At 55.5% G+C, this 57,671-nt stretch carries 52 protein-coding genes (1 of these 52 running past the window's edge); 31 read left to right on the top strand and 21 right to left on the bottom strand.

What is annotated here, in order from left to right:
- The 4 genes in view from hemY to hemC are tightly spaced (at most 21 nt apart) and all read right to left on the bottom strand, a layout consistent with a single transcriptional unit that may run on beyond the window.
- A protein-coding gene (gene hemY / locus WFN75_RS21430) for a protoheme IX biogenesis protein HemY (protein WP_040078095.1) crosses the window boundary here: on the bottom strand, nucleotides 1–1,172 show its 5' portion. 28 nt of this gene lie to the left of the window's left edge; the window shows 1,172 of its 1,200 coding nt (coding positions 1–1,172); it begins with the start codon at nucleotides 1,170–1,172; its stop codon lies beyond the left edge, outside the window.
- A 2-nt stretch (nucleotides 1,173–1,174) separates the two neighbouring features.
- On the bottom strand, nucleotides 1,175–2,362 hold the full coding sequence (gene hemX / locus WFN75_RS21425; RefSeq protein ID WP_336996784.1) for a uroporphyrinogen-III C-methyltransferase: 1,188 nt from the start codon (nucleotides 2,360–2,362) through the stop codon (nucleotides 1,175–1,177).
- Between the two features lie 21 nt (nucleotides 2,363–2,383).
- On the bottom strand, nucleotides 2,384–3,124 hold the full coding sequence (gene hemD / locus WFN75_RS21420; RefSeq protein WP_046886529.1) for a uroporphyrinogen-III synthase: 741 nt from the start codon (nucleotides 3,122–3,124) through the stop codon (nucleotides 2,384–2,386).
- The gene (gene hemC, locus WFN75_RS21415; protein ID WP_040078100.1) at nucleotides 3,121–4,062 is read right to left on the bottom strand and encodes a hydroxymethylbilane synthase; all 942 of its coding nucleotides are present in this window, start codon (nucleotides 4,060–4,062) and stop codon (nucleotides 3,121–3,123) included. The genes hemD and hemC overlap by 4 nt, the downstream gene beginning before the upstream one ends.
- 343 nt (nucleotides 4,063–4,405) lie before the next feature.
- Here hemC and cyaA point away from each other — a divergent pair, with 343 nt between their 5' ends.
- A complete protein-coding gene (gene cyaA, locus WFN75_RS21410) occupies nucleotides 4,406–6,949 on the top strand; it encodes a class I adenylate cyclase (RefSeq protein WP_040078101.1) in 2,544 nt (847 codons plus the stop codon).
- Between the two features lie 39 nt (nucleotides 6,950–6,988).
- Here the strand turns inward: cyaA and cyaY are convergent, their stop codons facing one another.
- Nucleotides 6,989–7,309 carry an iron donor protein CyaY gene (gene cyaY / locus WFN75_RS21405; RefSeq protein ID WP_336996783.1) on the bottom strand — a complete coding sequence of 107 codons (321 nt, stop codon included), beginning with the start codon at nucleotides 7,307–7,309 and terminating at the stop codon, nucleotides 6,989–6,991.
- Between the two features lie 139 nt (nucleotides 7,310–7,448).
- Between cyaY and lptM the strand changes: the two genes are divergently transcribed.
- From lptM to corA, 8 genes are all read left to right on the top strand, one after another.
- Nucleotides 7,449–7,652 carry an LPS translocon maturation chaperone LptM gene (lptM, locus tag WFN75_RS21400; protein ID WP_040078103.1) on the top strand — a complete coding sequence of 68 codons (204 nt, stop codon included), beginning with the start codon at nucleotides 7,449–7,451 and terminating at the stop codon, nucleotides 7,650–7,652.
- Nucleotides 7,653–7,686: 34 nt separating this feature from the next.
- Complete coding sequence (gene dapF / locus WFN75_RS21395; RefSeq protein WP_040078104.1) at nucleotides 7,687–8,511, top strand: diaminopimelate epimerase; 825 nt, start codon at nucleotides 7,687–7,689, stop codon at nucleotides 8,509–8,511.
- Nucleotides 8,508–9,215, top strand: coding sequence for a DUF484 domain-containing protein (locus tag WFN75_RS21390; protein WP_040078105.1), 708 nt, complete (start codon nucleotides 8,508–8,510; stop codon nucleotides 9,213–9,215). The genes dapF and WFN75_RS21390 overlap by 4 nt, the downstream gene beginning before the upstream one ends.
- On the top strand, nucleotides 9,212–10,114 hold the full coding sequence (gene xerC, locus WFN75_RS21385; RefSeq protein WP_207292601.1) for a tyrosine recombinase XerC: 903 nt from the start codon (nucleotides 9,212–9,214) through the stop codon (nucleotides 10,112–10,114). The genes WFN75_RS21390 and xerC overlap by 4 nt, the downstream gene beginning before the upstream one ends.
- On the top strand, nucleotides 10,114–10,830 hold the full coding sequence (yigB, locus tag WFN75_RS21380) for a 5-amino-6-(5-phospho-D-ribitylamino)uracil phosphatase YigB (protein ID WP_040078108.1): 717 nt from the start codon (nucleotides 10,114–10,116) through the stop codon (nucleotides 10,828–10,830). The genes xerC and yigB overlap by 1 nt, the downstream gene beginning before the upstream one ends.
- A 76-nt stretch (nucleotides 10,831–10,906) precedes the next feature.
- Nucleotides 10,907–13,069, top strand: a complete 2,163-nt coding sequence (uvrD, locus tag WFN75_RS21375) for a DNA helicase II (protein ID WP_336996782.1) — start codon at nucleotides 10,907–10,909, stop codon at nucleotides 13,067–13,069.
- A gap of 149 nt (nucleotides 13,070–13,218) precedes the next feature.
- Entirely contained in the window at nucleotides 13,219–13,275 is a 57-nt protein-coding gene (gene ysgD / locus WFN75_RS21370) for a YsgD/CorL family protein (protein WP_212743980.1), read from the top strand.
- A gap of 150 nt (nucleotides 13,276–13,425) precedes the next feature.
- Nucleotides 13,426–14,376, top strand: coding sequence for a magnesium/cobalt transporter CorA (gene corA / locus WFN75_RS21365; RefSeq protein ID WP_040078111.1), 951 nt, complete (start codon nucleotides 13,426–13,428; stop codon nucleotides 14,374–14,376).
- Nucleotides 14,377–14,411: 35 nt separating this feature from the next.
- Here the strand turns inward: corA and rarD are convergent, their stop codons facing one another.
- Both rarD and yigI read right to left on the bottom strand, forming a co-directional pair.
- The gene (rarD, locus tag WFN75_RS21360; protein ID WP_046886532.1) at nucleotides 14,412–15,308 is read right to left on the bottom strand and encodes an EamA family transporter RarD; all 897 of its coding nucleotides are present in this window, start codon (nucleotides 15,306–15,308) and stop codon (nucleotides 14,412–14,414) included.
- 51 nt (nucleotides 15,309–15,359) lie between these two features.
- Nucleotides 15,360–15,827 (bottom strand): acyl-CoA thioesterase YigI, encoded by a 468-nt coding sequence (gene yigI, locus WFN75_RS21355; RefSeq protein WP_040078113.1) that lies wholly within the window; start codon nucleotides 15,825–15,827, stop codon nucleotides 15,360–15,362.
- Between the two features lie 159 nt (nucleotides 15,828–15,986).
- Here yigI and pldA point away from each other — a divergent pair, with 159 nt between their 5' ends.
- The 3 genes from pldA (at nucleotide 15,987) to rhtC (ending at nucleotide 19,457) form a co-directional block, all read left to right on the top strand.
- The gene (gene pldA, locus WFN75_RS21350; RefSeq protein WP_207292599.1) at nucleotides 15,987–16,856 is read left to right on the top strand and encodes a phospholipase A; all 870 of its coding nucleotides are present in this window, start codon (nucleotides 15,987–15,989) and stop codon (nucleotides 16,854–16,856) included.
- A gap of 89 nt (nucleotides 16,857–16,945) precedes the next feature.
- Nucleotides 16,946–18,775 carry an ATP-dependent DNA helicase RecQ gene (gene recQ / locus WFN75_RS21345; RefSeq protein WP_040078116.1) on the top strand — a complete coding sequence of 610 codons (1,830 nt, stop codon included), beginning with the start codon at nucleotides 16,946–16,948 and terminating at the stop codon, nucleotides 18,773–18,775.
- 61 nt (nucleotides 18,776–18,836) lie between these two features.
- On the top strand, nucleotides 18,837–19,457 hold the full coding sequence (gene rhtC, locus WFN75_RS21340; RefSeq protein ID WP_040078118.1) for a threonine export protein RhtC: 621 nt from the start codon (nucleotides 18,837–18,839) through the stop codon (nucleotides 19,455–19,457).
- Nucleotides 19,458–19,498: 41 nt separating this feature from the next.
- Here the strand turns inward: rhtC and WFN75_RS21335 are convergent, their stop codons facing one another.
- The 5 genes from WFN75_RS21335 to rhtB all read right to left on the bottom strand — a co-directional run bounded on the left by WFN75_RS21335 (nucleotide 19,499) and on the right by rhtB (nucleotide 27,398).
- Entirely contained in the window at nucleotides 19,499–20,395 is an 897-nt protein-coding gene (locus WFN75_RS21335; RefSeq protein WP_336996781.1) for a hypothetical protein, read from the bottom strand.
- Nucleotides 20,396–20,399: 4 nt separating this feature from the next.
- Complete coding sequence (locus WFN75_RS21330; protein ID WP_336996780.1) at nucleotides 20,400–21,206, bottom strand: OmpA family protein; 807 nt, start codon at nucleotides 21,204–21,206, stop codon at nucleotides 20,400–20,402.
- Between the two features lie 53 nt (nucleotides 21,207–21,259).
- Nucleotides 21,260–25,435, bottom strand: coding sequence for a YadA-like family protein (locus tag WFN75_RS21325; protein ID WP_336996779.1), 4,176 nt, complete (start codon nucleotides 25,433–25,435; stop codon nucleotides 21,260–21,262).
- 395 nt (nucleotides 25,436–25,830) lie between these two features.
- Nucleotides 25,831–26,286: a winged helix-turn-helix domain-containing protein gene (locus WFN75_RS21320; protein ID WP_052953295.1), complete on the bottom strand. Its 456-nt coding sequence runs from the start codon at nucleotides 26,284–26,286 to the stop codon at nucleotides 25,831–25,833.
- Between the two features lie 491 nt (nucleotides 26,287–26,777).
- On the bottom strand, nucleotides 26,778–27,398 hold the full coding sequence (gene rhtB, locus WFN75_RS21315; protein ID WP_336996778.1) for a homoserine/homoserine lactone efflux protein: 621 nt from the start codon (nucleotides 27,396–27,398) through the stop codon (nucleotides 26,778–26,780).
- A 109-nt stretch (nucleotides 27,399–27,507) separates the two neighbouring features.
- Between rhtB and pldB the strand changes: the two genes are divergently transcribed.
- From pldB to WFN75_RS21300, 3 genes are all read left to right on the top strand, one after another.
- Nucleotides 27,508–28,500 (top strand): lysophospholipase L2, encoded by a 993-nt coding sequence (gene pldB / locus WFN75_RS21310; protein WP_046886537.1) that lies wholly within the window; start codon nucleotides 27,508–27,510, stop codon nucleotides 28,498–28,500.
- A gap of 25 nt (nucleotides 28,501–28,525) precedes the next feature.
- Nucleotides 28,526–29,326 carry a sugar/pyridoxal phosphate phosphatase YigL gene (gene yigL, locus WFN75_RS21305; protein ID WP_046886538.1) on the top strand — a complete coding sequence of 267 codons (801 nt, stop codon included), beginning with the start codon at nucleotides 28,526–28,528 and terminating at the stop codon, nucleotides 29,324–29,326.
- Nucleotides 29,327–29,408: 82 nt separating this feature from the next.
- Nucleotides 29,409–30,308, top strand: coding sequence for a carboxylate/amino acid/amine transporter (locus WFN75_RS21300; RefSeq protein WP_046886539.1), 900 nt, complete (start codon nucleotides 29,409–29,411; stop codon nucleotides 30,306–30,308).
- On the opposite strand, the gene metR is transcribed toward WFN75_RS21300, so the two are convergent.
- On the bottom strand, nucleotides 30,196–31,149 hold the full coding sequence (gene metR / locus WFN75_RS21295) for an HTH-type transcriptional regulator MetR (protein WP_040078127.1): 954 nt from the start codon (nucleotides 31,147–31,149) through the stop codon (nucleotides 30,196–30,198). The genes WFN75_RS21300 and metR overlap by 113 nt on opposite strands.
- A gap of 115 nt (nucleotides 31,150–31,264) precedes the next feature.
- On the opposite strand from metR, the gene metE reads away from it, so the two are divergent.
- A complete protein-coding gene (gene metE, locus WFN75_RS21290; RefSeq protein WP_336996777.1) occupies nucleotides 31,265–33,526 on the top strand; it encodes a 5-methyltetrahydropteroyltriglutamate--homocysteine S-methyltransferase in 2,262 nt (753 codons plus the stop codon).
- Between the two features lie 17 nt (nucleotides 33,527–33,543).
- Here the strand turns inward: metE and WFN75_RS21285 are convergent, their stop codons facing one another.
- The 4 genes from WFN75_RS21285 to WFN75_RS21270 form a co-directional block, all read right to left on the bottom strand.
- Nucleotides 33,544–34,380, bottom strand: coding sequence for a PRD domain-containing protein (locus WFN75_RS21285; RefSeq protein WP_286933646.1), 837 nt, complete (start codon nucleotides 34,378–34,380; stop codon nucleotides 33,544–33,546).
- 24 nt (nucleotides 34,381–34,404) lie between these two features.
- The gene (locus WFN75_RS21280; RefSeq protein WP_336996776.1) at nucleotides 34,405–35,868 is read right to left on the bottom strand and encodes a glycoside hydrolase family 1 protein; all 1,464 of its coding nucleotides are present in this window, start codon (nucleotides 35,866–35,868) and stop codon (nucleotides 34,405–34,407) included.
- The gene (locus tag WFN75_RS21275) at nucleotides 35,868–37,682 is read right to left on the bottom strand and encodes a beta-glucoside-specific PTS transporter subunit IIABC (RefSeq protein WP_336996775.1); all 1,815 of its coding nucleotides are present in this window, start codon (nucleotides 37,680–37,682) and stop codon (nucleotides 35,868–35,870) included. Before WFN75_RS21275 ends, WFN75_RS21280 begins: the two co-directional genes overlap by 1 nt.
- A gap of 178 nt (nucleotides 37,683–37,860) precedes the next feature.
- On the bottom strand, nucleotides 37,861–38,667 hold the full coding sequence (locus WFN75_RS21270; protein WP_336996774.1) for a dienelactone hydrolase family protein: 807 nt from the start codon (nucleotides 38,665–38,667) through the stop codon (nucleotides 37,861–37,863).
- Nucleotides 38,668–38,916: 249 nt separating this feature from the next.
- Here WFN75_RS21270 and udp point away from each other — a divergent pair, with 249 nt between their 5' ends.
- From udp to tatD, 9 genes are all read left to right on the top strand, one after another.
- Nucleotides 38,917–39,678: a uridine phosphorylase gene (gene udp, locus WFN75_RS21265; protein ID WP_040078135.1), complete on the top strand. Its 762-nt coding sequence runs from the start codon at nucleotides 38,917–38,919 to the stop codon at nucleotides 39,676–39,678.
- Between the two features lie 138 nt (nucleotides 39,679–39,816).
- Entirely contained in the window at nucleotides 39,817–41,274 is a 1,458-nt protein-coding gene (gene rmuC, locus WFN75_RS21260; RefSeq protein WP_336996773.1) for a DNA recombination protein RmuC, read from the top strand.
- A gap of 66 nt (nucleotides 41,275–41,340) precedes the next feature.
- Entirely contained in the window at nucleotides 41,341–42,096 is a 756-nt protein-coding gene (gene ubiE / locus WFN75_RS21255; RefSeq protein WP_032615102.1) for a bifunctional demethylmenaquinone methyltransferase/2-methoxy-6-polyprenyl-1,4-benzoquinol methylase UbiE, read from the top strand.
- A 13-nt stretch (nucleotides 42,097–42,109) separates the two neighbouring features.
- Entirely contained in the window at nucleotides 42,110–42,715 is a 606-nt protein-coding gene (ubiJ, locus tag WFN75_RS21250; RefSeq protein WP_046886545.1) for a ubiquinone biosynthesis protein UbiJ, read from the top strand.
- Nucleotides 42,712–44,352, top strand: coding sequence for a ubiquinone biosynthesis regulatory protein kinase UbiB (ubiB, locus tag WFN75_RS21245; protein WP_207292589.1), 1,641 nt, complete (start codon nucleotides 42,712–42,714; stop codon nucleotides 44,350–44,352). Before ubiJ ends, ubiB begins: the two co-directional genes overlap by 4 nt.
- Before the next feature lie 65 nt (nucleotides 44,353–44,417).
- Nucleotides 44,418–44,672 carry a Sec-independent protein translocase subunit TatA gene (gene tatA / locus WFN75_RS21240; RefSeq protein ID WP_046886547.1) on the top strand — a complete coding sequence of 85 codons (255 nt, stop codon included), beginning with the start codon at nucleotides 44,418–44,420 and terminating at the stop codon, nucleotides 44,670–44,672.
- 3 nt (nucleotides 44,673–44,675) lie between these two features.
- Nucleotides 44,676–45,206 carry a Sec-independent protein translocase protein TatB gene (tatB, locus tag WFN75_RS21235; RefSeq protein WP_046886548.1) on the top strand — a complete coding sequence of 177 codons (531 nt, stop codon included), beginning with the start codon at nucleotides 44,676–44,678 and terminating at the stop codon, nucleotides 45,204–45,206.
- Nucleotides 45,207–45,208: 2 nt separating this feature from the next.
- Entirely contained in the window at nucleotides 45,209–45,976 is a 768-nt protein-coding gene (tatC, locus tag WFN75_RS21230) for a Sec-independent protein translocase subunit TatC (RefSeq protein WP_046886549.1), read from the top strand.
- Nucleotides 45,977–46,017: 41 nt separating this feature from the next.
- Nucleotides 46,018–46,800, top strand: a complete 783-nt coding sequence (gene tatD, locus WFN75_RS21225) for a 3'-5' ssDNA/RNA exonuclease TatD (protein ID WP_336996772.1) — start codon at nucleotides 46,018–46,020, stop codon at nucleotides 46,798–46,800.
- On the opposite strand, the gene rfaH is transcribed toward tatD, so the two are convergent.
- Nucleotides 46,797–47,285 (bottom strand): transcription/translation regulatory transformer protein RfaH, encoded by a 489-nt coding sequence (gene rfaH / locus WFN75_RS21220; RefSeq protein WP_040078144.1) that lies wholly within the window; start codon nucleotides 47,283–47,285, stop codon nucleotides 46,797–46,799. The two genes, tatD and rfaH, sit on opposite strands and share 4 nt — an antisense overlap.
- 173 nt (nucleotides 47,286–47,458) lie before the next feature.
- Between rfaH and ubiD the strand changes: the two genes are divergently transcribed.
- Nucleotides 47,459–48,961 carry a 4-hydroxy-3-polyprenylbenzoate decarboxylase gene (gene ubiD / locus WFN75_RS21215; protein ID WP_154298922.1) on the top strand — a complete coding sequence of 501 codons (1,503 nt, stop codon included), beginning with the start codon at nucleotides 47,459–47,461 and terminating at the stop codon, nucleotides 48,959–48,961.
- Nucleotides 48,962–48,991: 30 nt separating this feature from the next.
- Nucleotides 48,992–49,693 (top strand): NAD(P)H-flavin reductase, encoded by a 702-nt coding sequence (gene fre, locus WFN75_RS21210; protein WP_046886552.1) that lies wholly within the window; start codon nucleotides 48,992–48,994, stop codon nucleotides 49,691–49,693.
- A 182-nt stretch (nucleotides 49,694–49,875) separates the two neighbouring features.
- Here fre and fadA read toward each other — a convergent pair whose 3' ends face one another.
- Together fadA and fadB are read right to left on the bottom strand one after the other, a co-directional pair.
- Nucleotides 49,876–51,039: an acetyl-CoA C-acyltransferase FadA gene (gene fadA / locus WFN75_RS21205; protein ID WP_040078148.1), complete on the bottom strand. Its 1,164-nt coding sequence runs from the start codon at nucleotides 51,037–51,039 to the stop codon at nucleotides 49,876–49,878.
- Nucleotides 51,040–51,048: 9 nt separating this feature from the next.
- On the bottom strand, nucleotides 51,049–53,238 hold the full coding sequence (gene fadB / locus WFN75_RS21200; RefSeq protein ID WP_336996771.1) for a fatty acid oxidation complex subunit alpha FadB: 2,190 nt from the start codon (nucleotides 53,236–53,238) through the stop codon (nucleotides 51,049–51,051).
- 189 nt (nucleotides 53,239–53,427) lie between these two features.
- Here fadB and pepQ point away from each other — a divergent pair, with 189 nt between their 5' ends.
- The 4 genes from pepQ to hemG are packed head-to-tail and all read left to right on the top strand — an operon-like array spanning nucleotide 53,428 to nucleotide 57,411.
- A complete protein-coding gene (gene pepQ, locus WFN75_RS21195) occupies nucleotides 53,428–54,759 on the top strand; it encodes a Xaa-Pro dipeptidase (protein WP_336996793.1) in 1,332 nt (443 codons plus the stop codon).
- Nucleotides 54,759–55,373, top strand: coding sequence for an IMPACT family protein (locus WFN75_RS21190; RefSeq protein ID WP_233804584.1), 615 nt, complete (start codon nucleotides 54,759–54,761; stop codon nucleotides 55,371–55,373). Before pepQ ends, WFN75_RS21190 begins: the two co-directional genes overlap by 1 nt.
- A 40-nt stretch (nucleotides 55,374–55,413) precedes the next feature.
- Entirely contained in the window at nucleotides 55,414–56,865 is a 1,452-nt protein-coding gene (gene trkH, locus WFN75_RS21185; RefSeq protein WP_046886556.1) for a Trk system potassium transporter TrkH, read from the top strand.
- A 12-nt stretch (nucleotides 56,866–56,877) separates the two neighbouring features.
- Nucleotides 56,878–57,411, top strand: coding sequence for a menaquinone-dependent protoporphyrinogen IX dehydrogenase (hemG, locus tag WFN75_RS21180; RefSeq protein WP_040078153.1), 534 nt, complete (start codon nucleotides 56,878–56,880; stop codon nucleotides 57,409–57,411).
- Between the two features lie 15 nt (nucleotides 57,412–57,426).
- Here hemG and WFN75_RS21175 read toward each other — a convergent pair.
- Nucleotides 57,427–57,671 (bottom strand): hypothetical protein (locus WFN75_RS21175; RefSeq protein ID WP_336996770.1); only part of this gene is annotated, 245 nt, incomplete at its 5' end.

The following is a 57,671-nucleotide window of genomic DNA, read 5'->3' as shown; positions in this document are numbered from 1 at the left end:
GTTAACAGCAAGCCATCGCGACGCATCGCGGCGGCCTCTTCTGGCTGGTGCAGCCTGTCCAGCGTATCGGCAAGCCAGGCATAGTCGAACGCGTCCGGACGCTGCTTAAGCGCGGCGCGGAAGGCGAGGCTGGCCTCTTTCCACTCACCGTGTTTAGTGAGCGACTGGCCCAGCGTGCTCCACAGCAGCGGGCGATCGCCCACGGTTTTGATCTGCTGGCGCAACATTTTTTCGATCTGCTCTGGATTGTTGGTTTTCAGGCGCGGGATGACCATGACCAGGCGATCGTCATACTGGCGCTTCAGGCCATCGAGGATGATCTCCTGTGCGGTGTCATGATCGTCACATTCGATAAGATGCTCCGCCATGGCCACCTGCAGCGATACCTGCTGGCGCGTTTTACGGCTTTGGTTCTTCCACCAGCTTTTCAGACCATCGCTGCCCAAATCGGCCCGGGCCTGATCCATCAGCCCAATCCAGGCGAGACGTTGCAGCTCATCGCGCTGTTCTTCGTCACCCACGTCGGCTTTCGCCATCGAGGGAATGATGTCCAGCAACGAGCCCCAGGCACCGGTACGGATATAGGCCTGTTCGGCCAGACGCAGCACTTCCGGATGACGCGGGGTGATCTCCAGCAGACGGTCAATGCCGTGGCGTGCCGCATGGTTTTCGTTACGCGCCAGCTGCAGGCGTACGCGGGTAATTTCCACCGGGATCTGATCGTTGGACGCCAGTTCAGCGGCGCGCTCCAGGTGCTGATTGGCACGAGCTTCATCGCCTCGCTGCTGCGCCGCTTCGGCCGCCAACAGGTAGTTCACTACCGGCTGTTCAGCGTGGTCGGCATTCTTCGACATCAGCTTTTCAACCTGCTGATAGTCGCCTTCGGCCAGTTTCAGCAGCGCCTGTTCAGTCTGTTTACGTGCGCGACGGCGTTTACGCCCCACAAACCAGCTCCGGGTGTGAGCCCCGGTCCGGAAGATGCGACGCAGGATCCACTCGACGGCGAACAGCACAACCATCGCCAGGATCAGAATGATCACCAGCCCCGTGACGCTGGTTTCAACGTTGTAGTTGTCCGTCTGGATCAAGACGTACCCCTGATGGCCCGCCAGCATTGGGCCGAGGACGATCCCGGCGATCAACAGTAAGAAGAGCAACAAGACTTTGATCATGGTTACTCTCCCTGCGGTGCGCTTTGTGGCGCGCTTTCAGGCGCAGCGGTATTTGCTTCGGAGGCGACACCAGGCTGCGCCAGCAGATTACGCACGCGCGTTTGCATCAGTTTTTCCAGCACCGGCTGGCTTTCCAGCTTGTCCGGGACATTCATGGTGATGTTCTGCTGGCTGAGCTTATCCACCTCTTCCAGGAACGCGGTGGTGGTGGCATCGTCGGTATCGTAATAGGCGCGAACCCAGGTGGAGACGTTGTCCAGCGCCTGCTTGTAAGTCTCTTCCTGATGGCGCGGCACGGCCTGGGCGGCGACCAGCAGGCGGGAGCGGATGTTTTCACGCAGATAGACATCCTGATTAGGCGCCAGTAACGGTACGGCGGTTTCGTCACGGCGGCGAATGGTAATAAAGCTGTCCATAAAGTTCTGCCAGCTTTTTTGCAGGTTTATGCGCCACTCACTGATAGAGCTGGACAGTTCGCCGCTATCAGAATCCATCGGGGTGTCGTCATCGTTGTTATCCGCCAGACGCAGGTTATCAATCTGGTTCGACAGTTGGTTAACCTTAAGGATAATGCCGTCGTAATCGACCTGAGAAACGGCGGCCAGGCTTGCGATATCTTCGGTGATGGCACGACGCGCGTTGATCAGGCTCGGGTCGTTCATATCGGCCAGGCTGGCGTCGGCGCTTTTCAGCAGAGCGGCGGCGGTGGTGACATCCTGATCGCTCCACAGCTTACGTCCGGCCAGTTTGACCAGAAAATCGGACTGGGCCAGCAGCCAGGTTTTTGCATCGGTACCGGAGATGGTGGCCACCTTCTGCTGCACCTCGTCCAGCTGTTTTGTCAGCTCAGCCTGCTTGTTATTGGCGGCGGTCAGCGCATCGGCCTGCTGCTTAATAACCGCTTCCAGATCCGTTTTTTGCGTCTCCTGCGCTTTTTGCAAGGCGGTGACCTGGCTCACCAGCGCATCATTGGTGGCGGTCTGGTTGGAGGCCTGATTTTTTACCAGACCGTACAGACCTACGCCCGCGGCGAGCGCGATCGCAATCGCAATGGCGCTTAGCGCAAGGCTGGTTTTATTCATGTCGCGCTTCTGGGCAGTAGTGTTCTCGGTCTTCTCTGACTGTGGCGTGGTGTCCACCGTCTCCCTGGTCTCTTCAACCACGGCGGAGGATTTTTCTTGTTCCGTCATTATGGCTTCCCATTATGAGAGTTATTGTAATGCGCGCAGCAGCGCATCGTTGTCGGCGTTATCAGCGACCCTAATATCTTGCCAGCCCAGTTCCCGGGCGAGGTTCGCCAGACGCTCACTGACGACAATCAGCCGACAGCGGAGTAACCAGTTTTCACGATACCATGGTGGAATGAGCGACCAGAGCTGTTGCAGCATTTCACCGCTGGTGATCACCAGCGTTGTCACGCCGCGTTGATGCCAGCGCATGGCCTCTTCCGCACCATCATAATGCCTGGTACAACGTTGATAACATTCGCAGAATTTCACCTCTGCGCCGCGCTCGCGAAGCGTTTCACCCAACAGCTCACGCCCGCCGTTTCCGCGCAGAATCAGTGCGCGCTTTCCTGCAACAGACTGTAATTCAGGTAATTGTAGCAACACTTCGCTGGTCTCCCGATCCCGCGGATAGCGAATATCGATTCCGCTAACGGTATGCAGGGCCAGCGCGGTGGTTCGGCCAATGGCGAAGTAGCCGGGGGAGAGCGGCCAGGTTTGGCCTTCCTGTTGCAATTGCGCATGGGCAAACTCCACGGCATGTTGCGACAGCGCAAAAAGCAGGTCGCCTTCCCGTAGGGCGTGAAGCTGCTCTGTGAGCAGAGGCAGCTCCCTTCCCTGAGAGAACTCAATCAGCGGAAAGCTCCATGCCACCTGCCCCAGTGCGCGCAGACGGCTCACTAACTGCTCTCCTGCGGGAGAAGGGCGGGTGACGAGAATACTCATGCCGGGGGTTCTCCGTTATAAACGTCTGCCAGGATCTCGCGCGCGCCGTTATCGAGCAGCTCCTCAGCGAGCGATACGCCAAGCTGCTCGGCATCTTGCGGCTTACCGCGACGTTCACCGCGCACCATTTTAGATCCGTCCGGGGCGCCAACCAGCGCCCGCAGCCACAGCTCATCATTCTTTAATTCAGCATAGCTGCCAATCGGCACCTGACAGCCGCCTTCGAGGCGGGTATTCATGGCGCGCTCCGCCTGGACACGAATCGCGGTTTCGTCGTGATTGAGCGGGGCGAGCAGGTCGCGGGTGTGTTGGTCGTCGAGACGGCACTCAATACCCACCGCACCCTGGCCCACCGCAGGCAGAGAGAGTTCGGGTGGCAACGCCACGCGTACGCGTGACTCCAGCCCCAGACGTTTCAGCCCAGCGACCGCAAGGATGATGGCATCATAGTCGCCGTTATCAAGTTTGCTCAGGCGGGTACCCACGTTGCCGCGCAGCGATCGGATAACCAGATCCGGGCGGCGCTCGGCCAGCTGACACTGGCGGCGTAAACTTGACGTGCCAACCACGCTGCCCTGAGGCAACGCGTCAAGCGAGGCGAAGTGGTTGGAGACAAACGCATCGCGCGGATCTTCACGCTCGCAAATCGTGACCAGGCCCAGCCCTTCGGGAAACTCAACCGGAACGTCTTTCATGGAGTGAACGGCAATATCGGCACGGCCTTCGAGCAGGGCCAGTTCCAGCTCTTTGACAAACAGCCCTTTACCGCCCACCTTGGCCAGCGGCGTATCGAGGATCACATCGCCCCGCGTCACCATAGGAACCAGCTCAACATGGAGATCGGCGTGGTAGGCTTCGAGGCGCTGCTTTACATAATGTGCCTGCCAGAGCGCAAGAGGGCTTTGGCGTGTGGCAATTCTTAAAACATTGTCTAACATGCTTGTTACCGTCATTTTCGTCTACAGACCATCCTAACATTGTTGTCTCTGGGATGGCAGTTTTACGGACGATGATGGGAAGAGGGACAAGGCAGCGGCACAAGTTGCCTGGCGCCGTATTCAGGAATTTACACGTACAGAACGGTGCTACACTTGTATGTAGCGCATCTTTCTTTACGGTCAATCGGCAAGGTGTTAAATTGATCACGTTTTAGACCATTTTTTCGTCGTTATGACCATAATGACCCAGGGCGAAAAGTGACGGTTTATTTTTGAAATAGTGTGAATGCGTTTCTCGCGGCCCCGCCAACGGCAACGCCTTCAGAACATCAGGCGATACGTCTTGTACCTCTATATTGAGACTCTGAAACAGAGACTGGATGCCATTAACCAACTGCGCGTAGATCGCGCGCTTGCTGCAATGGGACCCGCTTTCCAGCAGGTTTACAGTCTACTGCCGACATTGTTGCACTATCACCATCCGCTGATGCCAGGCTACCTGGACGGTAACGTTCCCAGAGGCATCTGTCTTTTCACGCCTGATGAAACCCAACAGCACTATCTGAACGAGCTGGAACTCTACCGTGGCATGCCGCCACAGGACTCTCCGAAAGGTGAACTGCCGATCACCGGCGTTTACACAATGGGCAGTACCTCATCGGTAGGGCAAAGCTGTTCTTCTGACCTGGATATCTGGGTCTGCCATCAATCCTGGCTTGATAACGAAGAGCGCCAGCTGTTGCAGCGTAAATGCAGCCTGCTGGAGAGCTGGGCGGCATCGCTCGGTGTGGAAGTGAGCTTCTTCCTGATTGATGAAAACCGATTCCGTCATAACGAAAGCGGCAGTCTGGGTGGTGAAGACTGCGGCTCGACTCAGCATATGCTGTTGCTGGATGAATTTTACCGTAGTGCTGTTCGCCTGGCCGGTAAGCGTATTCTGTGGAATATGGTGCCGTGCGATGAAGAAGAGCATTACGACGATTACGTTATGTCGCTCTATTCTCAGGGTGTGCTGACGCCAAACGAGTGGCTGGACCTGGGCGGCTTAAGCTCTCTTTCCGCTGAAGAGTATTTTGGCGCCAGCCTCTGGCAGCTCTATAAAAGTATCGACTCACCGTACAAAGCGGTGTTGAAAACCCTGCTCCTCGAAACCTACTCCTGGGAATATCCTACGCCGCGCCTGCTGGCGAAAGACATCAAGCAGCGTCTGCACGACGGGGAGATTGTCTCCTTCGGGCTCGATGCCTACTGCATGATGCTGGAGCGCGTGACGGAATACCTGAAAGCCATTGACGACACCACCCGTCTGGACCTGGTGCGTCGCTGTTTCTATCTCAAAGTCTGTGAGAAGCTGAGCCGCGAACGGGCCTGCGTGGGCTGGCGTCGTGAAGTAGTCAGTCAACTGGTCAAAGAGTGGGGATGGGACGAAGAGCGGCTGGCAATGCTCGACAATCGCGCCAACTGGAAGATCGATCAGGTGCGAGAAGCGCATAATGAACTGCTCGATGCCATGATGCAGAGCTACCGTAACCTGATTCGCTTTGCTCGACGCAACAACCTCAGCGTTTCCGCCAGTCCGCAGGATATTGGGGTGTTGACCCGTAAACTGTACGCTGCGTTTGAAGCGCTGCCGGGTAAAGTCACGCTGGTTAACCCGCAGATTTCGCCTGACCTGTCTGAACCGAATCTGACCTTTATCTATGTACCGCCGGGCCGCGCGAACCGCACCGGGTGGTATCTGTATAACCGTGCGCCAAGCATGGATTCGATTATCAGCCATCAGCCGCTGGAATATAACCGCTACCTGAACAAGCTGGTGGCCTGGGCCTGGTTCAATGGCCTGCTGACGTCGCGTACCCGGCTGTTTATCAAAGGCAATGAGGTCGTCGACTTAGCCAAGCTGCAGGAGATGGTCGCGGACGTATCGAGCCACTTCCCGCTGCGTCTGCCGGCACCGACGCCAAAAGCGCTCTACAGTCCGTGCGAAATTCGCCATCTGGCGATCATCGTTAACCTGGAGTACGACCCGACGGCGGCCTTCCGCAATCAGGTGGTTCACTTTGATTTCCGCAAGCTGGATGTCTTTAGCTTTGGCGAGCAGCAAAATTGCCTGGTAGGCAGTATCGACCTGCTCTATCGCAACTCCTGGAACGAAGTGCGTACGCTGCACTTCAACGGCGAGCAGGCGATGATCGAAGCGCTGAAGACCATTCTTGGCAAGATGCACCAGGATGCGGCTCCGCCGGACAGCGTCGAGGTGTTCTGCTATAGCCAGCACCTGCGCGGTTTGATCCGTACCCGCGTGCAGCAACTGGTCTCCGAGTGTATCGAACTGCGTCTTTCAAGCACCCGCCACGAAACTGGCCGCTTCAAAGCGCTGCGTGTCTCCGGCCAGACCTGGGGGCTGTTCTTCGAGCGCCTGAACGTATCGGTGCAGAAACTGGAAAACGCCATCGAGTTTTACGGCGCGATTTCCCATAACAAGCTGCATGGCTTGTCTGTGCAGGTAGAAACCAACCACGTGAAGTTGCCGCAGGTGGTGGATGGCTTTGCCAGTGAAGGGATTATTCAGTTCTTCTTTGAAGAGGTGGGGGATGACGCCGGGTTTAACATCTATATCCTGGATGAGACCAACCGCGCCGAAGTTTATCACCACTGTGAAGGCAGCAAAGAGGAGCTGGTACGCGACGTGAGCCGCTTCTACTCCTCATCGCACGATCGCTTCACCTATGGCTCCAGTTTTATCAACTTTAACCTGCCGCAGTTCTACCAGATTGTGAAAGTGGATGGCCGTGCTCAGGTGATTCCGTTCCGTACGCAGGTAATTGCTGCCGCCCCCGCGAATCAGGACGCCGGCGCACCGCTGCTGCAGCAGTATTTCTCGTAGTCGGGCCCGGTAAGCGTGACGCTACCGGGCTAAAACGCGTTAGCTAAAGCTGACTTTCTCACCTGCCTGGGATGTTGCCGCCTGTTCCAGCAGATCCCAGAAGCGCTCGCCGCTACGGTCACAAATCCACTCATCACCTTTCAGATCGAAATGGTAGCCGCCCTGTTTGGTCGCCAGCCACACCTGATGCAGCGGCTCTTGACGGTTAATGATGATTTTAGTGCCGTTTTCGAAGCTGATGGTCAGCACGCCGCCATTAATCTCACAATCGATATCGCTGTCGCCGTCCCAGTCGTCCAGGCGCTCTTCAATGGTCTGCCACAGGTCGTCTGCAAGGCGATGGAATTCACTGTCATTCATGGGTCTGTTCCTGTTTTTCGTGATGGCGGCAGTATAACGCTAAATAATTCCCGTTGCAGGTAAGCGGCAAACTCTTGCTTTTGTGTCTTCTCCTGCGATGATAGAAAGCATAAAGCACGAACTTACAGGCAACTAAATAATGAAAAACGTTTTTGGAACGCTGGCCGTTCTCCTCACGCTGCTGAGCCTGACCGGCTGTGGTCTGAAGGGGCCGCTCTATTTCCCACCCGCGGATAAAACGGCGCCGCCGCCAACCCGGCCGGTGGAGAGCCATATTGAGTCAACCACCCCGGTCAGTAACGATCGTGGCGACAACGGCGGCCCGACTCAGGTGAACTACTGACGATCCGTTCTGTACCCGCGCAATGGAGCAAATGATGCAGTTCTCTAAAATGCATGGCCTTGGCAACGATTTTATGGTCGTCGACGCGGTAACGCAGAATGTCTTCTTTTCCCCGGAGCTGATTCGCCGTCTGTCAGACAGACACCTGGGCGTGGGTTTTGACCAACTGTTGGTGGTTGAACCCCCCTACGATCCGGATCTCGATTTTCATTACCGCATTTTTAACGCGGATGGCAGCGAAGTCTCTCAGTGCGGCAACGGTGCGCGCTGTTTTGCCCGCTTTGTCCGCCTGAAAGGGCTGACCAACAAGCGTGACATTCGCGTCAGCACCGCCAACGGCCGCATGGTGCTTAGCGTTACCGATGATGAACTGGTGCGGGTCAACATGGGTGAGCCGCAGTTTGAGCCCTCGCAGGTGCCGTTTCGCGCCAACAAAGCGGAAAAGACCTATATCATGCGCGCCGCGGAACAGACAGTCTTGTGTGGCGTGGTCTCCATGGGTAATCCCCACTGTGTGATTCAGGTTGATGATGTCACTACCGCCGCCGTCGAAACCCTTGGCCCGATACTGGAAAGCCATGAACGTTTCCCGGAGCGCGCCAATATCGGCTTTATGCAGGTAGTGAAAAACGAGCATATCCGGCTGCGCGTGTATGAGCGTGGTGCGGGTGAGACACAAGCTTGCGGCAGCGGCGCGTGTGCCGCCGTTGCGGTAGGTATCTCACAAGGGTTACTGGCAGAAGAGGTTCGCGTGGAGTTACCCGGCGGCCGACTGGATATTGCCTGGAAAGGCCCGGGTCACCCACTGTATATGACCGGCCCGGCGGCACATGTTTACGACGGATTTATTCATCTATGAAGCAACCAGGGGAAGAACTGCAGGAGTCACTGACAGAGCTGGACGATCGGGCGGTTGTTGATTATCTGCTGCGCCATCCTGAGTTTTTTATCCGCAATGCGCGCGTTGTCGAACAGATGCGTGTACCGCATCCGGTTCGCGAAACCGTGTCACTGGTCGAGTGGCATATGGCGCGCTCGCGTCATCAGATCTCGCATCTGGAAGAGAATATCTCTCTGCTGATGGAACAAGCCACCAGCAATGAGAGCCTCTTCTACCGGCTGCTGCATCTGCAGTCCCGGCTGGCATCTGCCAGCAGCCTGGACGAATTCCTCAACCGTTTCCATCGCTGGGCCCGCGAACTGGGGTTGGCAGGCGCAACGATCCGCCTGTTCCCTGACCGCTGGCGTATCGGCGCGCCCTCTGGCTTTACCCATCTGGCACTGAACCGTCAGGCCTTCGAACCGTTGCGCATTCAGCGTCTGGGCAGGGAGCATCACTATCTGGGTACGCTCAACGGACCGGAACTGCTGGTGGTGCTACCGGAGGCTAAAGCCATCGGTTCGGTGGCGATGTCGCTGATGGGACGTGACGGCGATCTTGGCGTGATACTCTTTACCAGCCGGGACGCGCAGCATTATCAGCAGGGACAGGGCACTCAACTGCTCCAGGAGATCGCTTTGATGTTGCCAGAACTGCTGGAGCGCTGGGTCGAGCGCCTATGACCGGGGCCTCGCTAACTTCCGCCGTGACGCGCTTTATGCGCTACCTGGGCGTTGAGCGCCAGCTCAGTCCCATTACGCTTAAGAATTATCAGCGCCAGCTGGATGCCATCATGCAGATTGCGGAAGAGAGCGGTCTGCAAAGCTGGCAGCAGTGCGATGCTGCCACGGTACGGGGATTTGCCGTACGCAGCCGCCGCAAAGGTCTTGGCCCGGCGAGCCTGGCGTTACGCCTCTCGGCATTACGTAGCTTCTTTGACTGGCTGGTGGCTCAGGGCGAACTCACGGCCAATCCGGCGAAAGGCATCTCCGCGCCGAAAGCACCGCGTCATCTGCCTAAAAATATCGATGTGGATGACGTTAACCGCCTGCTGAATATCGACCTTAACGATCCGCTGGCGGTGCGCGACAGGGCGATGCTGGAAGTGATGTATGGCGCCGGCCTGCGACTCTCTGAACTGGTGAACCTGGACAGTAAACATCTCGATCTCGACACCGGTGAAGTGTGGGTGATAGGCAAGGGGAGCAAAGAGCGCCGTCTGCCGATTGGCCGCAACGCCGTCGTCTGGATTGAACACTGGCTGGATCTGCGCGGGCTGTTTGGTGCCGACGACGATGCGCTGTTTCTCTCGAAGCTGGGCAAGCGCATCTCGGCGCGTAACGTGCAAAAACGCTTCGCTGAGTGGGGCATCAAGCAGGGGCTGAACAGCCATGTGCATCCTCACAAACTGCGCCACTCCTTCGCCTCTCATATGCTGGAGTCCAGCGGCGATCTGCGCGGCGTTCAGGAGTTATTGGGGCATGCCAATTTATCCACCACTCAAATCTATACCCATCTCGATTTTCAACACCTTGCCTCGGTGTACGACGCGGCGCATCCACGCGCCAAACGGGGGAAATAATGCGTTTTTACCGTCCGGTCGGCCAGATTTCTGCGCTGACCTTTGATCTCGATGACACGCTGTACGATAACCGTCAGGTGATCCTGCGCACCGAGCAGGAAGCGCTGAGCTTTGTTCAGAACTATCACCCGGCGTTAAAAACGCTGCAAAACAGCGAGTTTCATCGCCTGCGCCAGGCGTTACGGGAGACTGAACCGGATATTTATCACGATGTCACCGAATGGCGGCGTCGGGCGGTTGAACAGGCGATGCTGGATGCCGGCCTCACGGCGTCCGAAGCGGCTCTGGGCGCGGAGGCGTCGATGGCGCATTTTGCTAAATGGCGTAGCCGTATCGATGTGCCGCAAGAGACGCACGATACCCTTGCCGCGCTTGCCGAAAAGTGGCCGCTGGTGGCTATCACCAACGGCAATGCTCAGCCAGAGCTCTTTGGCCTGGGTGATTACTTCGAATTTGTACTGCGTGCCGGCCCGGACGGACGCTCGAAGCCGTTCAACGACATGTACCATCTGGCGGCTAAAAGACTCAACGTACCGCTGGGCGAGATCCTGCACGTGGGCGATGACCTCACCACCGACGTGGCGGGGGCGATCCGCTGTGGCATGCAGGCTTGCTGGATCAAGCCTGAAAACGCCGACCTGATGCAGGCTTTCGACAGCCGCCTGCTGCCACACGTGGAAATTTCGCGGTTGGCATCCCTCACGACGCTGATATAATCACCAGCAGTATTGTATAAATTAACAGTATGTCCGGTGGCAAGCGCCGCCGGGCAGCTCACTTCTGGCGGTGCCAATGGACGTTTCTTACCTTCTCGACAGCCTTAATGATAATCAGCGTGATGCGGTTGCCGCTTCGCGCACTAACTTGCTGGTGCTGGCAGGGGCGGGGAGTGGTAAGACGCGTGTGTTAGTGCACCGTATCGCCTGGTTACAGAGCGTAGAAAACTGCTCGCCTTACTCCATCATGGCGGTGACCTTTACCAACAAGGCGGCGGCGGAGATGCGCCACCGTATCACCCAACTGATGGGCACCAGCCAGGGCGGTATGTGGGTGGGTACTTTCCACGGCCTGGCGCATCGCCTGCTGCGCGCTCACCATCTGGATGCTAACCTGCCGCAGGATTTCCAGATCCTCGATAGCGAAGACCAGCTGCGTCTGCTTAAGCGCTTGATCAAGGCGATGAACCTTGATGAGAAGCAGTGGCCGCCGCGTCAGGCGATGTGGTACATCAACGGCCAGAAAGACGAAGGGCTACGCCCACACCATATCCAGAGTTTCGGTAATCCGGTCGAGCAGACCTGGCAGAAGGTTTACCAGGCCTATCAGGAAGCTTGTGACCGTGCGGGGCTGGTCGACTTCGCTGAGCTGCTGCTGCGTGCCCATGAGCTGTGGCTCAACAAGCCGCATATTTTGCAGCACTATCGCGAGCGCTTTACCAACATCCTGGTGGACGAATTCCAGGATACCAACAACATTCAGTACGCGTGGATCCGCCTGCTGGCGGGCGACACCGGCAAGGTGATGATCGTTGGCGATGACGACCAGTCGATCTACGGCTGGCGCGGGGCGCAGGTTGAAAATATCCAGCGCTTCCTCAACGACTTCCCCGGTGCGCAGACCATCCGCCTGGAACAGAACTACCGTTCAACCAGCAACATTCTGAGCGCGGCCAACGCCCTGATCGAGAACAACAACGGGCGTCTGGGCAAAAAGCTCTGGACCGACGGCGTCGATGGCGAGCCAATCTCTCTTTACTGCGCGTTCAACGAACTCGATGAAGCGCGGTTTGTGGTGAACCGCATCAAGACCTGGCAGGACAACGGCGGCGCGCTGGAGCAGTGCGCTATTCTCTATCGCAGCAACGCCCAGTCGCGTGTGCTGGAAGAGGCGCTGCTGCAGGTGAGCATGCCGTACCGCATTTACGGGGGCATGCGCTTCTTCGAGCGCCAGGAGATCAAAGATGCGCTCTCCTATCTGCGCCTGATTGCCAACCGTAATGACGATGCCGCCTTTGAGCGCGTGGTGAATACCCCGACGCGCGGGATCGGCGATCGTACCCTGGACGTGGTGCGTCAGACCTCGCGTGAACGTCAACTCACGTTATGGCAGGCCTGTCGCGAGTTATTACAGGAGAGAGCCCTCGCCGGGCGTGCCGCCAGCGCCCTGCAGCGTTTCCTCGAGCTTATCGAAGCGCTGGCGCAAGAGACCGCCGACATGCCGCTGCACGTGCAGACCGACCGGGTGATTAAAGATTCCGGCCTGCGCACCATGTATGAGCAGGAAAAGGGCGAGAAAGGCCAGACCCGTATCGAAAACTTAGAGGAGCTGGTGACGGCAACGCGCCAGTTCAGCTACAACGAAGAAGACGAAGACCTGATGCCGCTGCAGGCATTCCTCTCTCACGCCGCGCTGGAAGCGGGCGAAGGGCAGGCGGATACCTGGCAGGACGCGGTGCAACTTATGACCCTGCACTCCGCGAAAGGGCTGGAGTTCCCGCAGGTGTTCATCGTCGGGATGGAAGAGGGGATGTTCCCCAGCCAGATGTCGCTGGATGAGGGCGGTCGTCTGGAAGAAGAGCGTCGCCTGGCCTACGTGGGGGTGACGCGTGCAATGCAGAAGCTGACGCTCACCTACGCCGAAACCCGTCGTCTGTACGGCAAAGAGGTCTATCATCGCCCGTCACGTTTTATTGGCGAGCTGCCAGAAGCGTGCGTGGAAGAGGTACGCCTGCGCGCCAGCATCAGCCGTCCGGTCAGCCATCAGCGTATGGGAACGCCCGTCTCTGAAAACGACACGGGATACAAGCTGGGGCAGCGTGTCCGCCATGCTAAATTTGGCGAGGGCACCATCGTCAATCTGGAAGGCAGCGGCGAGCACAGCCGCCTGCAGGTCGCGTTTCAGGGCCAGGGAATTAAATGGCTGGTGGCCGCTTACGCGAAGCTGGAAGCGGTGTAACTTTCAGAAAAACATCATAATTTTGTAATTATCTGCTAGCCTTATACGTTGAGGGTGATTTATTGCTCTTCAGCGTTCCGTTGCGTGTTGACGCCGCAGTTATTGCTGGCGTAACATGCGCGCACGATTACGCTAAGAGGACATTCGCCTTGGACACACCCAGTAGATACTGGCTCAATTCCCTGTCATCCAGGAACAACTCCTAAGGCTATCTCCTCACGCTGATGGCCTTAGTGGTTGTCAGCGACTGCATTATTCCCGTCGCGCTGAGTCAGGCTGTTTAATGGTCTGAAACCCAATTTGTTTCTGTGTGCCCACCGAACTGTCCGATATTTTTTGCATTGGGAGTCCCGGTCATGCTGAGCGCATTTCAACTGGAAAACAACCGACTAACCCGGCTTGAAGCCGAGGAGTCACAACCCCTCATTGATGCCGTATGGGTGGATCTGGTCGAGCCGGATGACGAGGAACGTACACGCGTTCAGTCAGAGCTCGGGCAGAGTCTGGCCACCCGACCGGAACTGGAAGACATCGAAGCATCCGCCCGTTTCTTCGAGGACGAAGACGGCCTGCATATTCACTCCTTCTTCTTTTTTGAAGATGCCGAAGATCACGCTGGCAACTCCACCGTGGCATTTACCATCCGTGATGGGCGCCTGTTCACGCTGCGCGAACGGGAACTGCCCGCGTTTCGCCTCTACCGCATGCGGGCCCGCAGCCAGGCGATGGTGGACGGAAACGCTTACGAACTGCTGCTGGATCTGTTTGAAACCAAAATTGAACAGCTGGCAGACGAGATTGAAAATATCTACAGCGATCTGGAAAAGCTGAGCCGCGTCATTATGGAAGGGCACCAGGGCGATGAGTATGACGAAGCGCTCTCGACGCTGGCCGAGCTGGAAGATATTGGCTGGAAGGTACGTTTGTGTCTGATGGATACCCAGCGCGCGCTGAACTTCCTGGTACGCAAGGCGCGTCTGCCGGGTGGCCAACTGGAGCAGGCGCGTGAGATCCTGCGCGATATCGAATCCCTGCTGCCGCACAATGAATCCCTGTTCCAGAAGGTGAACTTCCTGATGCAGGCGGCAATGGGCTTTATCAACATCGAGCAGAACCGCATCATCAAGATCTTCTCGGTGGTATCGGTCGTGTTCCTGCCACCGACGCTGGTGGCCTCAAGCTACGGAATGAACTTTGAGTTTATGCCGGAGCTGAAGTGGAGCTTTGGCTATCCGGGCGCGATTGTCTTTATGATCCTCGCCGGGCTGGCGCCTTACCTCTACTTCAAGCGCCGTAACTGGCTGTAAACACATCACCCTCTCCATGGGGAGAGGGTGAAATACTACAATCCTCTTTTTACGCGACGCTGGGTATAAATCGCATCGGCAACGAAAATCGCCAGTGCGACCCAGATAAACGCAAACGTCACCATCTTATCCGCACCCGGTACTTCACCGTAAAACACCACCGCCAGCAGGAACATCAGCGTGGGGCCGATGTACTGGAAGAAGCCCAGCGTGGAAAGGCGCAGGCGCGTTGCCGCACCGGTAAAGCACAGCAGCGGGATCGTAGTGACGACACCTGCGGCCATCAGCATCAGGTTCAGCGACCATGGATTGCCGCCCATATGGCTGGTGGCGCTATCGGCAATGCCAAACAGATAAATCGCGGCGACCGGCAACAGCCACAAAGTTTCGAACAGCATTCCGGTCTGCGCTTCGACGGCGATTTTTTTGCGCACCAGGCCGTAGAAAGCAAAGCTGAACGCCAGCCCCAGCGCAATGACAGGCAGCGAGCCGAACGTCCATAGCTGGACCAGCACCCCGCAGAAGGCGAGAAGTACCGCCACCCACTGCATCCGGCGGAAGCGCTCGCCGAGGAAAATCATCCCCAGCACAATGTTCACCAGCGGGTTAATAAAATAACCCAGGCTTGCTTCGAGCATGTGATGGTTATTCACAGCCCAGATAAACAGCAGCCAGTTGCCGCCAATTAACACGGCAGAGAGCGCCAGCAGAAAGACCTTTTTCGGCGTTTTGAGCAGCGTTTTAACGCCCGACCACTGACGGCTGATACTCATCAGCGCAATCATAAAGAAGAAGGACCAGATAACGCGGTGAGTGAGGATCTCGTCCGCCGGCACGTAGGCGATCAGTTTGAAGTACGCCGGTGCGATACCCCAAATAAAATAAGCGGCAAGAGCGAGTAAAACGCCCTGCCGCGTCTGTTTAGCATCCATCGGGAAAATCCGTTACAAATAAGTGAACTCACTTTACCCGATTTTTTCGCCTCAACCCACCATATAAGTGGCTGTTGCGCTGGCGATATAAACCTGCTCGTCGTTATGCAGCTCTACGCGGGCAACGGCGACTTTGTTACCCGCCCGCAGCAGACTGCTGGTGCAGGTGAAGCGATTTCCGCGGCCGGGCCGCAGGTAGTCAACGCGTAAATCGATCGTGCCCATTCTTGATAAACGTTGACGCAGTTCATCTTCGTTGATGGTCTCGTGGCGCGTTAAGGTGCTACCCACGCAGACCAGCCCGGCGGCGACATCCAGCGCTGAGGCAATCACCCCGCCGTGCAGAATACTCTGCGCCCAGTTTCCCACCATCATCGGCTGGTTATTGAAACTGAGCTGCGCAAAATCCTTCTCGTAGCGCTCCAGCTCCAGGCCCAGTGCGCGGTTAAATGGCATGTGATAGACAAAAATCTCACCGACCAGCTTCAGAGCTTGTTCCGCAGTTAGCGTGGCTGACATGGCACAACAGATCCTTATTGTTAATAAAATGTTGATTTTATCCCTCGCCAACGCGATTTACCACTTTAAGACATCTGGATGCAGCAGACGGCAAATAAATATGTAGAATGTGGTGGGCAAAATTATTCTTAAAAACTATCTACCTGGAGAACACCACCGATGCGGACGTATCTGGTCTGGTTACTTGCAGCGGTTGCGCTGCCTTTCACAGCTTATGCGCAGGAAGCGACCGTTAAAGAGGTGCACGATGCCCCGGCGGTACGCGGGAGCATCATCGCTAACCTGCTGCAGGAGCATGACAACCCATTTACGCTCTATCCATACGACACTAACTACCTGCTTTACACGACCACCAGCGACCTGAACAAAGAAGCTATTAGCACCTACAACTGGTCTGATAACGCGCGTAAAGATGAGGTAAAATTTCAACTGAGCCTGGCCTTCCCGTTCTGGCGCGGTATTCTGGGGCCGAATTCGGTGCTGGGCGCCTCATATACGCAGAAATCCTGGTGGCAGCTCTCAAACAGCGGTGAATCATCGCCGTTCCGCGAGACCAACTACGAACCGCAGTTGTTCCTCGGCTTTGCGACTGACTATGAATTTGCTGGCTGGACGCTGCGCGATGTGGAGTTTGGTTATAACCACGACTCCAATGGACGTTCAGACCCGACCTCACGTAGCTGGAACCGTCTGTACACCCGACTGGCGGCGCAAAACGGCAACTGGCTGGTTGAAGTGAAGCCCTGGTACGTCGTGGGCGATACCGACGATAACCCGGATATCACCAAATATATGGGTTATTACCAGCTGCGCGTGGGTTATCAACTGGGCGAGGCAGTATTAAGCGCGAAAGGGCAGTACAACTGGAATACCGGCTACGGCGGTGCGGAGATTGGCCTCAGCTATCCAATGACCAGGCATGTACGCCTTTATACTCAGGTATATAGCGGCTATGGCGAGTCACTTATCGACTATAACTTCAACCAGACCCGCGTCGGTGTGGGCGTGATGCTGAACGATCTTTTCTAGCATCCTCGAATGTTTTTGTCTTAATCGTTGAAGTTTCTCTCTCAGGCGCTGAAAATAGCGCCTGTTTTTATTTCAGGCAGGTGGTTAATGTGGCGCAGGCGGAAGTTTTGAATCAGACATTGCTGGCTAAACAGGTTCTGCATGAGACCTTTGGCTACCAGCAATTCCGCCCGGGCCAGGAGACCATCATCGATGCCGTCCTCGAAGGGCGTGATTGCCTGGTCGTGATGCCCACCGGCGGCGGGAAGTCGCTCTGTTATCAAGTGCCCGCGCTGGTGCTTAACGGCCTGACGGTGGTGGTCTCTCCGCTTATCTCGTTGATGAAAGACCAGGTCGATCAACTGCTGGCTAACGGCGTGGCAGCGGCCTGCCTGAACTCGACGCAAACCCGCGAGCAGCAGCAAGAGGTGATGGCCGGTTGCCGTACCGGGCAGATCCGTCTTCTTTATATCGCTCCAGAGCGGCTGATGCTGGATAACTTCCTCGACCATTTGACGCACTGGAACCCGGTGCTGTTGGCGGTGGATGAAGCGCACTGCATCTCCCAGTGGGGGCATGATTTCCGTCCGGAGTATGCCGCGCTCGGTCAGTTGCGCCAGCGCTTCCCGGCGCTGCCCTTTATGGCGCTGACCGCCACGGCAGATGACACGACCCGTCTGGATATCGTCCGACTGCTGGGGCTGAACGACCCCTTTATCCAGGTTAGCAGCTTCGATCGCCCTAACATCCGCTACATGCTGATGGAGAAGTTCAAGCCGCTGGATCAGCTCTTACGCTACGTCCAGGAGCAACGCGGTAAGTCGGGCATCATCTACTGCAACAGCCGCGCGAAGGTGGAAGACACCGCCGCGCGCCTGCAAAACCGTGGCTTCAGCGCCGCAGCCTATCATGCCGGGTTAGAAAACCACATCCGCGCCGACGTGCAGGAGAAATTCCAGCGCGACGATCTGCAAATCGTTGTTGCGACGGTGGCGTTCGGCATGGGGATCAACAAGCCCAACGTGCGCTTTGTGGTGCATTTCGACATCCCGCGCAATATCGAATCTTACTATCAGGAAACGGGCCGCGCCGGGCGTGACGGCCTGCCTGCGGAAGCGATGCTGTTTTACGATCCGGCGGATATGGCGTGGCTGCGCCGCTGCCTGGAAGAGAAACCGCAGGGGCAGCTGCAGGACATTGAGCGCCACAAACTGAACGCGATGGGGGCCTTTGCCGAAGCGCAAACCTGCCGCCGTCTGGTGCTGCTCAACTACTTTGGTGAAGGACGACAGGAATCGTGCGGTAACTGCGATATCTGCCTCGACCCACCGAAGCAGTACGATGGCCTGATGGACGCGCGCAAGGCGCTCTCGACGATCTATCGTGTCAATCAACGCTTCGGGATGGGCTACGTGGTGGAAGTGCTGCGCGGCGCGAATAATCAGCGTATCCGTGATATGGGCCACGACAAGCTGCCTGTCTACGGCATCGGTAAAGACCAGAGCCACGAGCACTGGGTCAGCATTATCCGCCAGCTGATCCACATGGGGTTCGCTACGCAAAACATTGCCCAGCACTCGGCGCTGCAGCTGACCGAAGCGGCACGCCCGGTGCTGCGCGGCGAAATTGAACTGAAGCTCGCCGTGCCGCGCGTGATTGCCCTGAAGCCGCGCGTAATGCAGAAATCTTACGGCGGCAACTACGACCGGAAGCTGTTTGCCAAACTGCGCAAGCTGCGTAAAGCCATCGCCGATGAGGAGAACATCCCGCCGTACGTGGTCTTTAACGACGCGACGCTGATAGAGATGGCCGAGCAGATGCCGCTTAGCGCCGGTGAAATGCTCAGCGTCAACGGTGTTGGCACGCGCAAGCTCGAGCGTTTCGGCAAGGAGTTTATGGCGCTTATTCGCTCTCATGCCGATGGTGATGATGAGGAGTAGTCAGCCGGCCAAAAAAGTGCCAGTATGATGACTCACTGTATTATTTCCCCGCGAGCTAATTATGTTAATGCTATTTCTCACCGTGGCATTAGTGCACATCGTTGCGCTGATGAGCCCCGGCCCTGACTTTTTCTTCGTATCGCAAACTGCCGTCAGCCGCTCCCGCAAAGAGGCGATGATGGGCGTACTCGGCATTACCATGGGCGTCATGGTCTGGGCGGCGGTGGCGCTGCTTGGTCTGAACTTGATTCTGGCGAAGATGGCCTGGCTGCATAACATCATCATGGTCGGCGGTGGCCTGTATCTGTGCTGGATGGGCTACCAGATGCTGCGCGGCGCGCTGAAAAAAGAGGTAGCAACGCCGCAGGAGCCAAAAGTTGAGCTGGCTACCGGCGGTCGTAGCTTTATGAAAGGGCTGCTGACGAACCTGGCGAACCCGAAAGCGATTATCTACTTCGGCTCGGTGTTCTCACTCTTTGTGGGCGACAGCGTCGGCGCGGGTGCGCGCTGGGGCATCTTCCTGCTGATTGTGGTGGAAACCTTTGCCTGGTTCACCCTGGTAGCAAGCCTGTTTGCCCTGCCGGCAATGCGCCGTGGTTATCAGCGCATTGCGAAGTGGATCGATGGCTTTGCTGGTGCACTCTTTGCGGGCTTTGGTATTCACCTCATCATCTCTCGCTAATTGCTTCAATGGCGTACAGGACCCTGTACGCCATCTTGCCTTTACTTCTTCTTCTGCTCTGCATCGTCATGCGCGGGTGCGGCAAGAATCGCAATATCGACAAAATAGCTTTTGCCAATAATCATGCCCTTGCCGAACCAGGTCACGCCCCGGGAATAGAGCTCAACATCTTCACTATTTTTGACCAGCCGGTTGCCAAAGGTATTGCGAACGCTGTAGCTGTTGCTGGTAACGTAATCCAGCGTCAGTGCACCACTGCCTTCGGCTTTGTAAAAACTGGTGATGGCGTTGAGATAGTCCGGCGCATAGTGTTTAACGACGTCTGTGATTTGTTGTTGCCTGGTCTTCCAGTCGCCGATTGGCTGCGGGGGGATATTCTGCGCGATAACGGCATAAAGCTGAGCCGTGGCGCGCGCGACCGCGAGCTGAACCTGTGCATCATGGATAAATCGATCCCTCAAAAAGTCGCTCTTTTCTGTCCGCTCCTCTTTCGTCGGGCGCCAGGGTAACCAGCTGGATTTCTCCTTCTCCTTTTTGTCCTGCAGGTAGTAACTTGTCATATCTACCGGCTGGAAGAGCGACGTCGCCAGAAACGCCGCACAGGCGAGCTGGCGCTCCTCACGCTCGCTTTTTAACACCAGCATGCCCGGCACGCCTAATTTCGCGAGCTGCATCGGGTCAACTTTATTCTGGATAAGTCGCTGATTCACCTCCTGCTGGGTCGCATCGCCACGCGCTAAATCGCAAATTTGCTGCATCAAAAAGGTATTACGTTTTCCTGCAACCTGAGGCGTCAAATTGAACAGGGTATCGGTAATAATGCTATAAGCGGGCACGCTAACAAATCTGACGGGCAGATCCTGGGAAGCCGCAAAGCCGGTGGCTGCGGTCAGTAAAGAAAGACCGCCGACGGCGGTCTTGATTAGAGTGAGGCGCATGACGTTATTTACCTGCGTTATCAGCCACGATTTCAATCGTCATGCGGCGATTGGGGGCCAGGCATTCAATGACATGTGATGTGGCGACACCCGGACAATCAACGCGCGGCATACTTTCGCCCAGACCTTCGGTTTCGATGCGGGTGGCATCAATCCCGTTTTCAATGAGCTGGCGCTTCACCGATTCCGCGCGTGCTTTGGACAGCGTCATATTGCTGGCCTCGTCGCCGATACGGTCAGTATGGCCTTTAACGATCAGGTGTTTACCTTGCTGTGTTTCAGCCTTCAGCCCGCCGCTGATGAGATTCATCTGCTTGATGCCCTCCGGACTCAACGCTGCGCTACCAAAGGCAAACAGGCTTTCTGCACTCAGCTCTTTCTGAACGACCGCAACAGGTTGCTGCGGTTTTGCCTGCGGCGTCAGGCAGTTTTCAGGCAGGAAATAGAAACTTTGCGCCTTCATCTGTGAGTCGAACAGCACCTTGTACTGACAGGTACGCACGCTGTGATCTGGCTGGGTGAAGTGGAAAATATAATCCCACTCTTTCACGCGAAACATGCCTTCACTGAAATGCGGTGCGCCGAGCAGCTCATAGATCTGCGCTTTGGTTAAACCTGCGTGCATCTCGTTAAGATTGTCTTTATTCACGAAGCTGCCGTCAGTACGTACTGCGTGCGATTTATCCGGGAATATCGCGTTATCGGTCTTCCCTTCACCATTTACATCGCTAACAGCGCGGGTACAGGCGGTAAGCAAAGCCATGCTGCCAATAAGCAGCGCCAGTCGGGTCATCTTTTTACAATTCATCATAATTTCTCTTTTACTCTCCGGCGTGTTCGCCGGAGATGTTTGTTAATTCAGACTTACCACTGATAGCCAATGCCAACAGAACCACCCAGATCGCCCTGGCTGTTAGAGGAGCCAGACAACTTCGTGACCCATTTACCATTGTCAGAGACGGTTGATACCCCCATCGCAATCGCAGACTCGCCCTGATAGGTTCCCCCCGCCATGCTGAACATGCTGGCGCCTGGCGAATAAGGCTGTGGCAAGCTCGCCATGGCCATCGCGCCGGCGATACCCGCGCTCAGCTTGTCGTCCTGATCGGCAATCATCTCTTTCAGTTCGCCAAATTTGTTATTGGTATAGGTGTAAGAATCGCCCATGCTCTGTTTCAACTGACCCACGTTGACGGCATCGGTGGCTGCGGTACCGGCTGCCACGTGAGTGATCTGACGCTCGCCGCCCGCGTATCCCATGGAAACGCTGTTATCACGATCGGTAACGGAGTTTGTTCCTAGCGCCACGGCGTTGCTGTGGGTAGCCTTCGCGCTGTTACCCAGGGCCATGCTGTTTGTTGCGCTGGCCACCGCGCCTGCGCCGCCAGCGATGGAATTCTGGCCCGTCGGTTTCGGCTTCGGCAGGTTACTGGTGTTATTCACCTGGAACATACCGTCCTTGCCCTCGGCAATGTTGGTCACGTTCAGGCTGACTTCATCCAGCTGCTGCTTATTTACGGCATCGCTGGCATTGACGCCCGCCGCAACGTTAGTAATGGTGGTACCGCCGGTTTTAGTGGATTGATCGTAGGTATCGCCCGCCAGCGCTATTTTGCTGTAATCAATGGATCCATCGCCGTTTACCACATATTTCACCACGGAGTTATCCAGACCGGAGAAATTGGTGTTGATGGCTTCGATCGCCTGATTTGTGGCATACAGCTGCGAGCCGTTCACGGCATCCGTGCTGGTGGCGCTGATACGGCCCGCTGCAACGTTGGTGATGGTGCGTTCGTTATCCAGGCTGCCTACGCTGACGGTGCCCGCCGGCGTTGTGCCGGCAAATTGATAGTCGTTGCCGCGAATGGTTACGCCCTGAGTACCCACGGCACGCTCCGTGGTGGCTCCTGCGCCCAGCGCCACGTCACCCTTATTGTTAGCGACCGCGCCAGCGCCAATGGCAACGCTGTTTTCGCCGGTTGACCGTGCGTTCTGCCCCATCGCCATACTGCCTGCGCCGGTTGACGTGGCCGCGTTACCCATGGCAATCGAACTTTCGCCCACCGATTTTGCAGCCGGACCTACCGCAATGGAGTCGGTGCCGGTGGCAACGGAATCTGCTTTGGTGGAGTTAGCGTGGAAATACTTCACCCCGTTGTTATACATATCGCTGGTGGCGTCTCTGAGTTGCTGTACGTTTACCGCATCGCTGTCATTCACCCCGTAAGCGACGTTAGTGAGGGTGGTACCGCCCGCTTTCGTCGTACTGTTATAGGTGGTGCCGCCCATGGACACGCGGTTGTAGTTGATGGTGCCGTCCGGATTGGTGTCGTATTTGACCGCCAGATCGCTGAGATCGGAAATATCACCAGATATCCCTTCAATGGCCTGGTTGGTGGCATATAGCTGAGAGCCATTCACCGCATCGGTGCTGGTGGCGCTGAGGCGTCCGGCAGCGAGATTGGTGAGAGTACGCTCCTTGCCTACGCTGCCGATACTGACGGTACTTGTAGGGGCGGCACCCGCGAAGGTATAAGCCGTGCCGCGCAGGGTCGTGCCGGTGGTCGCAACGGCCGCAGCGGTGAGTGAGTCAGAGCCCAGCGCCACGTCTTTAGCATTGTTGGCTTTGGCGTTATAGCCGAGGGCAAGGCTGTTTTCGCCTATGGCGGTGGCGCTATAGCCGACGGCGGAGCTGCCTTTACCTTTCGCATAGGCATCGGCCTGGGTCAGCCCTTTCTCGTTGGTCCGCGCATAGCGGATACCTTTGCCGTTCAGATCGGTGTAGGTCGTGCTGGTGTCGCCGGCGATGTTGTTAACGATGTTGGTGACGTCTGCCACGTCGGCGTTGGTCTCGTTAAGCTGAGACATATTCACCGCATCGCTGTCATTCACCCCCCGGGCAACGTTAGTGATAGTGGTGCCGCCCGTTTTCGTCGTGCTGTTATAGGTGGTGCCGCCCATCGTCACGCTGTTGCGGTTAACCGTACCGCCGCTGTTAGTGTCGTACATGACAGCAAAACCTTGCTGCTCGGCAACGTCTTCAAGGGCCTGGTTGGTGGCATACAGCTGTGAGCCGTTCACCGCATCGGTGCTGGTGGCGCTGAGGCGTCCGGCAGCGAGATTGGTGAGAGTACGCTCCTTGCCCACGCTGCCGATACTGACGGTGCTTGCAGGGGCGACGCCCGCAAAGGTATAAGCCTTGCCGCGCAGGGTCGTGCCGGTGGTCGCGATGGCCGCAGCGGTGGTTGCGTCAGCGCCCAGCGCCACGTCTTTCGCGTTGTTGGCTTTGGCGTTATAGCCGAGGGCAAGGCTGTTTTCGCCTATGGCGGTGGCGTTATAGCCGACCGCGGAACTGCCCTTACCTTTCGCGTAGGCATCGGCCTGGGTCAGCCCTTTCTCGTTGGTCCGCGCATAGCGGATACCTTTGCCGTTCAGATCGGTGTAGGTCGTGCTGGTGTCGCCGGCGATGTTGTTAATGATGTTCGTGACGTCTGCCACGTCGGCGTTGGTCTCGTTAAGCTGAGACATATTCACCGCATCGCTGTCATCGACCCCGCGAGCAATGTTAGTGATGGTGGTGCCGCCACTGTTGTCGGTACTGTCATACGCATCGCCGTTAAGGGTAATGCTATCGTAATTAACTGTGCTGTCCTGGTTCAGGTCGTATTTAACCGCGACATTGGCAAGCGCTTCTGTCGCTTGTGTGGCGGCAAAAAGCTGCGAACCGTTGATCGCATCGGTACTGGTTTTGCTAATACGGCCTGCGGCCAGGTTAGTCAGTGTCCGTTCCGCATCTTTTTTACCGATACTGACGGTGCTGAGCGGTGCCGTACCCGCGAATGCGTAGGTTTTGCCATCGATAGTGATATCTTGCGTCCCTATGGCCGCTGCGGTCAGGGAGTTTGACCCCAGGGCCACGCTGTTATCATCTGCGGAGGTCGCGTTGGTACCGAAGGCCAGGGAAGACATCCCCTGAGCTTTGGCGTTTGAGCCCATCGCGATAGCATCGTTTTTCGTGGCGGAAGAGTTGTAGCCAAACGACAGTGCTCTATCTGCCTGTGCTTTGGCCTGGGTCCCCAGTGCAACGGTGTCCGCTTTGGTTGCCTGAGCTTTATAGCCTACGGCGAAACTTTGCTTGTCGCTGGAACTGGCGTGGCTGCCAATGGCCAGCGAGCTTTCACCAGACGCAGTTGCGCTGTTGCCAATCGCCTGGGCATCCACACCGGTTGCGGTAGAGTCACTGCCAATTGCGAGAGAGTTATTACCCGAGGAGGTTGAATCACTCCCTATGGATAACGACTCTACACCGTATGCCCGGCTACCGATGCCCAGCGCCATGCTGGATTTTGCCGTAGCTTCGGCATGGTTACCCACCGCCAGGGCCTGTCCACCATAGGCGGTTGACCAGTTACCCAGCGAAATATTTTCTCCTTCGAGATCATTACTGTTCTGGGTGCTGGTGTAGGTGCCGGAAGTGGAGCTGTAGCCGATGGCGATATCGCCGCTACGGTTAGCGTGCGCGCCAGCACCAAAGGCGACCGCGTTTTGTCCGTCTGCTTCAGAGGCTAAGCCGATCGCCGTCGCCCCGCCGCTTTTGTTTGCCGTAGCATAGGCGCCAATTGCCACACTGCCGCCGGGTGTCTGCGAGGTGCTGGTATCTGCGTCAGCGTGATCGCCAAGCGCGATACCACCCATAGCCGCTTTAGCGCTTTCGCCAACTGCGACGTTAGACAGCTCCTGCTGGTTAACATTGGTATTGCCTGTGGTGATGGTATTCGCGTCCAGAGTGGTGGTGTCGCCGGTCTCTGCGTTGGTACCAATCGTCACCGAGTCGGGGTCAGTACTGGTGGTGACGGGATCATCAGCGTATGCGCTGGTACTTACTAGCGACGAAAGGGTCAACGCGCCGATAAGGCTAACGGCAGTTGCACTTAAGCCCGTGCGCCCGGATTTACCTTTTCCATTCGCTTTTGCAAATTCGCTCACGGCAACCCAGGTACGTAATGCTGGGTTCCAGATCAATCGATATATTTTATTCATTATGGCTCCTGCCAATTAAATGAAATCTGAAATTTTGTTATTGAAATAGTGAATTAAGTGAATGCTTCACATCCTGAGAAGCGGTCGCCGCTCGGGTGTATTGCTGGGCGTAGCTAAGTGATATTGCTTAAAGGGACCGCGGGTGTGACCACGATCGAAAAAAGTGTCTTGCTGATGCCGATCTGCAAGAGACAAATTCAGTGAGATATATGAGTTTTTCAACGCGCCATCCATGGGATATGCTCCAACATCCTGTCAGAAAATCTTTAAATAATAAGTTCCAGAGTAAATTAATATTCATTGTTTTATTCGCACAATGAATATTAATTTCTCATTTGATTGCGTTGCTCAGGTAAGCGCTGATTTTAAAAATGCGCTCTCATCTTAAAATATTACTATTGATGGAGGCTGATGAAGGTGCTGGCACGACGTTGTTTAACCGCGGATACTGTCAGCTGACTGTTCTCAGTTTCCTTATAATAGAGTGTCAGGATATTGTCATGTTTAATGATGTATCCTTTTCTTTTTTCATACTCAATCAAGTTTTCCGGCAAGTGAAGCAAAGCAAGCTTCTGTTTCAAAGTCGTAAAGACCTGCCATAACCGTGTCCCCGATGAACTGAGGTTGTTCTCGTCCCATACTTTTATCAGTACCTCTTCTTTGGTGATATACCTTTTTTGTGCATGGATTAAGAGATAGGAAAGCAGAGACATCATGGTGTCATTCAAATACAGAATACCTAACGACAACTCATTATTTTTATCAACGCTATCTATTCTGAAAATACAACCTTTCTTGATATCTATATGGATGACATTATCAATTAAAAAAGCATATGGCTGATAAATCATATCACCACTTTGTCCTGTAATTATAACCAGTCCACTCAGCAATAAAAAAAGCAGTCGGAATTATAGGTTTGGTGTGCGTAATTTCAAGACGCGATTGCACTGACGTTGCTTGCCGGGTTTTGTCTGTTAGTTACAATTTGACGGAATGAAATGTCTGTATTTAATCAATCTGTGGTTTTTTATTTCGGTTAAAGTTGCAGGGTTATTTTTTTATACGCCTCATGTCTCTTCCTTGACCATTAGCTAAAAGCACTAAAAATAAGACTTTATTGGAATATAAAACTAAATGTTATCGGTAGGGTTGTATTCTTATTTATTGTCAGATCAACCTGTGGTTGTGAATACCGTACTAAAACTTATTCTTTACTATTTAAATATTATTCTGGCAAATACTCTTTACCGTCGTGCCACACTCGGTATTTTATTGCTTCTCCTTCTTTCGCTATTTTCCGGCGCGCTGTGCGCCGGATTTCATACACAATACATTCTCGTTACGCATGCCGTGCCGAGGCCAATAGCGCCCCCACCAGCACGAACAGTGAACCGAAGACTTTGTTGAGGGCCTTCATCTGTTTTGGCCCTTTAATCCACGCGGCAATCCGCTGCGCCAGGGTCGCGTAACCAATCATCACAATGATATCGACGATAATAGTGGTAGCACCGAGCACCACATACTGTATTACCTGAGGTTGATGAGGGACGATGAATTGCGGGAAGAGGGCGGCGAGAAACACAATGCTCTTCGGATTGGTCAGGTTTACAAACACCGCGCGTTTAAACAGGCGGCTACGATTCTGGCTCACCGCCAGCGTGTTTAAGTCCAGCGAACCGGCTGCGCGCCACTGCTGAATACCCAGCCAGATCAGGTAGGCGGCACCTGCCCACTTCAACACTTCAAATGCCAGTACCGAGCGGGAGAAAAGCGTACCCAGACCAATCCCGACCAGCACAATATGAATACCCAGCCCGGTCTGCAAACCGGCAATAGACGACGCGGCACCGCGATAGCCATGGCTGATAGAGGTCGTCATGGTATTAATCGCGCCAGAACCCGGTGAAAGGCTGAGGATGATAGAAGTGAGCAGGTAGGCGAACCACCATTCGAAGGTCATTTGAAACTCCCGGAACGTCTGTTTTTATGCCACAATACGCTAATGTCGGCTCGTTTTGTGAGCTGCTGCGAAAAAACGATATTCCTTGGCTTACGGGGGTGGAAACCCGATGTTTCAGCAGAAAAAGGACTGGGAAACTCGAGAAAACACTTTTGCTGCTTTCTCCATGGGGCCGCTGACCGATTTCTGGCGTCAGCGTGAGGAAGATGAGTTTACGGGTGTGAATGAGATTCCCGTGCGCTTTGTGCGTTTTCGGGATGAGAAAAACGATCGCGTTATCGTTGTCTGTCCAGGCCGTATCGAAAGCTACGTAAAATATGCCGAGCTGGCCTATGACCTGTTCCACATGGGATTTGATGTTTTAATTATCGACCATCGTGGGCAAGGGTTGTCGGGTCGTATGCTGTCCGATACGCATCGTGGACATGTTGATCACTTCAGCGATTATGTTGAGGATCTGGCCGCGTTCTGGACTCAGGAGGTCCTGCCCGGCCCATGGCGCAAGCGTTATATCCTTGCTCACTCCATGGGCGGTGCCATCTCAACGCTCTTTTTACAACGCCATGTGCATCAGTGCGATGCCATTGCGCTCACGGCACCGATGTTTGGCATCATCATACGTTTACCCGACTGGATGGTGCGCCACATTCTCGACTGGGCTGAGGGCCATCAGCGCATTCGTGAGGGCTATGCCATAGGCACCGGGCGCTGGCGTGCGCTGCCCTTTGCCATTAACGTCTTGACCCATAGTCGCCAGCGTTATCGCCGGAATTTACGCTTTTATGCCGACGAGCCGCGTTTACGCGTCGGTGGCCCCACCTGGCACTGGGTGCGGGAAGGCATTCTGGCCGGTGAGCAGGTGCTGGCCGGGGTCGCAGATGATGCGACTCCAACACTCCTGATTCAGGCGGAAGAGGAGCGTGTGGTCGATAACCGCATGCACGACCGCTTTTGTGAATTGCGTGCCGCCGCCGGTCACCCTTGTGAAGGGGGTAAGCCGATGGTCATAAAAGGCGCGTACCATGAGATCCTTTTCGAAAAGGACGATATGCGCTCAGTTGCGCTCAACGCCATCGTCGGTTTTTTCGACCGGCATAATTGATATTCACCAGAGGTTAAATTTTCTTATGTACCAGGTTGTTGCGTCTGATCTCGACGGCACGCTGCTCTCACCCGACCACACCTTATCGCCTTACGCGAAAGAGACCCTAAAACTCCTGACCGCGCGTGGCGTGAACTTTGTCTTCGCGACCGGTCGCCACCATGTAGATGTGGGGCAGATCCGCGATAACCTCGACATCAAAGCCTATATGATCACCTCCAACGGTGCGCGTGTTCACGATACCGATGGTAATTTGATCTTCACCCACAACCTGGATCGCGACATTGCCGTCGATCTCTTTGGCATGATGTATAACAACCCGGATATCATCACTAACGTCTATCGCGATGATGAGTGGTTTATGAACCGCCATCGCCCGGACGAGATGCGTTTCTTCAAAGAGGCGGTGTTTAACTACTCCCTTTATGAGCCTGGTCTACTGGAGCCAGAAGGGATTAGCAAAGTTTTCTTCACCTGTGACACCCACGAGGCGCTGCTGCCGCTTGAGCAGGCCATCAACGCGCGCTGGGGCGATCGCGTCAACGTTAGCTTCTCCACGCTGACCTGCCTGGAAGTCATGGCCGGTGGCGTCTCAAAAGGTCATGCCCTGGAAGCGGTCGCCAAACGTCTGGGTTTTGAGCTGAAAGATTGCATCGCCTTTGGCGATGGCATGAACGACGCCGAAATGCTCTCCATGGCGGGGAAGGGCTGCATTATGGACAACGCTCATCAGCGCCTGAAAGATCTGCATCCGGAGCTGGAAGTGATAGGCACTAATGGTGATAACGCCGTGCCGAAATACCTGCGCAAACTGTTTCTTGAATAATCTTCATTTGGTTGTTTATTGCTCAGTTGTCAACTAAAGAGTTCGCTACAATGCCTGTCCTTCTTTCTGAGAGACAAGCATTGTGGCGCTACTCATCATCACCACTATTCTGTGGGCCTTCTCGTTTAGCCTGATCGGCGAATATCTTGCCGGGTCAGTTGACAGCTATTTCTCTGTGCTGATGCGCGTTGGACTGGCTGCGCTAGTGTTCCTGCCATTTCTGCGCACTCGCGGACAGTCGCTGCAAACCCTTCTGCTGTACATGCTGGTAGGGGCGATGCAGCTTGGCATCATGTACCTCTTTAGCTTTCGGGCCTACATCTACCTGTCGGTGTCGGAGTTTCTGCTCTTTACGGTGCTAACGCCGCTCTATATCACGCTGATTTACGATCTGCTCAGTAAACGCCGTCTGCGCTGGGGCTACCTGCTCAGCGCGGCGCTGGCGGTAGTGGGCGCGGCGATCATCCGCTACGACAAAGTGAGCGATCATTTCTGGACCGGACTGATGTTCGTTCAGCTGGCAAATATTAGCTTTGCCATCGGTATGGTGGGTTATAAACGGCTGATGGAAACGCGTCCGATGCCCCAGCACAATGCGTTTGCCTGGTTTTATATGGGCGCGGCGATTGTGGCGGTGGCGGCGTGGTTTATGTTGGGAAATCCGCAAAAACTGCCAACGACCTCCCTACAGTGGGGTGTGCTGGTCTGGCTGGGTGTGGTGGCCTCCGGTTTGGGTTATTTCATGTGGAACTATGGGGCAACGCAGGTCGACGCCGGGACGCTGGGTATTATGAACAACGTGCATGTGCCCGCAGGGCTGCTGGTGAATCTGGCCATCTGGCAGGAACAACCGCACTGGCCCAGCTTCGTTATTGGGGGAACAGTGATCCTGGCTTCGCTGTGGGTACATCGGCGTTGGGTCGCTCCGCGCTCCGTACAAACGGAAGATGGTCGCACGCGTGGTTCCGCGCTGAGCGAATAAACGCCTCCGTTACCGGCTGACGCTGCTCGCCATCGCGCACGGCAGAGTATAGCCGGCTCCACAGCCCATCGCCCAGGGTCTTAGTCACCACCAGACCCTGGCGTTCAAAACTCTCCACTACCCAGTGCGGCAGCGCGGCGATCCCCATGCTGGCCGCCACCATCTGAATCAACAACAGGGTGTTATCCACACTTTTCAGCTGCGGGCTAATGCCCGCGGGCTGCAGGAAGTGACGCCAGATATCCAGGCGACTGCGCTGCACCGGATAAATCAACAGGGTTTCCGTCGCCAGATCTTCCGGGGTAATGCGCGTTTTGCTGGCCAGAGGGTGATCCGGCGCCAGCACCAGACGCACTTCAAAATCAAACATCGGCGAATAGTGCAGACCGCTGCGCGGCAGAATGTCTGAGGTCATCACCAGATCCAGCTCGCCCTGCTGGAGCGAGGGCTGCGGATCAAAGGTCACGCCAGATTTAAAGTCCATCTCAACCTGCGGCCATTTCTGGCGGAAGTTCTCAAGCGCGGGCGTCAACCACTGAATACAGCTATGGCACTCAATGGCGATACGCAATTTGGTCTGTTGCGGCTCGTTACAGGCTTGCAGGGCGCTGGCTATTTGCGGCAGGACCTGATTGGCCAACTGGAGCAAAATCTCCCCCTGCGGAGTAAAGCGCAGAGGCTGGCTCTTGCGCACAAACAGACGAAAGCCAAGGCGTTGTTCCAGATCGCTGAACTGGTGAGAAAGGGCGGACTGGGTCTGGTGCAGCGTGGCCGCCGCCGCTGCCAGGGAGCCGCAGTTCCGCAACGCCTGGAGCGTTTTCAGGTGTTTAATCTCAATCATGAAAGTCCTTCACTTCGCCGTGAATATTTTGCGCTTGAGGAATATACACTACCTGCCAATTATAGATGTGTAAACATCTGGACGTCTAAATAACGAATTTCATAAGGGGCATACCATGACTATCCGCAATCACACACTCGGTTTCCCTCGCGTTGGCCTGCGCCGCGAATTGAAAAAAGCACAAGAGCGCTACTGGGCGGGCAACGCCACCCGTGAGGAGCTTCTGGCGGTCGGACGCGAGCTGCGCGCACGCCACTGGGAGCAGCAAAAACAGGCGGGCATCGATCTGCTGCCGGTAGGGGATTTTGCCTGGTACGACCATGTTCTGACCACCAGCCTGCTGCTTGGTAACGTGCCGGCTCGTCATCAGAACAAAGATGGATCGGTAGATATCGATACCCTGTTCCGTATTGGCCGTGGCCGTGCGCCGACGGGGGAGCCAGCGGCTGCGGCGGAAATGACCAAGTGGTTTAACACCAACTATCACTATATGGTGCCGGAATTTGTCAAAGGCCAGCAGTTCAAATTGGCCTGGACCCAGCTTCTGGAGGAAGTGGACGAAGCGCTGGCGCTGGGCCACCACGTCAAACCGGTGCTGCTGGGCCCGCTCACTTACCTGTGGCTGGGTAAAGTGAAGGGTGAGCAATTTGATCGCCTGAGCCTGCTGAACGAGATCCTGCCGGTCTATAAACAGGTACTTATTGAACTGGGCAAACGCGGCATTCAGTGGGTACAGATCGACGAGCCGGCGCTGGTGCTTGAGCTACCGCAGGCGTGGCTGGATGCTTACAAACCGGCGTATGAAACGCTAACGGGCCAGGTGAAGTTGCTGCTGACCACCTATTTCGAAGGCGTCACACCGAACCTCGACACTATTACTGCGCTGCCAGTGCAGGGGCTACACGTCGATCTGGTTCACGGCAAAGATGATGTCGCTGAACTGCACCAGCGCCTGCCTGCGGAGTGGCTGCTTTCTGCCGGTCTGGTGAACGGACGTAACGTCTGGCGCGCCGATCTCACGGAGAAATATGGTCAAATTAACGATATCGCAGGCCTGCGTGAACTGTGGGTAGCCTCCTCCTGCTCCCTGCTGCACAGCCCCATCGATCTCAGCGTGGAAACCCGTCTGGACCCAGAGGTGAAAAGCTGGTTTGCCTTCGCCCTGCAAAAGTGTGAAGAGCTGGCCTTACTACGCGATGCACTGAACAGCGGTGATACGGCAGCGATAATCGAGTGGAGCGCCCCAATTCAGGCGCGTCGTCACTCGGCGCGCGTGCACAATCCGGCGGTAGAACAACGTCTGGCCGCCATTACCTCCCAGGACAGCCAGCGTCAGAGCCCCTATGCGGTACGTGCTGAAGCGCAGCGCGCCCGCTTCAGGCTGCCTGCGTGGCCAACCACCACCATCGGCTCCTTCCCGCAAACCACGGAGATCCGCGGCCTGCGGCTGGACTTCAAAAAGGGCAATCTTGATGCCGCCCATTATCGCACCGGCATCGCTGAGCACATCAAACAGGCTATTGTGGAGCAGGAGCGCTTAGGCCTGGACGTGCTGGTGCACGGTGAGGCTGAACGTAACGATATGGTGGAATACTTTGGCGAGCACCTGGATGGCTTTGTCTTTACCCAGAATGGCTGGGTACAGAGCTACGGCTCCCGATGCGTAAAACCGCCAGTGGTGATTGGCGACATCAGCCGTCCGGCGGCGATCACCGTCGAGTGGGCAAAATATGCACAGTCGCTGACCGACAAACCGGTGAAAGGCATGCTCACCGGCCCGGTGACTATTCTCTGCTGGTCCTTCCCCCGTGAAGATGTCAGCCGTGAAACCATCGCGAAGCAAATCGCGCTGGCGCTGCGGGATGAGGTCGCGGATCTGGAAGCGGCGGGCATTGGCATCATCCAGATTGACGAACCGGCGCTGCGTGAAGGTCTGCCGCTGCGCCGCAGCGACTGGGATGCATACCTCAAGTGGGGCGTGGACGCTTTCCGCATTAACGCCGCTGTGGCCAGGGATGATACGCAGATCCACACCCATATGTGCTACTGCGAATTTAACGACATCATGGATGCTATTGCCGCGCTGGATGCTGATGTGATCACCATCGAGACCTCGCGTTCGGATATGGAGCTGCTGGAGTCGTTCGAGGAATTTGACTACCCGAACGAAATCGGGCCTGGCGTTTATGATATTCACTCGCCAAACGTGCCGAGCGTAGAGTGGATTGAGGCCCTGCTGCAGAAGGCGGCACAGCGTATTCCGGCCGCACGCCTGTGGGTAAATCCGGACTGTGGCCTGAAAACCCGCGGCTGGCCGGAGACCCGCGCCGCACTGGCGAACATGGTAGAAGCCGCGCGCAACTTACGTCAGGCGTAAGCAAAAGTTGGGATGGGCTATGCCTGCCCGTCCATCAGTCGGCTGATATGAATGCTTAACCACGTCAGCTCATCTTTCGGTAAGGTGAGCTGATGCTTCTCCTGCACATAATCCCGAATCACCCATGCGACGGTCATGGCGTCCGGGCGATGACGCATCAGTTCCTGATAAAAATCTTCCGTCTCGCTAAAGACAATTTTTCCTGCCAGCACGCGTTCGGCAAAATAGCGCAGATGGGTAATAAAGCGCATATAGTTCACCGATCCGGTATCGATGGCGTTTCTTAACTTATAGCGCACGATCTCCGCGATGCGATTGACTAACTCCACCTGTTGATGGGCATGGCTATCGTCGCTCTGACTGCTGGCGTTAATGAGATGAAAAGCGATATTCACGGCTTCATCTTCCGGCAGGGAAACGTCAAATAGCGCGCTGACCCGCTCCCGCGCCTGCACCCCAACGCTGTACTCCTGCGGATAGTAGCGCTTCACCTCCCAGCTCAGTTTATTGAGGATGACCTGGCCGCTGCGGCTGCGCTCCACGGCAAAATGGAGGTGTTCGGCAAGGGTAAAGAGCAGGACGGAGTTCAGCTTATCGCCGCATAGACCGCGAGCGAGGAGCAGGATCTCGTGGCTGAGTTCAAAGAATGCCGCAGGAATCGTATCGGTCAGCGATAAAAAATGGCGAGACTTAAGGTCGTTTAACGGCAGGAACACTTTCTCGACCTGATTCAGGTCGATCGGGGTACCCGGTTTTGCGCCAAAACCGATCCCTTTGCCGAACAGGATCATCTCACGCTGGTCATGATCGACCAGCAGCATGCTGTTATTAAGCGATTTTTTTATCGTAATCACGGTCATTTCCTGCGGCCGCGCCGCTTAGCCCATATCCGCGCCATTGCTGGCAATCACTTTCTGGTACCACCAGAAGGAGTCCTTTTTCAGGCGCTTGAGGGTGCCTTTGCCTTCATCATCCTGGTCGACATAGATAAAGCCATAGCGCTTGGACATTTGTGATGTCCCTGCGCTGATAATGTCAATGCAGCCCCAGGTGGTGAATCCCATCACATCCACCCCTTCATTAATAGCTGCCAAAGTTTGCGCGAAGTGGGCGCGGAAATAGTCGATACGATAGCTATCGTGAATCTTCCCATCTTCCACAACGTCTTTGGCACCTAACCCATTTTCGACGATAAAAAGCGGCTTCTGATAACGGTCATAGAGTTCAAGCAGCGAGATTTTCAGCCCTACCGGATCGATCTGCCAGCCCCATTCAGAGGCAGGAAGGTAGGGGTTTTTCACGCCGAGGACGGTATTGCCAGGAATACGTTCTACATCAGGCTCGGTGGATTCTGTCAGCGACATGTAGTAGCTAAATGAGACAAAATCGACGGTATTCTCTTTTAAAATGCGTTGATCGTCGGCCAGCATCTCAATTTGAATATCGCGGCGGGCCAGATCGCGCAGGATCAGCGGCGGATACTCACCGAACACCTGCACATCGGCATAGAAGTAGTTCTCAAGGTTTTTCTTCAGCGTTGCTTCCACATCTTCCGGACGGCAGCTGTGCGGGTAGGTGGTGAGCTTGGTCAGCATACAGCCCACCTGGCTGCCCGGGATGATGTCATGGCAGTCGCGGGTGACCAGCGCTGAGGCAACGAACTGGTGGTGCAGCCCCTGGTAGATATCCTGCTTCGCTTTGCCCGGGGCGCTTTTTTCCTCGCGGATACCGGCGGTGGTAAAGGGGTGACGGTGAATACTGTCGATCTCATTAAAGGTAAGCCAGTAACGCACCAGATCTTTATAGCGCTCGAAACAGACTTTACTGAAGCGCACAAAGGCATCCACCACGTTGCGATGGACCCAGCCGTTATACTTTTCACTGAGCGCCAGCGGCATCTCATAGTGGGAGAGCGTCACCAGCGGTTCGATATTATGGCGACGCAGTTCGCGGAACATCTCTTCATAAAACCGCAGGCCCGCCTCGTTTGGCGCGGCGTCTTCACCATTGGGGAAAATGCGTGACCAGGCAATCGATACGCGCAGCACGGTAAAACCCATCTCAGCGAATAGCGCAATGTCGTCTTTATAGTGGTGATAGAAATCGATGCCGCGACGTTTGGGGTACAACGCATCGTTCTTACCTTCAAACGCATCGCGGATGTTCTCGTCCGTGAGCGCCATATGGCCATCGTAATCCTTTAATGACAGGTTCGGTTTCCAGGTGATGGCATCAGCCACTGACGGCCCTTTGCCGTCAACGTTCCATGCCCCTTCAGCCTGATTGGCAGCGATGGCACCGCCCCATAAAAAACCTTGCGGAAACGGGAGGGATTTCTCCATTACACGGACTCCTTAAGCGTCATGATGATGTGAGGATTGTGATTTTTATCGTCGTTACTGCCTGGTGTCAGCGAAAAGCGTTCGCCGTTTGTTACGACCATCATCACCACCGGATCGAGCCCGGCGGCGGTGATGGTGTCGAGAGAAAATTCAATCAAGGTTTCGCCGCGCTTCACGTGCTGGCCTTCTTTCACCTGTGGCGTGAAGCCCTCGCCCTGAAGTTTGATGGTGTCGATGCCGATGTGAAAAATTAACTCTACGCCCGCATCGGTGAGCAGACTTAGCGCATGGCCACTCTCAAATATATTGACTACGGTGCCGTCTGCCGGGGCGCGCAGCACCCCCTGGGAGGGAACGATGGCAATGCCATCCCCCATAATTTTGCGTGCGAAAACATCGTCATTAACATTCTCCAGCGGAATGATTTGCCCCTCTATCGGGCGGGTGAAGGTCAGCTCATCCGTTTTTTGCGCCGCTTTATCACGCCACAACAGCAGGGCGCTGATAAAGGCGATAGCAAAAGAGAGCCCGGCGCCAGCAAACGCCCAGACGATGTTCATTGGGTTATCGGGCGAGACAAACATGGAGATACTGGCAAGGCCAGGGCCGACCAGGGCAAAGGCTTCGATCGCCATCCAGCCGATAAAGGCGCCGCCAACCACGCTGCCTAAAATCACGCTGTAGAGCGCTTTTTTGTTCAGGAGCGTCACGCCGTAAAGTGCCGGCTCGGTAATGCCAAACAGCGCAGAGATCCCGGCGGAGAAGGCGGTAGACTTTAATACTTTGTCTTTGCTTTTCAGGGCGATGGCGAGGCAGGCGCCCGATTCGGCAATATTGTGCGCCAGCGACGCAGGCAGATAGAGCATTTCGCGACCAAACTGGCTCATCGACGCGACGGCATAAGGGAGCATCGGTTTGTGCATGCCGGCGGCAACCATAAAGGGGAGGGCAGCGGCAAGCAGGCCGGTGGCCACAAAGCCCAGCTTGCCATACAGCCACAGAATCACCGTTGCCAGCCCGGCGCCCAGCTCGTAACCCAGCGGCCCCAGAATGAGCAGCGTGACGGGTACCGTCACCAGCAGCGACAGCATTGGCGACAGGAAGATGCGCAGCGCTCCGGGCGAATAGCGGTTAAACAGTTTTTCAGTCTGGGCGTAAAACAGCACGCAGAGAATCGCCGGGAAGACCTGCGATGCGTAAGCCACGTTGCGCAGATCAAACGACATAAACGCCGTGCCCTCTGCCAGCTGTTTGGTCATGGCCGGTAAGAGCATGACGGAAACTGCCGAAACCGCGACCAGAACGTTAACTTTTAACTTCATGGCGGTGGTGATCGCCACCAGAATCGGCAAGAACCAGAGCGGTGCTGAGCCGATGTTATCCAGCACTTTATAGGTGTCGCTATCCCGGCTCAGCCAGCCCAGTACATCCAGCAGCAACAGCAACGATTTCAGCACCCCACCGCCTGCGATGGCAGGCACCAGCGGCTGAAAAACGCTGATCACAAAATCCACCACCTGAGCGCCACGGCTGGCTTTGGTACTGACAGATTGCGTGGACTGAGCCTGCGGTTCGCCCGCAAGTGAACGCACCGCTTCGTAGACCTGCACCACCTCATGGCCGATGATCACCTGGCATTGCACGTTAATACGCACGCCGAGTACGCCGTCAATCTTTGCCAGCGCAGCCTCGTTGACTTTGCCATTGTCGTAGAGGCTCAGACGCAAGCGAGTCGAGCAGTGTTCGATATGTTCGATATTTTCAGCACCGCCCACCTGGGTGATGATGTCCAGCGCAGTCTGCAAGTGATTCATGTCTGGCCCCTGTCTCCAGAGCAAAAAAAAAAGACCTGAAGCCCATCTCTCCCGAAAGGGAGATGGGCTTCAGGTCTTGCCTACGGATCGTAGTTACACGCCTGTGCTGTTTATATCGTCCAGATTGTGTTTAAAAGTCAAACACCCGGCAGAACGGAGGGTGCGAATTGTGAGCCGCTTAACTTTTTTTCGCCCCGTACTGGCGGAACCAGCCCAGCATTCTCTGCCAGCCATCTTTGGCTGACTCTTCATGATAGCTCGGGCGGTAATCGGCATTAAACGCATGGCCCGCCTCAGGATATACCACGATCTCCGCCTTCGCGTTGGCCGCGCGCAGCGCCTGGCGCATGGTCTCGACGGTATCCTGGGGAATGCCCGTATCTTCCGCGCCATACAGCCCCAGCACGGGGGCATTGAGATCGGTGGCGATATCAACCGGATGTTTGGGTGAGTTAAGGGTCTTTTCACCGACCAGCTTGCCGTACCATGCCACCGCCGCCTTCAGCTGCGGGTTATGGGCAGCATAGAGCCAGCTAATGCGACCGCCCCAGCAGAAACCGGTCATCAGCAGACGATGCGGATCGCCGCCGTTGCGGGCTGCCCAGTTTGCCACGTGATCGAGGTCGGCCAGGACCTGCGCATCCGGCACTTTTGTCACCAGGTTGCTGAACAGGGTCGGGATGTCGCTGTACTCATTGGGATCGCCCTGACGGAAATAGAGCTCAGGAGCCACGGCCAGGTAGCCCTCCAGCGCCAGACGGCGGCAGATATCGCGGATATGTTCATGCACGCCAAAGATTTCCTGTACCACAATCACGATCGGCAGGGCGCCTTCGGCATCTTTTGGGCGGGCGTGATAGGCAGGCATATTCTCGCCCTGCGTCGGAATAGATGTCTCACCGGCGGTAATCGACTGTTCCGGGGTGGAGACAACCGTTGCGGCCTGCGGGCCAGCGGCAGGGGCAAAAGCAGATTTTTCAGTCATGGCATTCTCCGTACCAATTGGTGCATATAAATATAGACTGCAGGTCATTATTCCACAGTGCCCGAAAGCGGCTATCTTTTGTGCTGCAAGGGCTGATATAACTTGTAAATGTGATGTTGATCACTATTTTATGGAAATGGTATGCAATCATTTTCATTCAAGGTGAGGTGCGTCACGTAAATCGTCCTTCCGCTTCTGTAGAGTACCTTTTTACTTCTGCTGACAATCCGACCCACAGAGGAGTCACTTATGTCCAAGTCTGATGTTTTTCATCTCGGCCTCACCAAAAACGATTTACAAGGGGCTACGCTTGCTATCGTCCCTGGCGATCCGGAGCGTGTGGAAAAGATCGCCGCGCTGATGGATAAGCCGGTTAAGCTGGCATCGCATCGCGAATTTACCACCTGGCGTGCAGAGCTGGACGGCAAAGCAGTTATTGTCTGCTCTACCGGTATCGGCGGCCCTTCTACGTCAATTGCTGTTGAAGAGCTGGCGCAGCTGGGAATTCGTACCTTCCTGCGTATTGGCACCACCGGCGCTATTCAGCCGCATATCAACGTGGGTGATGTCCTGGTGACCACCGCATCCGTGCGTCTGGACGGAGCAAGTCTGCACTTTGCCCCGATGGAATTCCCGGCAGTGGCTGATTTCGAGTGCACCACTGCGCTGGTTGAAGCGGCGAAATCTGTGGGCGCAACCACGCACGTGGGCGTAACCGCCTCTTCCGATACCTTCTACCCAGGACAGGAGCGTTACGATACCTTCTCCGGCCGTGTGGTGAACCGCTTCAAAGGGTCGATGGAAGAGTGGCAGTCCATGGGCGTAATGAACTACGAAATGGAGTCGGCAACGCTGCTGACCATGTGCGCAAGCCAGGGTCTGCGTGCCGGTATGGTGGCGGGCGTTATCGTAAACCGCACTCAGCAAGAGATCCCGAACGCCGAAACCATGAAACAGACCGAGAGCCATGCGGTGAAAATCGTGGTTGAAGCAGCGCGTCGCCTGATCTAACGCCGTTTCCCTTCGACAAAGGCCGACCTGTTCGGCCTTTTTCTTTGCGTAATCCCTCGCAGAAAAGCCTTTCCAGGGTGGACGTTTATACAGCACAATTCTATTTTGTGCCGGTAATACCTTGATGCAGGGGGCGATGTGGATATCTCAGTCATTTTTTATGCCGTAGTGGCACTGGTGAGCGTAGCGATAGGCTGGCTGCTTGCCAGTTATCAACATGCCCAACAAAAAGCCGACCAGCTGGCGGAACGTGAAGAGATCGTTGCTGAATTAAGCGCAGTGAAACAGCAGGTTGCCCAAAGCGCACACTGGCGTGATGAGTGTGAGTTGCTTAATAACGAACTGCGTAATTTACGCGACATTAACACCTCGCTGGAGGCCGATCTCCGCGAAGTGACCACCCGCCTGGAATCGACCCAACTGCATGCTGAAGACAAAATCCGCCAGATGATGAACAGCGAGCAGCGCCTTAGCGAGCAGTTCGAAAACCTGGCCAACCGCATCTTCGAACAGAGCAATCGCCGTGCCGATGAGCAAAACCGTCAGAGCCTGAACGGCCTGCTTGCCCCCCTGCGTGAACAGCTGGATGGCTTTCGCCGCCAGGTGCAAGAGAGCTTTGGCCAGGAGTCTCGCGAGCGGCACACGCTGGCGCATGAAATTCGTAATCTTCAGCAGCTTAATGCCCAGATGGCTCAGGAGGCCGTAAACCTGACCCGGGCGCTGAAAGGCGATAATAAAACCCAGGGTAACTGGGGCGAAGTGGTGTTAACTCGCGTGCTGGAGGCATCGGGCCTGCGAGAGGGGCACGAGTATGAAACCCAGGTCAGTATCGAAACCGACACCCGCGCGCGTATGCAGCCCGACGTTATCGTGCGTTTGCCGCATGGCAAAGATGTGGTGATTGATGCGAAAATGACGCTGGTGGCCTATGAACGCTACTTCAACGCCGAAGATGAGTACACTCGCGAGTCGGCGCTCCAGGAGCATATCGCCTCGGTGCGAAACCATATTCGCCTGCTGGGTCGCAAAGATTATCAGCAGTTGCCTGGCCTGCGGTCGCTGGATTACGTCCTGATGTTTATCCCCGTCGAGCCGGCCTTCTTGCTGGCTCTCGACAGGCAGCCGGAACTGATCACCGAAGCATTAAAAAATAACATCATGCTGGTGAGCCCCACCACGCTACTGGTGGCGCTGCGCACCATCGCCAATTTGTGGCGTTATGAACACCAAAGCCGCAATGCTCAGCAGATCGCCGATCGCGCCAGCAAGCTATACGACAAGATGCGCCTGTTCGTGGATGATATGTCCTCCGTCGGGCAGAGTCTGGATCGCGCCCAGGATAACTATCGTCAGGCCATGAAAAAACTTACCTCCGGGCGGGGTAACCTCCTTGCGCAGGCAGAGTCATTCCGTAGCCTTGGCGTAGAGGTAAAGCGCGAGATAAATCCGGATTTAGCAGAATATGCAACATCGCAGGACGAAGAGTATCGCCTGCGTGAGGCGAGCGACGCGCAAGTTTCAGCCAATAAAGACAATGAATTAACTGACCCTCACGTCACACAACACCCCCTGGAACGTTATTCTCAGGGTGGTTGAATCATAGGGCAAATGCGCCCAATCTGTTACACTTCTCGAACATTTGACTGATTAGCAGGCCCTGAGATGGTTGAAGATTCACAAGATACGACGCACTTTGGCTTTCAGACTGTAGCCAAAGCGCAAAAAGCTGACATGGTAGCCCATGTATTTCATTCCGTAGCGGCAAAGTACGATGTGATGAATGACCTGATGTCATTTGGTATTCATCGTCTGTGGAAGCGCTTCACTATTGATTGTAGCGGTGTGCGTCGCGGCCAGACCGTGCTGGATTTGGCTGGGGGCACTGGCGATCTGACGGCAAAGTTCTCGCGTCTTGTAGGCGAAACGGGCCGTGTGGTGCTGGCAGATATCAACGACTCGATGTTGAAAATGGGCCGCGAAAAGCTGCGCAACATCGGCGTGGTGGGCAACGTTGAATATGTTCAGGCCAACGCCGAAGCACTCCCGTTCCCTGACAATACCTTTGACTGTATTACCATCTCGTTTGGTCTGCGTAACGTGACCGACAAAGAGAAAGCGCTGCGCTCAATGTATCGGGTGCTGAAGCCGGGCGGCCGTCTGTTGGTGCTTGAGTTCTCTAAACCTATTATCGAACCTCTGAGTAAAGCGTACGACGCCTACTCCTTCCACATCCTGCCGCGCATTGGCGAGATGGTGGCGAACGATGCCGACAGCTATCGCTACCTGGCAGAGTCCATTCGTATGCACCCTAATCAGGATACCCTGAAGGCGATGATGCAGGACGCAGGTTTTGACAATGTTGATTACTTCAACATGACGGCGGGCGTGGTTGCTCTGCACCGCGGCTATAAGTTCTGAGTGGAGGTGGCCTATGCCTTTTAAACCCTTGATCTCCGCTGGCGTTGAAAATGTGCTTAATACGTTTCTCTATCGCTCACCTGCGCTGAAGACGGCGCGTCAGCGCCTGAACGGTAAAGTGTTGCGTGTAGTCGTAAAAGAGTTCTCAACGCCGTTGGTACTGGTCTTCAGCGAACGTCAGCTTGATGTGCTGGGGGAATGGGAAGGCGAGGCCGACTGCTCTGTCATTACCCATATGCGCGTACTACCTAAATTGCGCGATCGTCAACAGCTTACGGCACTCATCCGTAGCGGTGAGCTGGAAGTTGAAGGCGATCTCCAGGTAGTACAAAACTTTGTCTCTTTAGCCGATCTGGCTGAGTTCGATCCGGCAGAGTTGCTGGCACCTTATACCGGCGATATCGCCGCAGAGGGGATCAGCAACGTTTTGCGCGGCGGACTCTCTTTTCTCAGCAAAGGTGTAAAACGCCAGCAGCGTTATGTTGCCGACGTTCTCACCGAAGAGTGGCGTATGGCCCCTGGCCCGCTTGAAATGGCGTGGTTCGCTGAAGAGACGGCTGCGGTGGATCGCACGATAGATGCACTGGCTAAACGGATTGAAAAACTGGAGGGCAAATGACGCCTGGTGAAATGCGGCGCCTCTACTTTATCATCCGCACCTTTTTGAGTTATGGGCTGGATGAGTTAATCCCTCGTATCCGACTTACACTGCCGCTGCGCTTTGGACGTCGTTTCCTCTTCTGGATGCCAAATCGGCATAAAGATCGCCAGCTTGGCGAACGTCTGCGCCTGGCATTACAGGAGCTTGGCCCGGTGTGGATCAAGTTCGGTCAGATGCTGTCAACCCGCCGCGACCTTTTCCCGCCGCAGATTGCCGATCAGTTAGCGTTGCTGCAGGACAAAGTAGCGCCCTTTGACGGCAAGCTGGCAAAGCAGCAGATTGAAAAAGCGATGGGCGACATGCCGGTTGAAAGCTGGTTCGACGACTTCGATATCCAGCCGCTGGCCTCGGCTTCCATTGCCCAGGTTCATACTGCGCGTCTCAAGTCGAACGGCAAAGAAGTGGTCATTAAGGTTATCCGCCCGGATATCCTGCCGGTGATCAAGGCGGACATGAAGCTGATTTACCGCCTGGCCCGCTGGGTGCCGCGACTGCTGCCCGATGGCCGCCGTTTGCGACCGCTGGAAGTGGTACGCGAGTATGAAAAAACGCTGATTGATGAACTGAATCTGCTGCGCGAGTCCGCGAACGCCATTCAGCTGCGCCGCAACTTCGAAAATAGCCCGATGCTATACGTGCCGGAAGTCTATTCAGACTATTGCAGCCAGAACATGATGGTGATGGAGCGTATCTACGGTATTCCGGTATCGGATGTTGCTACCCTGGAAGCGCAGGGCACCAATATGAAACTGCTGGCTGAACGTGGCGTGCAGGTCTTCTTTACCCAGGTGTTCCGCGACAGCTTCTTCCACGCCGATATGCACCCGGGCAATATTTTCGTCAGCTACGAACACCCGGAAGATCCTCAATACATCGGTATCGACTGCGGCATCGTCGGCTCACTGAACAAAGAAGACAAACGATACCTGGCAGAGAACTTTATCGCCTTCTTCAATCGCGATTATCGCAAAGTGGCCGAACTGCACGTCGATTCCGGCTGGGTTCCGCCGGATACCAACGTTGAAGAGTTTGAATTCGCTATCCGAACCGTCTGCGAGCCTATCTTCGAGAAGCCGCTAGCAGATATTTCGTTCGGGCATGTCTTACTGAATCTGTTTAACACCGCGCGACGCTTCAACATGGAAGTGCAGCCGCAGTTAGTTTTACTGCAAAAAACATTACTTTACGTTGAGGGCGTAGGTCGCCAGCTCTATCCTCAGTTAGACTTGTGGAAGACGGCAAAACCATTCCTTGAATCCTGGATTAAAGATCAGGTTGGTTTGCCTGCGCTGACGCGGTCGTTAAAAGAGAAAGCCCCGTTCTGGATCGAAAAAATGCCCGAAATTCCGGAACTGGTGTACGACACTTTGCGTCAGAGCAAGAACTTGCAACACAGCGTGGATAAAATCGCCCGCGAGCTTCAAACAAATCACGTTCGCCAGGGCCAGTCGCGCTATCTGTTCGGTATCGGTGCAACGCTGCTTTTAAGCGGCACGCTACTGCTGATCAATCGCCCTGACTGGGAGATGGCACCCGCCTGGCTGATGGCCGCAGGACTGGTGGTCTGGCTGGTAGGTTGGCGCAAAACCCGCTGATTTGCTGAGCGGCATCACGTATACTGCGCGAGTAATCGTTAATGAATTTCAACTGAGGAAGATGTATGGGTGGTATCAGTATCTGGCAATTGTTGATTATTGCCGTCATCGTTGTGCTGCTGTTTGGTACGAAAAAACTCGGTTCTATCGGTTCCGATCTGGGTGCATCGATTAAAGGCTTTAAAAAAGCCATCAGTGATGACGAAGACAAGCAGGATAAAAACAGCCAGGACGCTGAATTCCCTGCTAAAACCCTCGCTGAAAAGCAGGCCGATGCTAAAAAGGAAGAGATTAAACGCCACGATAATGAGCAGGTGTAATTCGTGTTCGATATTGGTTTTGGTGAACTGATACTGGTCTTCGTGATTGGCCTCATTGTGCTGGGGCCACAGCGTTTACCGGTGGCAGTGAAAACTGTGGCTGGCTGGGTGCGCGCCCTGCGCTCGCTGGCAACCACGGTACAGAACGAACTGGCGCAAGAGCTAAAGCTGCAGGAGTTTCAGGACAGCCTGAAAAAGGTTGAGAAGGCGAGCATGCAGAACCTGACGCCGGAACTGAAAGCCTCAATGGATGAACTGCGTGAAGCGGCAGAGTCCATGAAACGCTCTTATAGCGTCAACGATCCGGAAAAAGCGAGCGACGAAGCCAACACCATTCATAACCCGGTGGTGAAAGATAACGAAGCGCAGCATGAAGGCGTCACGCCTGCCAGCGCGGAGCATCAGGCCAGCGCGCCCGTGCAGACGCCGGTTGAGCCGGCCAGCAAAAAAGCTGAGCAGACGGCGGCTTCTACCTCCCGGGCTGCAGATGTCGTCGCTGAACCCTCCACCCCCTCGTCGAGTGATAAACCTTAAACATGGCCGTAGATGAAACTCAACCGCTGATTACGCACCTGATCGAACTGCGTAAACGCCTGCTGAACTGCATCATCGCGGTTTGCCTAATTTTCTTAGGACTGGTCTATTTCGCCAACGACATCTATCAGGTGGTCTCCTCGCCGCTGATTAAGCAGATGCCGCTGGGGGCGACGATGATTGCCACCGATGTGGCCTCGCCTTTCTTTACGCCGATTAAACTCACTTTCTGGGTGTCGCTGATTGCCTCGGCGCCAGTGATTTTGTACCAGGTCTGGGCCTTCGTGGCGCCCGCGCTTTATAAGCACGAACGCCGCCTGGTGATCCCGCTGCTGGTCTCCAGCTCGCTGCTGTTTTATATCGGCATGGCCTTCGCGTACTTTGTAGTCTTCCCGCTGGCGTTTGGGTTCTTAACGCATACCGCGCCGGAAGGGGTTCAAGTCTCGACCGACATCGCCAGCTATCTCAGTTTTGTGATGGCGCTCTTTATGGCGTTCGGCGTGGCCTTTGAGGTGCCGGTGGCTATCGTGCTGCTTTGCTGGATGGGGGTCACAACGCCGGACGACCTGCGTAAGAAGCGCCCGTACATTCTGGTAGGCGCATTTGTGGTGGGCATGCTGCTGACCCCGCCGGACGTGTTCTCGCAGACGCTGCTGGCGATACCAATGTATTGCCTGTTTGAGGTCGGCGTCTTCTTCTCTCGCTTCTACGTTGGCAAAGGCCGACAGCGAATGGAAGACGAGGAAAACGCAAAAACCACCGAAGAGTAAAACCAACCGCCCGCCAGGGCGGTTGTCATATGGGAGCGAGTATGTTCGATATCGGTCTGAATCTGACCAGTTCACAGTTTGCGAAAGATCGCGACGAGGTGGTGGCGCGCGCCTTTTCCGCCGGGGTAAGTGGCCTACTTCTGACGGGGACTAATCTGCTCGAAAGTGAGCAGGCACAACAGCTGGCGACTCGCTACCCGCACTGCTGGTCAACCGCCGGTGTGCATCCGCACGACAGCAGCAGCTGGACGCCGCAGAGCGTTGAAACTCTGCGTACCCTGGCGCGTACGGAGCAGGTAGTCGCGATCGGCGAATGTGGTCTCGATTTTAACCGTAATTTCTCTACTCCTGCCGAACAAGAGCATGCGTTTACGGCACAGCTGGCGCTGGCGGCGGAGCTGGGCATGCCGGTCTTTATGCATTGTCGCGATGCGCATGCACGGTTCCTTGAGCTGCTGACCCCCTGGCTGGATAAACTCCCGGGTGCGGTGCTGCACTGTTTTACCGGGTCGCGTCAGGAAGCCGCTGAGTGTCTGGACAGAGGGCTCTACCTGGGTATAACGGGCTGGGTATGCGATGAGCGGCGTGGTCTTGCGCTACGGGAGTTATTGCCGATGATCCCGGCGGAGCGTTTGCTGGTCGAGACGGATGCCCCCTACCTGCTGCCGCGCGACATAACGCCTAAGCCGGCCTCACGGCGTAATGAACCGGCCTGGCTGGGGCATATTGTTGAGCGGATCGCGCACTGGCGGGGCGAGGATGCCGCCTGGCTGGCGGCGCAAACGGATGAAAACGTTCGCCGTCTGTTTAACCTGCGGTTTTAAACTTTACGGAATGCGGTGTTTTTTACGCTCTGCAAGACCTGTTTATTCAGCAAGTTGAGTAGCAACATCGAACGCGCTTCGCCGTCAGGCTCTGAGAAGATGGCAACCAGCCCTTCGAAGGCGCCTTCGGTGATCACCACGCTATCGCCCGAATAAGGGGTCTCGGGGTCAGTGATGCCTTCTGGCTTATACACCGAGAGCTGATGAATCACGGAGTCGGGAACCACCGCGGGGCGCGCGCCAAAACGCACAAAGTGGCTGACGCCACGCGTGGCGTTAATGGTGGTGGTGTGAATCACTTCCGGATCAAACTCAACAAACAGATAGTTAGGAAACAGCGGTTCGCTCACCATTGTGCGTTTGCCGCGCTGCATCTTTTCAAGCGTGATCACAGGCGTCAGGCAGTTGACTGACTGACGTTCAAGATGTTCCTGCGCGCGCTGAAGCTGGCCGCGCTTGCAATACAGTAAATACCAGGCCTGCATAATCACTCTTTCCCTTAATTCCGGGCGCAAGCATATCAAAACCCTGGCGGGATCGCTAAGTTGATTATAATGGTCGGGTTGGCTGCTGAAGGTGAAACTTCACGCTAATTTAACAAAAATACAGCATCGCGCGGTCTTACGCCGTATAATGAAGCGCTTACCGAGAGGCCAAGATTAACTGCATGAAATACAACGATCTACGCGACTTCCTGGCGCTGCTGGAAAAGCAGGGCGAACTCAAACGTATTACGCTTCCTGTTGATCCGTATCTGGAAATGACAGAAATTGCCGACCGCACCCTGCGTGCTGGTGGCCCGGCGCTATTGTTCGAAAACCCGAAAGGCTATGACATGCCGGTGCTGTGTAACCTTTTTGGGACGCCAAAGCGCGTGGCGATGGGCATGGGGCAAGAGGATGTCAGCGCGTTGCGTGAAGTGGGTAAATTGCTGGCCTTCTTAAAAGAGCCAGAGCCGCCGAAAGGTTTTCGCGACCTTTTCGACAAGCTGCCGCAGTTTAAGCAAGTATTAAACATGCCAACCAAACGGCTGCGTGGCGCCCCCTGCCAGCAGAAAGTCCTCGAAGGCGATGCGGTTGACCTGACGCGTATTCCTATCATGCAGTGCTGGCCAGAAGATGCCGCTCCGCTGATCACCTGGGGTCTGACGGTTTCTCGCGGCCCGCATAAAGAACGCCAGAATCTGGGGATTTATCGCCAGCAGTTAATCGGTAAAAATAAACTCATTATGCGCTGGCTGTCGCATCGCGGCGGCGCGCTGGATTTCCAGGAGTGGTGCGAGGCCCATCCGGGTGAACGATTCCCGGTCTCGGTGGCGCTGGGTGCAGATCCAGCTACCATTCTCGGTGCGGTGACGCCGGTTCCTGATACGTTATCTGAATATGCGTTTGCGGGCCTGTTGCGCGGCACCAAAACCGAAGTGGTAAAGTGTATTTCCAACGATCTCGAAGTCCCCGCCAGCGCTGAAATTGTGCTGGAAGGTTACATCGAGCCGGGGGAGATGGCCCCGGAAGGGCCCTACGGGGACCATACGGGTTATTACAACGAAATCGATCATTTCCCGGTATTTACCGTTACGCACATTACCCAGCGTGAAGATGCGATTTATCACTCGACCTATACCGGCCGCCCACCGGATGAACCGGCGGTACTGGGAGTGGCATTAAACGAAGTCTTTGTGCCGATCCTGCAAAAGCAGTTCCCGGAAATTGTCGATTTTTATCTACCGCCTGAAGGTTGCTCGTATCGCCTGGCCGTAGTAACCATTAAGAAGCAGTATGCGGGTCACGCTAAACGGGTGATGATGGGCGTATGGTCTTTCCTGCGCCAGTTTATGTACACCAAGTTTGTGATCGTCTGCGATGATGACGTCAACGCCCGCGACTGGAATGACGTGATCTGGGCCATTACGACCCGTATGGATCCGGCGCGCGATACCGTGTTAGTGGAAAACACGCCAATTGATTACCTGGACTTTGCCTCGCCGGTTTCCGGCCTTGGCTCAAAAATGGGACTGGATGCCACAAATAAATGGCCCGGCGAAACCCAGCGTGAATGGGGTCGACCGATTAAAAAGGATCCTGAGGTGACTGCGCGAATCGACGCGATCTGGGATGAACTGGCCATAATGAATAACGGTTCCCACGAATCCGACCGTTAAGCCCTATAGACTTCCCGACAGAGAGAGCGAATGACAATCTTAAGCTGTAAAGTGAACTCGGTAGACGCGATAACCGACACTGTATATCGCGTCCGTTTAGTACCAGAAGCGCCTTTCTCGTTCCGCGCTGGCCAGTATTTGATGGTCGTGATGGATGAGCGGGATAAGCGCCCCTTCTCAATGGCCTCGACGCCAGCTGAGCAGGAGTTTATCGAGCTGCACATCGGCGCGTCTGAGCTCAATCTGTATGCGATGGCCGTCATGGATCGCATTCTGAAAGAGAGCGAGATTGAGATTGATATTCCTCACGGTGAAGCCTGGCTGCGTGATGACGAAGAGCGTCCGCTGATTCTGATTGCCGGCGGCACCGGTTTCTCTTACGTGCGCTCTATTCTGCTGACGGCGTTAGCGCGTAACCCTGACCGCGACATCACCATCTACTGGGGCGGCCGCGAAGAAAAACATCTGTACGATCTCTCCGAACTGGAAGCGTTAAGCGTTAATCACCCAGGCCTTCGCGTTGAGCCCGTGGTCGAGCAGCCGGAAGAGGGCTGGCGGGGTCGTAACGGCACCGTACTGACCGCCGTGCTGCAGGATTACACCACGCTTGCGGAGCATGATATCTATATTGCTGGCCGTTTCGAGATGGCGAAGATTGCCCGTGACCTGTTCTGTAATGAGCGCGGTGCGCGTGAAGATCGCCTGTTCGGCGACGCCTTTGCGTTTATCTAAATAAAAAAACCCGCCCCTGACAGGCGGGAAAACGGCAACTAAACCTTGCCCCCTCATCATTCACGCTGCCTTTTTGTTGGCTATCTTCGCTTACCCCGGTCATAGCGTTAACGAGATGACCGGGGATTCGCTCCGTTGCCGCCGTGATGCAGCGCGAATGATGCAGGGGAATTATTTTCTGCTTACACCCTCTCAAACACCGTTGCGATCCCCTGACCTAAGCCGATACACATGGTAGCCAGACCAAACTGTGCATCTTTGCGTTCCATCAGGTTCAACAGCGTGGTGCTGATACGGGCGCCGGAACAACCCAGCGGGTGACCGAGCGCGATCGCGCCGCCATTGAGGTTGATCTTCTCGTCAATCTGCTCCATCAACCCCAGATCTTTAATGCACGGCAGGATCTGTGCGGCGAAGGCTTCGTTCATCTCAAACAGGTCAATATCGCTGGCCGACAACCCGGCTTTTTTCAACGCCAGTTTTGAGGCCGGTACCGGGCCGTAACCCATAATTGACGGGTCGCAACCTACCACCGCCATTGAGCGGATACGTGCGCGGGGTTTCAGGCCCAGTTCGCGGGCGCGGCTTTCGCTCATCACCAGCATGGCGGCGGCGCCGTCAGAGAGGGCAGAGGAGGTGCCAGCCGTCACGGTACCTGTCACCGGGTCAAACGCCGGACGCAGCGTGGAAAGTGCCTCAACGGTGGTTTCCGGGCGGATCACTTCATCGTGGAAAAACTGTTTCAGCACGCCGTCGGCATCGTGACCGCCTGTCGGCACAATCTCGTTCTTGAATGCGCCGGATTGCGTCGCAGCCCAGGCGCGGGCGTGGGAGCGTGCGGCGAAGGTATCCTGCATTTCCCGACTAATGCCATGAAGGCGCGCCAGCATTTCGGCCGTCAGGCCCATCATGCCCGCCGCTTTTGCCACGTTACGACTCATGCCGGGGTGGAAATCAACGCCGTGGCTCATCGGCACGTGGCCCATGTGTTCTACGCCGCCAATCATGCACGCCTGGGCATCGCCGGTCATAATCATGCGTGCCGCGTCATGCAGGGCCTGCATTGACGAGCCACACAGGCGGTTTACGGTTACCGCCGGTACGGAGTGGGGAATTTCGGCCAGCAGGGCGGCGTTACGCGCAATATTAAAACCCTGCTCCAGCGTCTGCTGCACACAGCCCCAGTAGATATCGTCGAGGGAGGCGGCTTCCAGCGCCGGGTTGCGTGCCAGCAGGCTACGCATCAGATGCGCGGAGAGATCTTCCGCGCGCACGTTACGAAATGCACCGCCTTTCGAACGGCCCATCGGGGTACGGACTGCATCGACAATGACAACCTGTTCCATTGTGACTCCTTAAGCCGTTTTCAGTTCGCCAACCGGACGGGCAGGCTCAACCGGGGGATAGTAGGGTTCGTTATGGCGTGCTTTGGTGCGTAGACCTTCCGGCACCTCATACAGCGCACCGAGGTGCTGATACTGCTGCGCCATATCGAGATATTTTGCGCTGCCAATGGTATCCAGCCAGCGGAATGCCCCGCCGTGGAAGGGAGGGAAGCCCAGGCCATAGACCAGCGCCATATCTGCCTCTGCCGGGCTAGCGATGATGCCCTCTTCGAGGCAGCGCACCACTTCGTTGACCATCGGGATCATCATTCGCGCGATAATCTCTTCGTCGCTAAAATCACGCTTCGGCTGGCTAATATCAGCCAGCAGGCTATCTACAGCGGCATCTTCTTCTTTCTTCGGTTTGCCCTTGCTGTCTTCTTTATAGCGCCAGAAGCCCAGTCCGTTTTTCTGACCAAAGCGATTGGCATCAAACAGCGCGTCAATCGCGTCGCGGTAATCTTTCTGCATACGTTGCGGGAAGCCCGCTGCCATCACGGCCTGCGCATGATGTGCGGTATCGATGCCCACCACGTCCAGCAGGTAAGCCGGGCCCATAGGCCAGCCAAACTGTTTTTCCATGACTTTATCGACCTTGCGGAAATCCGCACCGTCGCGCAGCAACTGACTAAAACCGGCAAAGTAAGGGAACAGAACGCGGTTAACAAAGAAGCCAGGGCAGTCATTCACTACGATCGGGGTTTTGCCCATTTTGCTGGCCCAGGCCACCACTTTGGCGATGGTCTCGTCAGAGGTCTTCTCCCCGCGAATCACTTCGACCAGCGGCATACGGTGCACTGGGTTAAAGAAGTGCATCCCACAGAAATTCTCCGGGCGCTTCAGCACGCTGGCCAGTTCACTAATGGGGATCGTCGAGGTATTGGAGGCCAGCACGGTATCCGGGCGAACTTTCTCTTCGGTTTCGGCCAGCACCGCTTTTTTGACTTTCGGGTTTTCGACGACCGCTTCAACGACCACGTCTACACGGTCGAAGCCGCTATATTCCAGCGTGGGATGGATGGTTGAAATTACGCCGGAGAGTTTTAGCCCGTCGATTTTGCCGCGCTCGAGCTGTTTATTCAGCAGCTTGGCGGCTTCGGTCATCCCCAGCGTCAGGGATTTGTCATTAATGTCTTTCATCACTACCGGCACGCCTTTCCAGGCAGACTGATAAGCGATGCCACCGCCCATAATGCCTGCGCCGAGTACCGCTGCCTGTTTTGGCGTCTCAACGTGTTTAGTCAGCTGTTTAGCCTTGCCTTTAACGAACTGATCGTTGAGGAAAATCCCGACCAGCGCGCGGGCTTCATGGGTATGCGCCAGCGGCACAAAGCTCTGGTTTTCCAGCTTCAGGGCCTCTTCACGGCCCAGGCGTGCAGCGGACTCGATGGTTTTCACGGCGGTAATGGGAGCCGGATAGTGCTTGCCCGCCGTCTGCATCACCATCCCTTTAGCGATAGTGAAGCTCATGGTGGCTTCGATTTTGCTGAGTTTTAACGGCTCCAGTTTCGGCTGGCGTTTGGCTCGCCAGTCAAGGTCGCCCTTGATGGCCTGACGCAGGATGCTAATCGCCCCTTCGCGCAATTTTTCGGGTTTTACCACGCCGTCAACCAGGCCAATTTTCTGCGCCTGATCGGCACTGACGTCTTTACCGGCGGCGATAATTTCCAGGGCGCTATCGGCACCCAGCAGACGCGGTAAACGTACCGAACCACCAAAGCCCGGCATGATCCCCAGTTTGGTTTCCGGCAGGCCAATGCGCAGGTCGGGTGTCGCCAGGCGATAATCGGTTGCCAGCACGCATTCGCAGCCGCCGCCCAGCGCATAGCCATTGATGGCCGAAATCGTGGGGACAGGCAGATCTTCCAGACGGTTAAAGACGCTGTTGGCAAAATGCAGCCACTGACTCAGCTGCTCTTGCGGCACCTGGAACAGGGAGAGAAATTCGGTGATATCTGCGCCGACAATAAACGCGGCCTTTTCAGAACGCAGCAGCAGACCTTTTAAATCAGTTTGTTTTTCCAGCACGTCCAGCGCGCGGCCCAGACTGGCTACCGTTGCGGTATCAAGCTTATTCACTGAGCCGGGGGCGTCGAACACCAGTTCGGCAATGCCATCGTCCAGCCAGTCTACGTATAGGGTGTCGCCTTTGTAGAGCATGTCGGTCTCCTGAATCCACTAAGGGGATCTGGTCATACCAGATGAAGCGGAGTGTGGGATTTGTGTTAATAAAATGCAAATTAGTCATTAAATAATTGTAGGTTCGATCACGCTCAGCGGAGATCACCCCGCCATCCGGAGGTGTGCTAAGATGCGAGAACATGGGTCAAAAAAACGAAAGGATGAATGATGGATTCACTGGCCACGCTGTATAAAAATCATATCGAAACCCTACAGGAACGTACCCGCGACGTACTGGCTCGTTTTAAACTGGATGCACTGCTCATCCACTCTGGCGAGCTGATCAATGTCTTTCTCGACGACCACGCTTACCCGTTCAAGGTTAACCCGCAGTTTAAAGCCTGGGTGCCAGTAACTCAGGTCCCTAATTGCTGGCTCCTGGTCGATGGCGTCAACAAACCGAAACTGTGGTTCTACCTGCCGGTTGATTACTGGCACAACGTAGAGCCGCTGCCCACCTCCTTCTGGACCGAAGAGGTCGAGGTGATCGCGCTGCCGAAAGCGGACGGCATTGGCAGCCAGTTACCCGCCGGACGTGGCAATATTGCTTATATCGGCCCGGTGGCTGAACGCGCGCTGGGGCTGGATATCGCAGCAGACAAGATCAACCCGAAAGGGGTGCTGGATTACCTGCATTATTACCGCTCATATAAAACTGACTATGAGCTGGCCTGCATGCGTGAAGCGCAGAAAACAGCGGTTAATGGCCATCGCGCGGCGCACGAAGCCTTCCTTTCCGGTATGAGCGAGTTCGATATCAACCTGGCTTACCTTACGGCTACTGGCCACCGTGATATCGATGTGCCTTACAGCAACATTGTGGCGCTTAACGAACATGCCTCTGTGCTGCACTACACCAAACTGGATCACCGCGCGCCGTCTGAAATCCGCAGCTTCCTGCTGGATGCCGGAGCAGAATATAACGGTTACGCCGCGGATCTCACCCGTACGTGGGCCGCGAACGGTGAGACCGACTTTGCGCAGCTGATTAAAGACGTTAACGATGAGCAACTGGCGTTGATCGGCACGATGAAAGCGGGCGTTAATTACGTGGACATTCATATCCAGTTCCATCAACGCATTGCTAAGTTGCTGCGTAAACATCAGATTGTGAATGACATCAGCGAAGAGGCGATGGTTGAAAACGACCTCACCGGGCCATTTATGCCGCACGGCATCGGCCACCCGCTGGGTCTGCAGGTCCATGATGTTGCTGGCTTTATGCAGGATGACACCGGTACCCATCTGGCTGCGCCATCGAAATATCCTTACCTGCGCTGCACCCGAATTATGCAGCCGCGCATGGTGTTAACCATCGAGCCGGGTATCTACTTTATTGATTCGCTGCTGGCGCCATGGCGTGAAGGGCAGTTCAGCAAGCATTTCAACTGGCAGAAAATCGAAGCGCTGAAGCCGTTTGGCGGTATTCGTATCGAAGATAACGTGGTGATCCACGAAAACGGTACCGAAAACATGACGCGAGATCTGAAGCTGGCGTGATGGAGAGCTGGCTGATACCGGCGTCGCCGGTCACCTTCGTAGAAGAGATCAAAAAAAGCCGTTTCATTACGCTGTTGGCCCATACCAATGGCGTAGAGGCGGCAAAAGCCTTTGTTGAGTCGGTCAGAGCTGAGCATCCCGACGCGCGTCACCACTGTGTGGCATGGGTTGCGGGGCCGCCAGACGACTCGCAGCAGTTGGGGTTCTCTGATGATGGTGAACCGGCAGGGACAGCCGGCAAACCGATGCTCTCGCAGTTGATGGGCAGCGGCATCGGCGAAATCACCGCCGTCGTGGTGCGTTACTACGGCGGCGTGCTTTTAGGTACCGGTGGTCTGGTTAAAGCCTACGGGGGTGGCGTGCAGCAAGCGCTGAATCAACTCGCAACGACCCGCAAAACGCCGCTGACCGAATATACTTTATTGTGTGATTACGCCCAGCTATCCGGCATCGAATCGCTGCTGAAGCTCTCTCAGGGCATGATAGTGCAGAGTGAATACCAGGCGACAGTACAGTTGCGTGTAGCGCTTCCTCAGGCGGAACTGGCGACATTTTCAGCAAAGCTGGCTGATTTTAGTCGTGGTTCGTTGCAATTACTGCCGATTGAAGAATAATCCCCACCTTACTTATTGAATACCTAAGGAAGCGGCAGAAATGCATTTTCGCGCCATAACCCGAATCGTTGGATTGCTGGTCATACTCTTTTCCGGGACGATGATCCTGCCCGGACTGGTGGCGCTTATCTACCGGGATGGTGCAGGCCGCGCCTTTACCCAGACCTTTTTTGCCGCGCTGGTGATTGGCTCCGTTCTCTGGTGGCCGAACCGTCGTGAAAAAGGTGAACTGAAATCCCGTGAAGGGTTCCTGATAGTGGTGCTGTTCTGGACCGTGCTGGGTAGCGTAGGTGCGCTGCCCTTTATCTTTTCTGAACAGCCGAACCTCACCATTACCGATGCGTTCTTTGAATCTTTCTCCGGGTTGACCACCACCGGTGCCACCACGCTGGTAGGGCTGGACTCTTTACCCCATGCCATCCTCTTCTATCGCCAGATGCTGCAATGGTTCGGCGGGATGGGGATCATCGTATTAGCGGTAGCAATACTGCCTATCCTGGGCGTGGGGGGGATGCAGCTTTACCGGGCGGAGATGCCCGGCCCGCTGAAAGATAATAAGATGCGCCCGCGTATTGCCGAAACGGCAAAAACCTTGTGGCTTATCTACGTTTTACTGACTGTTGCCTGCGCGCTGGCCTTGTGGTTTGCCGGCATGCCCGCGTTTGATGCCATTGGCCACAGCTTTGCGACTATCGCCATTGGTGGCTTCTCTACGCATGACGCCAGCGTCGGCTATTTCGATAGCCCGACTATCAACACGATTATCGCTATCTTCCTGCTGATCTCCGGCTGTAACTATGGCCTGCACTTCTCTTTACTGAGCGGACGCAGTCTGAAGGTCTACTGGCGTGACCCGGAATTTCGCATGTTTATTGGCGTGCAACTGACGCTGGTGGCGATCTGCACCTCGGTATTGTGGCTGCACAACGTTTATAACTCGGCGCTAACGACGCTTAACCAGGCATTCTTCCAGGTGGTGTCGATGGCGACCACGGCCGGGTTCACCACCGACAGCATTGCACGCTGGCCGCTATTCTTGCCGGTGCTGCTGCTCTGTTCTGCCTTTATCGGTGGCTGCGCCGGATCAACGGGGGGCGGCCTGAAAGTGATCCGCATTCTTTTGCTGTTCAAGCAGGGGAACCGTGAACTGAAGCGCCTGGTCCACCCGAACGCGGTTTACAGCATCAAGCTCGGTAACCGCGCGCTGCCAGAGCGTATCCTCGAAGCGGTGTGGGGCTTCTTCTCTGCCTATGCGCTGGTCTTTATTGTCAGCATGCTGGCCATTATCGCCACCGGCGTGGATGACTTCTCGGCGTTTGCCTCCGTGGTGGCAACGCTGAACAACCTGGGACCAGGACTCGGCGTCGTGGCAGATAACTTTGCCAGCATGAATCCGGTGGCGAAGTGGATCCTGATTGCCAACATGTTGTTTGGTCGTCTTGAAGTCTTTACGCTGTTGGTGCTGTTTACCCCAACCTTCTGGCGCGAGTAAGGGAGCCATTTTTTGAAAACGTTAATTCTTTTCTCTACCCGTGATGGTCAGACGCGCGAGATTGCGCATTATCTGGCTTCAGAATTACAAGAGCAGGGCGTGGATGCTGACGTGGTGAATCTCAACCGAACCCAGGAGATTACCTGGCAGGCGTATGACCGCGTGGTTATCGGAGCGTCTATCCGCTACGGGCACTTCCACCCGGCACTCGATCGCTTTGTGAAAAAGCACGCGGCGACGCTAAGCAGTATGCCTGGTGCGTTCTATTCCGTGAACCTTGTGGCCCGCAAGCCTGAGAAGCGTACGCCACAAACGAATAGCTATACACGTAAGTTCCTGCTGAACTCTCCCTGGCAGCCGCAGCTGTGTGCTGTCTTTGCCGGGGCCTTGCGTTATCCGCGCTATCGCTGGTACGACCGTTTTATGATTCGTCTTATTATGAAGATGACCGGCGGTGAAACGGATACGCGTAAAGAGGTGGTGTATACCGACTGGCAACAAGTGACCGGTTTTGCCCGCGAAATTGCCCAATTAAACGGCAATTAGTGTTTAAAATAAGCGTTAAGAATGAAAAGTAAGCGAACGAAAAGTTTTTTGTATTTTCTGCTTGTCACCGCCGAAGAACTCCCTATAATGCGCCTCCACTGACACGGAACAACGGCAAGCAAGCCGCCGGGTCAGAAGGGTTCTCCCGCTGAGGCGGTTGAAGAATCCCGGAGAAAAGCAAAAATAATTGCTTGACTCTGAAGCGGGAAAGCGTAATATGCACACCCCGCGCCGCAGCGAAAAACGAAGCGGCACTGCTC

Origin of the sequence: Leclercia sp. UBA7405, assembly GCF_037152215.1 — a bacterium.
In the GTDB taxonomy this organism is placed as follows: Bacteria; Pseudomonadota; Gammaproteobacteria; order Enterobacterales; family Enterobacteriaceae; genus Enterobacter; species Enterobacter pneumoniae.
The sequence above is the reverse complement of the archived record's forward strand: the minus strand, read 5'-3'. Positions and strand labels throughout refer to the sequence as shown.

Bases quoted from the DNA above. Each gene is read 5' to 3' on its own strand.
- hemX (WP_336996784.1), bottom strand. From the start codon at position 2,362: ATGACGGAACAAGAAAAATCCTCCGCCGTGGTTGAAGAGACCAGGGAG.
- hemD (WP_046886529.1), bottom strand. From the start codon at position 3,124: ATGAGTATTCTCGTCACCCGCCCTTCTCCCGCAGGAGAGCAGTTAGTG.
- hemC (WP_040078100.1), bottom strand. From the start codon at position 4,062: ATGTTAGACAATGTTTTAAGAATTGCCACACGCCAAAGCCCTCTTGCG.
- cyaY (WP_336996783.1), bottom strand. From the start codon at position 7,309: ATGAATGACAGTGAATTCCATCGCCTTGCAGACGACCTGTGGCAGACC.
- lptM (WP_040078103.1), top strand. From the start codon at position 7,449: ATGAAAAACGTTTTTGGAACGCTGGCCGTTCTCCTCACGCTGCTGAGC.
- dapF (WP_040078104.1), top strand. From the start codon at position 7,687: ATGCAGTTCTCTAAAATGCATGGCCTTGGCAACGATTTTATGGTCGTC.
- WFN75_RS21390 (WP_040078105.1), top strand. From the start codon at position 8,508: ATGAAGCAACCAGGGGAAGAACTGCAGGAGTCACTGACAGAGCTGGAC.
- xerC (WP_207292601.1), top strand. From the start codon at position 9,212: ATGACCGGGGCCTCGCTAACTTCCGCCGTGACGCGCTTTATGCGCTAC.
- yigB (WP_040078108.1), top strand. From the start codon at position 10,114: ATGCGTTTTTACCGTCCGGTCGGCCAGATTTCTGCGCTGACCTTTGAT.
- uvrD (WP_336996782.1), top strand. From the start codon at position 10,907: ATGGACGTTTCTTACCTTCTCGACAGCCTTAATGATAATCAGCGTGAT.
- corA (WP_040078111.1), top strand. From the start codon at position 13,426: ATGCTGAGCGCATTTCAACTGGAAAACAACCGACTAACCCGGCTTGAA.
- rarD (WP_046886532.1), bottom strand. From the start codon at position 15,308: ATGGATGCTAAACAGACGCGGCAGGGCGTTTTACTCGCTCTTGCCGCT.
- yigI (WP_040078113.1), bottom strand. From the start codon at position 15,827: ATGTCAGCCACGCTAACTGCGGAACAAGCTCTGAAGCTGGTCGGTGAG.
- pldA (WP_207292599.1), top strand. From the start codon at position 15,987: ATGCGGACGTATCTGGTCTGGTTACTTGCAGCGGTTGCGCTGCCTTTC.
- rhtC (WP_040078118.1), top strand. From the start codon at position 18,837: ATGTTAATGCTATTTCTCACCGTGGCATTAGTGCACATCGTTGCGCTG.
- WFN75_RS21335 (WP_336996781.1), bottom strand. From the start codon at position 20,395: ATGCGCCTCACTCTAATCAAGACCGCCGTCGGCGGTCTTTCTTTACTG.
- WFN75_RS21330 (WP_336996780.1), bottom strand. From the start codon at position 21,206: ATGATGAATTGTAAAAAGATGACCCGACTGGCGCTGCTTATTGGCAGC.
- WFN75_RS21325 (WP_336996779.1), bottom strand. From the start codon at position 25,435: ATGAATAAAATATATCGATTGATCTGGAACCCAGCATTACGTACCTGG.
- WFN75_RS21320 (WP_052953295.1), bottom strand. From the start codon at position 26,286: ATGATTTATCAGCCATATGCTTTTTTAATTGATAATGTCATCCATATA.
- rhtB (WP_336996778.1), bottom strand. From the start codon at position 27,398: ATGACCTTCGAATGGTGGTTCGCCTACCTGCTCACTTCTATCATCCTC.
- pldB (WP_046886537.1), top strand. From the start codon at position 27,508: ATGTTTCAGCAGAAAAAGGACTGGGAAACTCGAGAAAACACTTTTGCT.
- yigL (WP_046886538.1), top strand. From the start codon at position 28,526: ATGTACCAGGTTGTTGCGTCTGATCTCGACGGCACGCTGCTCTCACCC.
- metR (WP_040078127.1), bottom strand. From the start codon at position 31,149: ATGATTGAGATTAAACACCTGAAAACGCTCCAGGCGTTGCGGAACTGC.
- metE (WP_336996777.1), top strand. From the start codon at position 31,265: ATGACTATCCGCAATCACACACTCGGTTTCCCTCGCGTTGGCCTGCGC.
- WFN75_RS21280 (WP_336996776.1), bottom strand. From the start codon at position 35,868: ATGGAGAAATCCCTCCCGTTTCCGCAAGGTTTTTTATGGGGCGGTGCC.
- WFN75_RS21275 (WP_336996775.1), bottom strand. From the start codon at position 37,682: ATGAATCACTTGCAGACTGCGCTGGACATCATCACCCAGGTGGGCGGT.
- WFN75_RS21270 (WP_336996774.1), bottom strand. From the start codon at position 38,667: ATGACTGAAAAATCTGCTTTTGCCCCTGCCGCTGGCCCGCAGGCCGCA.
- udp (WP_040078135.1), top strand. From the start codon at position 38,917: ATGTCCAAGTCTGATGTTTTTCATCTCGGCCTCACCAAAAACGATTTA.
- ubiE (WP_032615102.1), top strand. From the start codon at position 41,341: ATGGTTGAAGATTCACAAGATACGACGCACTTTGGCTTTCAGACTGTA.
- ubiJ (WP_046886545.1), top strand. From the start codon at position 42,110: ATGCCTTTTAAACCCTTGATCTCCGCTGGCGTTGAAAATGTGCTTAAT.
- ubiB (WP_207292589.1), top strand. From the start codon at position 42,712: ATGACGCCTGGTGAAATGCGGCGCCTCTACTTTATCATCCGCACCTTT.
- tatA (WP_046886547.1), top strand. From the start codon at position 44,418: ATGGGTGGTATCAGTATCTGGCAATTGTTGATTATTGCCGTCATCGTT.
- tatC (WP_046886549.1), top strand. From the start codon at position 45,209: ATGGCCGTAGATGAAACTCAACCGCTGATTACGCACCTGATCGAACTG.
- tatD (WP_336996772.1), top strand. From the start codon at position 46,018: ATGTTCGATATCGGTCTGAATCTGACCAGTTCACAGTTTGCGAAAGAT.
- rfaH (WP_040078144.1), bottom strand. From the start codon at position 47,285: ATGCAGGCCTGGTATTTACTGTATTGCAAGCGCGGCCAGCTTCAGCGC.
- fre (WP_046886552.1), top strand. From the start codon at position 48,992: ATGACAATCTTAAGCTGTAAAGTGAACTCGGTAGACGCGATAACCGAC.
- fadA (WP_040078148.1), bottom strand. From the start codon at position 51,039: ATGGAACAGGTTGTCATTGTCGATGCAGTCCGTACCCCGATGGGCCGT.
- fadB (WP_336996771.1), bottom strand. From the start codon at position 53,238: ATGCTCTACAAAGGCGACACCCTATACGTAGACTGGCTGGACGATGGC.
- pepQ (WP_336996793.1), top strand. From the start codon at position 53,428: ATGGATTCACTGGCCACGCTGTATAAAAATCATATCGAAACCCTACAG.
- WFN75_RS21190 (WP_233804584.1), top strand. From the start codon at position 54,759: ATGGAGAGCTGGCTGATACCGGCGTCGCCGGTCACCTTCGTAGAAGAG.
- trkH (WP_046886556.1), top strand. From the start codon at position 55,414: ATGCATTTTCGCGCCATAACCCGAATCGTTGGATTGCTGGTCATACTC.